Origin of the sequence: Streptomyces sp. NPDC050549 (assembly GCF_040655035.1) — a bacterium.
Lineage (GTDB): Bacteria > Actinomycetota > Actinomycetes > Streptomycetales > Streptomycetaceae > Streptomyces.
Window position 1 is genome coordinate 115,344 of sequence record NZ_JBFAJD010000020.1, and the last position, 57,368, is coordinate 172,711.

At 70.4% G+C, this 57,368-nt stretch carries 47 protein-coding genes and 2 pseudogenes (2 of these 49 cut by a window edge); 19 read left to right on the forward strand and 30 right to left on the reverse strand.

Annotated elements, in window-relative coordinates; genetic code table 11:
* Positions 1–943, reverse strand: the 5' portion of a protein-coding gene (locus AB0I51_RS27460; protein WP_362979499.1) for a S8 family serine peptidase. 350 nt of this gene lie to the left of the window's left edge; 943 of the gene's 1,293 nt are visible here — the first part of the coding sequence; the start codon lies at positions 941–943; its stop codon lies beyond the left edge, outside the window.
* Positions 940–4,281, reverse strand: a complete 3,342-nt coding sequence (locus tag AB0I51_RS27465; RefSeq protein ID WP_362979501.1) for a right-handed parallel beta-helix repeat-containing protein — start codon at positions 4,279–4,281, stop codon at positions 940–942. The genes AB0I51_RS27460 and AB0I51_RS27465 overlap by 4 nt, the downstream gene beginning before the upstream one ends.
* Before the next feature lie 229 nt (positions 4,282–4,510).
* On the opposite strand from AB0I51_RS27465, the gene AB0I51_RS27470 reads away from it, so the two are divergent.
* Positions 4,511–5,680, forward strand: a complete 1,170-nt coding sequence (locus AB0I51_RS27470) for a hypothetical protein (RefSeq protein WP_362979503.1) — start codon at positions 4,511–4,513, stop codon at positions 5,678–5,680.
* A 58-nt stretch (positions 5,681–5,738) separates the two neighbouring features.
* Here AB0I51_RS27470 and AB0I51_RS27475 read toward each other — a convergent pair whose 3' ends face one another.
* On the reverse strand, positions 5,739–6,170 hold the full coding sequence (locus AB0I51_RS27475) for a DUF6299 family protein (protein ID WP_362979505.1): 432 nt from the start codon (positions 6,168–6,170) through the stop codon (positions 5,739–5,741).
* 254 nt (positions 6,171–6,424) lie between these two features.
* Here AB0I51_RS27475 and AB0I51_RS27480 point away from each other — a divergent pair, with 254 nt between their 5' ends.
* The 6 genes from AB0I51_RS27480 to AB0I51_RS27505 all read left to right on the forward strand — a co-directional run bounded on the left by AB0I51_RS27480 (position 6,425) and on the right by AB0I51_RS27505 (position 11,079).
* The gene (locus tag AB0I51_RS27480) at positions 6,425–6,619 is read left to right on the forward strand and encodes a DUF5999 family protein (RefSeq protein ID WP_200716403.1); all 195 of its coding nucleotides are present in this window, start codon (positions 6,425–6,427) and stop codon (positions 6,617–6,619) included.
* Between the two features lie 123 nt (positions 6,620–6,742).
* Positions 6,743–7,567, forward strand: coding sequence for a PaaX family transcriptional regulator C-terminal domain-containing protein (locus tag AB0I51_RS27485; protein WP_362979508.1), 825 nt, complete (start codon positions 6,743–6,745; stop codon positions 7,565–7,567).
* 130 nt (positions 7,568–7,697) lie between these two features.
* A complete protein-coding gene (cysC, locus tag AB0I51_RS27490; RefSeq protein ID WP_362979510.1) occupies positions 7,698–8,249 on the forward strand; it encodes an adenylyl-sulfate kinase in 552 nt (183 codons plus the stop codon).
* Positions 8,246–9,145 (forward strand): sulfate adenylyltransferase subunit CysD, encoded by a 900-nt coding sequence (cysD, locus tag AB0I51_RS27495; protein ID WP_362979512.1) that lies wholly within the window; start codon positions 8,246–8,248, stop codon positions 9,143–9,145. The genes cysC and cysD overlap by 4 nt, the downstream gene beginning before the upstream one ends.
* A gap of 2 nt (positions 9,146–9,147) precedes the next feature.
* Positions 9,148–10,359, forward strand: coding sequence for a GTP-binding protein (locus AB0I51_RS27500; RefSeq protein ID WP_362979514.1), 1,212 nt, complete (start codon positions 9,148–9,150; stop codon positions 10,357–10,359).
* 264 nt (positions 10,360–10,623) lie between these two features.
* Positions 10,624–11,079: an ATP-binding protein gene (locus tag AB0I51_RS27505; protein ID WP_362979516.1), complete on the forward strand. Its 456-nt coding sequence runs from the start codon at positions 10,624–10,626 to the stop codon at positions 11,077–11,079.
* Between the two features lie 15 nt (positions 11,080–11,094).
* Here the strand turns inward: AB0I51_RS27505 and argF are convergent, their stop codons facing one another.
* Together argF and AB0I51_RS27515 are read right to left on the reverse strand one after the other, a co-directional pair.
* Complete coding sequence (argF, locus tag AB0I51_RS27510) at positions 11,095–12,102, reverse strand: ornithine carbamoyltransferase (RefSeq protein WP_362979518.1); 1,008 nt, start codon at positions 12,100–12,102, stop codon at positions 11,095–11,097.
* 77 nt (positions 12,103–12,179) lie between these two features.
* Positions 12,180–13,403 carry an arginine deiminase gene (locus AB0I51_RS27515; RefSeq protein ID WP_362979520.1) on the reverse strand — a complete coding sequence of 408 codons (1,224 nt, stop codon included), beginning with the start codon at positions 13,401–13,403 and terminating at the stop codon, positions 12,180–12,182.
* A 160-nt stretch (positions 13,404–13,563) separates the two neighbouring features.
* Between AB0I51_RS27515 and AB0I51_RS27520 the strand changes: the two genes are divergently transcribed.
* Both AB0I51_RS27520 and AB0I51_RS27525 read left to right on the forward strand, forming a co-directional pair.
* Positions 13,564–14,610, forward strand: a complete 1,047-nt coding sequence (locus AB0I51_RS27520) for an SPFH domain-containing protein (RefSeq protein ID WP_362979522.1) — start codon at positions 13,564–13,566, stop codon at positions 14,608–14,610.
* Positions 14,607–15,506 carry a hypothetical protein gene (locus AB0I51_RS27525; protein WP_362979524.1) on the forward strand — a complete coding sequence of 300 codons (900 nt, stop codon included), beginning with the start codon at positions 14,607–14,609 and terminating at the stop codon, positions 15,504–15,506. The genes AB0I51_RS27520 and AB0I51_RS27525 overlap by 4 nt, the downstream gene beginning before the upstream one ends.
* A gap of 4 nt (positions 15,507–15,510) precedes the next feature.
* Here the strand turns inward: AB0I51_RS27525 and AB0I51_RS27530 are convergent, their stop codons facing one another.
* The 9 genes from AB0I51_RS27530 to AB0I51_RS27570 all read right to left on the reverse strand — a co-directional run bounded on the left by AB0I51_RS27530 (position 15,511) and on the right by AB0I51_RS27570 (position 32,008).
* Positions 15,511–17,214 (reverse strand): HEXXH motif domain-containing protein, encoded by a 1,704-nt coding sequence (locus tag AB0I51_RS27530; protein ID WP_362979526.1) that lies wholly within the window; start codon positions 17,212–17,214, stop codon positions 15,511–15,513.
* Between the two features lie 392 nt (positions 17,215–17,606).
* The gene (locus tag AB0I51_RS27535; RefSeq protein ID WP_362979528.1) at positions 17,607–18,713 is read right to left on the reverse strand and encodes a caspase family protein; all 1,107 of its coding nucleotides are present in this window, start codon (positions 18,711–18,713) and stop codon (positions 17,607–17,609) included.
* A complete protein-coding gene (locus AB0I51_RS27540) occupies positions 18,710–19,882 on the reverse strand; it encodes a hypothetical protein (protein WP_362979530.1) in 1,173 nt (390 codons plus the stop codon). Before AB0I51_RS27540 ends, AB0I51_RS27535 begins: the two co-directional genes overlap by 4 nt.
* 107 nt (positions 19,883–19,989) lie before the next feature.
* Complete coding sequence (gene fxsT / locus AB0I51_RS27545) at positions 19,990–24,414, reverse strand: FxSxx-COOH system tetratricopeptide repeat protein (protein WP_362979532.1); 4,425 nt, start codon at positions 24,412–24,414, stop codon at positions 19,990–19,992.
* A 1-nt stretch (position 24,415) separates the two neighbouring features.
* Entirely contained in the window at positions 24,416–25,501 is a 1,086-nt protein-coding gene (locus tag AB0I51_RS27550; RefSeq protein ID WP_362979534.1) for a MoxR family ATPase, read from the reverse strand.
* Positions 25,498–27,054 carry a hypothetical protein gene (locus tag AB0I51_RS27555; RefSeq protein WP_362979536.1) on the reverse strand — a complete coding sequence of 519 codons (1,557 nt, stop codon included), beginning with the start codon at positions 27,052–27,054 and terminating at the stop codon, positions 25,498–25,500. Before AB0I51_RS27555 ends, AB0I51_RS27550 begins: the two co-directional genes overlap by 4 nt.
* Positions 27,055–27,212: 158 nt before the next feature.
* Entirely contained in the window at positions 27,213–29,759 is a 2,547-nt protein-coding gene (locus AB0I51_RS27560; RefSeq protein WP_362979538.1) for a polynucleotide kinase-phosphatase, read from the reverse strand.
* The gene (locus tag AB0I51_RS27565) at positions 29,756–31,219 is read right to left on the reverse strand and encodes a 3' terminal RNA ribose 2'-O-methyltransferase Hen1 (RefSeq protein ID WP_362979540.1); all 1,464 of its coding nucleotides are present in this window, start codon (positions 31,217–31,219) and stop codon (positions 29,756–29,758) included. The genes AB0I51_RS27560 and AB0I51_RS27565 overlap by 4 nt, the downstream gene beginning before the upstream one ends.
* A 129-nt stretch (positions 31,220–31,348) precedes the next feature.
* On the reverse strand, positions 31,349–32,008 hold the full coding sequence (locus AB0I51_RS27570) for a TetR/AcrR family transcriptional regulator (protein ID WP_362979542.1): 660 nt from the start codon (positions 32,006–32,008) through the stop codon (positions 31,349–31,351).
* A 164-nt stretch (positions 32,009–32,172) separates the two neighbouring features.
* On the opposite strand from AB0I51_RS27570, the gene AB0I51_RS27575 reads away from it, so the two are divergent.
* Positions 32,173–33,642 carry an MFS transporter gene (locus AB0I51_RS27575; RefSeq protein WP_362979544.1) on the forward strand — a complete coding sequence of 490 codons (1,470 nt, stop codon included), beginning with the start codon at positions 32,173–32,175 and terminating at the stop codon, positions 33,640–33,642.
* A 97-nt stretch (positions 33,643–33,739) separates the two neighbouring features.
* Here the strand turns inward: AB0I51_RS27575 and AB0I51_RS27580 are convergent, their stop codons facing one another.
* The gene (locus AB0I51_RS27580; protein ID WP_362979546.1) at positions 33,740–34,663 is read right to left on the reverse strand and encodes an LLM class F420-dependent oxidoreductase; all 924 of its coding nucleotides are present in this window, start codon (positions 34,661–34,663) and stop codon (positions 33,740–33,742) included.
* 244 nt (positions 34,664–34,907) lie between these two features.
* Here AB0I51_RS27580 and AB0I51_RS27585 point away from each other — a divergent pair, with 244 nt between their 5' ends.
* Positions 34,908–35,084, forward strand: a complete 177-nt coding sequence (locus AB0I51_RS27585; RefSeq protein WP_200713655.1) for a hypothetical protein — start codon at positions 34,908–34,910, stop codon at positions 35,082–35,084.
* A gap of 32 nt (positions 35,085–35,116) precedes the next feature.
* Here AB0I51_RS27585 and AB0I51_RS27590 read toward each other — a convergent pair whose 3' ends face one another.
* The 4 genes from AB0I51_RS27590 to AB0I51_RS27605 form a co-directional block, all read right to left on the reverse strand.
* The gene (locus tag AB0I51_RS27590; protein ID WP_362979549.1) at positions 35,117–35,590 is read right to left on the reverse strand and encodes a DUF6099 family protein; all 474 of its coding nucleotides are present in this window, start codon (positions 35,588–35,590) and stop codon (positions 35,117–35,119) included.
* A gap of 191 nt (positions 35,591–35,781) precedes the next feature.
* A complete protein-coding gene (locus AB0I51_RS27595) occupies positions 35,782–36,108 on the reverse strand; it encodes a nucleotide pyrophosphohydrolase (protein WP_362979551.1) in 327 nt (108 codons plus the stop codon).
* Positions 36,105–37,322, reverse strand: a complete 1,218-nt coding sequence (locus tag AB0I51_RS27600) for an ATP-binding protein (RefSeq protein ID WP_362979553.1) — start codon at positions 37,320–37,322, stop codon at positions 36,105–36,107. Before AB0I51_RS27600 ends, AB0I51_RS27595 begins: the two co-directional genes overlap by 4 nt.
* 100 nt (positions 37,323–37,422) lie before the next feature.
* Entirely contained in the window at positions 37,423–37,818 is a 396-nt protein-coding gene (locus AB0I51_RS27605) for a cell division protein SepF (protein ID WP_362979555.1), read from the reverse strand.
* Between the two features lie 198 nt (positions 37,819–38,016).
* Between AB0I51_RS27605 and AB0I51_RS27610 the strand changes: the two genes are divergently transcribed.
* Positions 38,017–42,039 (forward strand): bifunctional nitrate reductase/sulfite reductase flavoprotein subunit alpha, encoded by a 4,023-nt coding sequence (locus tag AB0I51_RS27610; protein WP_362979557.1) that lies wholly within the window; start codon positions 38,017–38,019, stop codon positions 42,037–42,039.
* Between the two features lie 199 nt (positions 42,040–42,238).
* Positions 42,239–43,912, forward strand: coding sequence for a hypothetical protein (locus AB0I51_RS27615; RefSeq protein ID WP_362979559.1), 1,674 nt, complete (start codon positions 42,239–42,241; stop codon positions 43,910–43,912).
* 7 nt (positions 43,913–43,919) lie between these two features.
* Here the strand turns inward: AB0I51_RS27615 and AB0I51_RS27620 are convergent, their stop codons facing one another.
* Complete coding sequence (locus tag AB0I51_RS27620; protein ID WP_362979561.1) at positions 43,920–44,432, reverse strand: YceI family protein; 513 nt, start codon at positions 44,430–44,432, stop codon at positions 43,920–43,922.
* Between the two features lie 113 nt (positions 44,433–44,545).
* Between AB0I51_RS27620 and AB0I51_RS27625 the strand changes: the two genes are divergently transcribed.
* Positions 44,546–45,058: a MarR family transcriptional regulator gene (locus tag AB0I51_RS27625; protein WP_362979563.1), complete on the forward strand. Its 513-nt coding sequence runs from the start codon at positions 44,546–44,548 to the stop codon at positions 45,056–45,058.
* Positions 45,059–45,460: 402 nt separating this feature from the next.
* Here AB0I51_RS27625 and AB0I51_RS27630 read toward each other — a convergent pair whose 3' ends face one another.
* The 7 genes from AB0I51_RS27630 to AB0I51_RS27660 form a co-directional block, all read right to left on the reverse strand.
* Positions 45,461–46,135 (reverse strand): 4-carboxy-4-hydroxy-2-oxoadipate aldolase/oxaloacetate decarboxylase, encoded by a 675-nt coding sequence (locus AB0I51_RS27630; protein ID WP_362979565.1) that lies wholly within the window; start codon positions 46,133–46,135, stop codon positions 45,461–45,463.
* A 9-nt stretch (positions 46,136–46,144) separates the two neighbouring features.
* The gene (locus AB0I51_RS27635) at positions 46,145–47,359 is read right to left on the reverse strand and encodes an aspartate transaminase (protein ID WP_362979567.1); all 1,215 of its coding nucleotides are present in this window, start codon (positions 47,357–47,359) and stop codon (positions 46,145–46,147) included.
* 4 nt (positions 47,360–47,363) lie between these two features.
* On the reverse strand, positions 47,364–48,107 hold the full coding sequence (locus AB0I51_RS27640; protein ID WP_359610103.1) for an SDR family oxidoreductase: 744 nt from the start codon (positions 48,105–48,107) through the stop codon (positions 47,364–47,366).
* 69 nt (positions 48,108–48,176) lie between these two features.
* Positions 48,177–49,493: an MFS transporter gene (locus tag AB0I51_RS27645; RefSeq protein WP_362979569.1), complete on the reverse strand. Its 1,317-nt coding sequence runs from the start codon at positions 49,491–49,493 to the stop codon at positions 48,177–48,179.
* 219 nt (positions 49,494–49,712) lie between these two features.
* Entirely contained in the window at positions 49,713–50,699 is a 987-nt protein-coding gene (locus AB0I51_RS27650; protein ID WP_362979571.1) for an allophanate hydrolase, read from the reverse strand.
* A complete protein-coding gene (locus tag AB0I51_RS27655; protein WP_362979572.1) occupies positions 50,692–51,429 on the reverse strand; it encodes an allophanate hydrolase subunit 1 in 738 nt (245 codons plus the stop codon). Before AB0I51_RS27655 ends, AB0I51_RS27650 begins: the two co-directional genes overlap by 8 nt.
* On the reverse strand, positions 51,429–52,211 hold the full coding sequence (locus tag AB0I51_RS27660; RefSeq protein ID WP_362979574.1) for a 5-oxoprolinase subunit PxpA: 783 nt from the start codon (positions 52,209–52,211) through the stop codon (positions 51,429–51,431). Before AB0I51_RS27660 ends, AB0I51_RS27655 begins: the two co-directional genes overlap by 1 nt.
* Positions 52,212–52,537: 326 nt before the next feature.
* Between AB0I51_RS27660 and nac the strand changes: the two genes are divergently transcribed.
* Together nac and AB0I51_RS27670 are read left to right on the forward strand one after the other, a co-directional pair.
* The gene (gene nac / locus AB0I51_RS27665; protein WP_362979576.1) at positions 52,538–53,452 is read left to right on the forward strand and encodes a nitrogen assimilation transcriptional regulator NAC; all 915 of its coding nucleotides are present in this window, start codon (positions 52,538–52,540) and stop codon (positions 53,450–53,452) included.
* 113 nt (positions 53,453–53,565) lie between these two features.
* A complete protein-coding gene (locus tag AB0I51_RS27670) occupies positions 53,566–54,558 on the forward strand; it encodes a D-glycerate dehydrogenase (RefSeq protein WP_362979578.1) in 993 nt (330 codons plus the stop codon).
* A gap of 116 nt (positions 54,559–54,674) precedes the next feature.
* Here AB0I51_RS27670 and AB0I51_RS27675 read toward each other — a convergent pair.
* Positions 54,675–54,722: pseudogene (locus tag AB0I51_RS27675) on the reverse strand (hypothetical protein); the annotation flags it as partial.
* Positions 54,703–55,074, reverse strand: a complete 372-nt coding sequence (locus AB0I51_RS27680) for a hypothetical protein (protein WP_362979580.1) — start codon at positions 55,072–55,074, stop codon at positions 54,703–54,705. The pseudogene AB0I51_RS27675 and the gene AB0I51_RS27680, both read right to left, overlap by 20 nt.
* On the opposite strand from AB0I51_RS27680, the gene AB0I51_RS27685 reads away from it, so the two are divergent.
* From AB0I51_RS27685 to AB0I51_RS27695, 3 genes and pseudogenes are all read left to right on the forward strand, one after another.
* Positions 55,025–55,624: an isochorismatase family protein gene (locus tag AB0I51_RS27685; RefSeq protein ID WP_362979582.1), complete on the forward strand. Its 600-nt coding sequence runs from the start codon at positions 55,025–55,027 to the stop codon at positions 55,622–55,624. The two genes, AB0I51_RS27680 and AB0I51_RS27685, sit on opposite strands and share 50 nt — an antisense overlap.
* Positions 55,625–56,154: 530 nt before the next feature.
* Positions 56,155–56,334, forward strand: coding sequence for a hypothetical protein (locus AB0I51_RS27690; RefSeq protein ID WP_362979584.1), 180 nt, complete (start codon positions 56,155–56,157; stop codon positions 56,332–56,334).
* A gap of 5 nt (positions 56,335–56,339) precedes the next feature.
* Positions 56,340–57,007 (forward strand): annotated as a pseudogene (locus AB0I51_RS27695) (nucleotidyl transferase AbiEii/AbiGii toxin family protein).
* 294 nt (positions 57,008–57,301) lie between these two features.
* On the opposite strand, the gene AB0I51_RS27700 reads toward AB0I51_RS27695, so the two are convergent.
* Positions 57,302–57,368, reverse strand: partial view of a TRAM domain-containing protein gene (locus AB0I51_RS27700; RefSeq protein ID WP_362979586.1) — the end only. It continues 1,262 nt past the right edge of the window; the window shows 67 of its 1,329 coding nt (coding positions 1,263–1,329); its start codon lies beyond the right edge, outside the window; its stop codon occupies positions 57,302–57,304.

The following is a 57,368-nucleotide window of genomic DNA, read 5'->3' on the forward strand; positions in this document are numbered from 1 at the left end:
CGGAGCCGCGCAGGAGGGTCGCGGTCCCGGCGGCCGTCAGGTCCGGGTGGACGGAGCGCACCAGCGCCGCCGCCCCGGCCACGAACCCGGCGGCCAGCGACGCCCCGGAGCCGATGTAATGGCCGTTCTTCGCGGGGCCGATACCGACCACTCCGTCACCGGGCGCGGCGATGGCTGCGCTGTCGGTCGTGTACGCGCCGGTCGGCCGCTTGCCGTCCACGTCGACGTCGAGGACGGAGAGCACTCCGTCGTCGGCGGCCGGGTAGTAGTCGCGGGCGGGCGGGCTGTCCGTCGCCGAGGTCGCCGTAGCCGGGGTGTCCGGTACGGCGGCGGCGATCACCAGGACGTCCTTCTTCACGGCCAGCGCGACGGCCGAGCGCAGCGTGGGGGTGTTGGCCGCGAGCGCCGCCGACACCGTCACCACTTTCGCCCCGCCGTCCACGGCGGCCCGGATACCGTCCGCGACCCGCTCGGCGGTGACCGCACCGCGCGCGTCGCTGCCACGCACCGCGAGGATGTGCGCCTGCTGGGCCACCCCCGCGAACCGCACACCGTCCTCCACGGCCGCGCCGACCAGCCCGGCCACGAAGGTGCCGTGTCCCACGCAGTCGGTCCCGGCGTCGCCGACCGCCGTGACCCGGCCCTTGAGCGCGGGCGCGGAGGCCGAGACCCCGGTGTCGACCACGCCGACGGTCACGCCGGCGCCCGAGGCGAACGGCCAGGTCCGGGTGAGCTGCAGCGAGACCTGTTCCCACGGCACATCGGTGGCGCGGACCGACGAGCCCGCCGTACAGGCCGCGTCGGCGTTCAACCGCGTGGACAGCACGGGGAGTTGGACCGTGCCCCCGGCCGCCGCGGCGGACCCGGCTCCGAGGGCGCTCGCGGCGGCCGTCAGCAGCAGGGCCAGACCGGCGGCGAGGGCCCTGCCGTGCGAGGTCGTCATGCCCGGGCCGCCCCGCTGGAGGAGGAGGCGCCCGCCGGGTCGGCGAGGTCCTCCGGGAGCAGCAGGCGCAGGTCGTCGAGACTGGGCACGGCGAGTCGGCTGAGCCGGCCCGCCTGTCGGGTCATCATCCGCTCCAGGATCTGGCGGGCGGTGCGCGCGTTGCCGAAGGACCGGTCCCGGGGCAGCGCGTCGAAGTACTGCCGCAGCACCGGACCGAGCCCGGCCGCGCACTCGTACCCGAGTTGTACGGCGTGCTCGCGGACGATGGTGACCAGCTCGTCGGAGGAGTAGTCGGCGAACTCCACCCGGCGCGAGAACCGGGAGGACAGACCCGGGTTGGAGGCGAGGAACGTCTCCATCTCCTGGGTGTAGCCCGCGACGATGACGACCACCTTGTCCCGGTGGTCCTCCATCAGCTTCAGCAGGGTGTCCACGGCCTCCCGGCCGAAGTCGGAGCCGGAGGCCTCGCGCGGGGTGAGGGTGTACGCCTCGTCGACGAACAGGACGCCGCCCAGAGCCCGTTCGAAGACCTCCCGGGTCAACTGTGCGGTGTGGCCGACGTATCGGCCGACGAGGTCGGCGCGGGACACCTCGACGAGCTGGCCGCGCGGCAACACGCCCAGGGAGGCGAGGAGTTCGCCGTAGAGGCGGGCCACGGTGGTCTTGCCGGTGCCGGGCGGGCCGGTGAAGACGAGGTGGTGGCTGAGCCGGGGCACGGGGAGTCCGGCGGCCTCCCGCTGCTTGGCGGTGGAGACCAGGTTGACGAGGTCGGTGACGTCCCGCTTCACGGCGTGGAGTCCGACCAGCGCGTCCAGCCTGCTGAGCGCGTCGTCGCCCGGGTCGACGGCGTTCGGGCCGTCGGCGGCGGTGCGGGCCGCCTCCTCGCTGATGTCCTGCGGCAGCAGCAGGGAGAGGTCCTGTTCGGTGACGTCGGTGAGCGCGGAGAGCCGCACGGCCTGGCGGTCCACCATCTCCTCGAACACCTGCCGTGCGGCACGGCCGTTGCCGAACCCGGCGTCCTTCGGTATTCGCTCGAAGTGCACCGCGAGCGCGTGGCGGGTCTCGTCGGCGAGCGCGTACTGGTGGCGTACGCACATGCTCTCCATGATCTCCACCAGCTCGGGCACCGAGTAGTTCTCGAACTCGACGGTCCGTGAGAAACGGGACGCCAGGCCGGGGTTGGAGCCGAGGAAGCTGCGCATCTCGTCGGAGTAGCCCGCCGCGACGACGACCACGTCCTCGCGGTGGTCCTCCATCAGCTTCAGCAGCGTGTCGACGGCCTCGCGCCCGAAGTCGGCCCCGGAACCACGGGAGTCGGAGGTGAGGGTGTACGCCTCGTCGACGAACAGGACGCCGCCCAGGGCCCGTTCGAAGGCCTCCGTGGTCTTGATGGCGGTACCGCCGATGACCTGGGCGACCAGGTCGGCGCGGGAGACCTCGACCAGGTGCCCGGAGCGCAGGGCGCCCAGTTCGGCAAGGATCGTGCCGTAGAGGCGGGCCACGGTGGTCTTGCCGGTGCCGGGCGGGCCCGCGAAGACCAGGTGGCGGCTCATCGGCGGTGCGGACATGCCGAGTTGGGCGCGGCGGGCGGCGAGCTGGGTGAGGTTGACGAGGGTGCGGACCTGTTCCTTGACGTTGTCGAGGCCGATCAGGCCCTCCAGCGCGGCCATCGGTCCGTCGGGGCGTCCGGGGCCCTCCGACTCCGGTACGGTGCCCGCCGGGTCGGTGCCCTCGGCCTCGCCGAAGCCCCAGGCGTCGCGGGCCTCGTTGCCGGTGCTGGTGAGGTTCTCCACGGCCAGCCGGCCGCCCGCCTTGGCCTGGACGAGGCCGCCGCCCTTGTTGTCGCGGACCGTGCAGCCCACGACCGAGACGGGTGCCTCCGACTCGACGCGGATGCCGTCGCGGTCGTTGCCGGCCGCCTCGCAGCCGTTCAGGGAGGCCCGGCCGCCGTCGCGGACCAGGAAGCCGTGTTCGGCGGACGCGGCGGTCCGCACCCGGTTCGCCGTCAACTCGCCGCCGGTGTCGACGAGTACACCGCAGCCGCCGGCCGAGACCAGCTCGCCGTCGCGGAGCGCGGCCGTGCCCTCGCCGCCGATCTCCAGACCCGCGCCGCCGGGGCTGTTGACCCGGAATCCCGCGAGATAGACGTTGCCGCCCGCCGCGACCTCCGCGCCCGCGCCGCCCGGCGCCTCCACCGTGCAGTCCTCGACCCGGCCGCGCCCGCCGTCGCGCACGCAGACGCCGGAGCCGCCCGCGCCGGTGATACGGGCGCGTCGCACCAGCGGGTTGGCGTTGCCGCGGATCACCACACCGGCGCCCTTGACGTCGATGATCTCCATGCGCTCCAGCTCGGCCGCCGCGTCCTCTTCGAGCAGGACGCCGTCCGACTCGCCGTCCCGGACGGTCAGCGAGGTCAGCGTGGGCGAGGAGGCACCGGCCACCCGCAGCGCCGCCGTCTGGGCGCCGGTCAGCCAGCAGTCCTCGTAGGTGCCGCGTGAACGGTCCGTCACCAGCAGGCCGTTGCCCGTGGTGCGGGCGGTACGGCAGCGGCGCAGCACCGGGTCGCTGCCGTGCGAGACGATGATGCCGGGGCCGCTGGAGCCGGTGACCCGCACCTCTTCCAGTTCGCAGCGGGCGGTGCTGGTCACATGCACACCGATGGAGGTGTCGCGGATCACGGTCCGCAGCACCCGGATCGCGCTGCGCTCCTCAAGTGCCAGTGACGGCTTGTCTGTCGAGGCGAGATCACAGTCTTCCACGGAGCCCTGCGCGTCGCCGTTGGCGAGCACGCCGTTGCCGCGCGCGTCCCGGATCGTGCAGCCGCGCAGGGTGGCCCGGCCGCGCTCGCCGATCACCACACCGCTGGTGCCGAGGTGTTCGAGGGTGCAGGACTCCAGCGAGCTCTCGGTCGGCGAGGTGACGACGACCCCGGCGCCGGTGCGGTTGGAGACCCGGCACTCGCGCATCGCCAACGAGCCGGAGTTGCGGGCCAGTACGGTCGTCCACGAGGCGCCGGACAGATCGCAGCCCTGCATCGCGACCTGCCCGTGCGAGGCGTCCACGGCCGGCTGTTCCCCGTCCTGGCCCTGGACCACCAGGTCGGTCAGCATCACCGCGTCCACGCGCAGCGAGATCACGATGCCCTTGCGCGGTGCCAACCGGACGGTGCCGCGCGCCTGTTCGGCGACGATGGTCACCCGGGTGGTGACGACGAGGTTCTCCTCGTACGTCCCCGGGCGCACACTCAGCACCGCACCGCCGCGCGCCCTGGCCAGGGCCTCTCCGATCGTCCGGGCGTCCCCGGTGCCCTCCGGACAGACCGTCAGTACCTGGCGCACTCAGCTGACCTCCTCGTGTCGGCACCTGTCGGTTGCGGCCAACCCCATCATGCCGTACGGCAAATTATGTGCCGTGCCGCAACAGCCGTACCAGCACCGGAGCTTGTGCGTGACGATTGTTAACTCCCGGGAAAGGAACCGCCGTTGACGGACATGCGTGTAGGCGCGTGAAAGGATTGTCCATACAGACGTACGACGAACTGCTGGGCGATTGGGGCGGACAGGGCGGATGACAGACCGAACCGGACCGACCGCGAGGAAGACAGCGGCAGAGAGCTCGGCGGCGGCCACCCCGGCCGGCGAAGCGGCGTCGGCGAACCCGGCGGCGGCGTCGGCCGGGGAGACCGCCACCGCGTCGCCCGCCGTGACGAGCACAGCGGGTGCGACACCCAAGTCCCCTTCAGGGGCCGCCGGTTCGGGCGGGACCGTCTCCGCGGAGTCCGTCGCGGCGGAGCTGAGCCGGCCCGCGACCCCGGCCGCGGAGACCGAGGCGCTCGCCGGTGTCGGCCGTAGGACCGCGGAACCCGACGGGCCGGCCGGCCCGGAGTCCGCCTCCGCCGGACCGGCGCGGCAGGAGGCCGCCGAGCCCGAGGCGCCCACCATGGCGGTGGCCGCCGGTGTCTCCGAGGGGGGCGGACCTGCCCCCGGCGACACGGCCGCCGCGTCCGTCGGCCGCCCGGGCCGCCCGCTGCTGGCCGGTGCGGCGGTGCTCGGCGCGCTGCTGATCGCCGTACCGGGGCTGCTGATGAGCCGGGACCGGACGCCGGAGAACCACGACCGGGTCGTCGCCGACCAGTCGGGCACGATCCTCGGCGACGGCGCGACACAGGGCGCCGGGGCGTACGCCTCGTCCAGCCCGTCCGCCCCCGCGCAGCACGCCACCACGAAGGCCGCCACCCCGCACAAGACCTCGCCGGGGAAGACGACCGTCGCGCAGCCGGTGAGCGAGCCGACCACGGTGAAGACGAAGAAACCGACCGCGGCTGCGAAGCCGACGAAGAAGTCCACCACGACCAAGTCCGGGACGAAGTCGGGAACTTCGGGTTCCACCACGACGTCGAGCTATCCGTCGGACGTGCTCGTCACGGCCACCCGGGTACTGGGCGCGGGCCAGTCCATCAACGCGAAGAAGGCGCGGCTGCGCATGCAGACCGACGGCAACTTCGTGCTGTACGACGAGAACAACAAGCCCCGTTGGGCCACCATGACCTTCGGTTCCAACTACCACGCGGTCTTCCAGGCGGACGGCAACCTGGTCGTCTACACCTCGGCCAACCAGCCCGTCTGGGCCAGCCAGACCAGCGGCCACGACGGCTCGATCCTGCGGCTCCAGGGCGACGGCAACATGGTGATCTACTCCGGTTCGACGCCGATCTGGGCGAGCAACACCCAGCACTGAGCGGCTGAACTCCCGTCCGGCCCGCCCCCGTTGAGGTGGCGGGCCGAAGACGTGAGGTTCAGCTCTCGGTCAGGGTGATCGCCTGCTGCTGTGCCGCGTGGAAGCGCGGCAGGGGCAGGCCGCCCTGGGGGGCCAGTTCCATCACCGTGGCCTCGACCTGGGCCGGGCCGGGGTCCAGCGGGTCGGACGAGGGCTTGCCCGAGTTCTCCCAGCCGTGCTCCATGCCGTCGCAGACCGCCCGGGTGCCGCCGATGCCGTGCCGGACCGCGGAGTCGCCCTGGGAGACGGAGGAACTGACGAAGACCGGGCCCGAGTTGCCGATACAGCGGTAGGTGCCGGAGAGGGTGACGGTGCCGTCCGGGGCGATGCTGCCCGTGGGGTCGACCGTCACCGTCTCGTAGGGGCCGGCCGACGCGGTCGCGGCGGGGGCGGCGGCGACCAGCAGCAGCGCGGCACCGGCCGCCGAACCGAGGGCGGAACGCAGGGACATGGGGATACCTCCTGAAGTATCTGAAGCAGAGGCCTCCACTGGTACCGGTCAAGCGCCCCAACTCCCGTGATCGTCACTCCTTCGGTGGCGAGTCCGCACCGAGCGTCGTGGAACCGTCCGAGTGTTGTCCGCGTGTTGTCACGCTTCACAGCAGCCTGTTCCGATGAGTTCGCGACGGGAGGATGGTCTGTATATGCGATGCGGGGCGGCGAAGGAGCCGCCGGAACGGGTCGCATCCGACGTGGAGGTACGCCATGTGTTCCCACCAGTCCTCGTGCCCCGTGACCGACACCGACACCGTGCACGTCGTCTCCGCCCACCCCGAGCAGGGCTGGACGCTGCTGTGCGACGGCGCGATCGTCTTCGACGACAGCGGCCTGCTGCTCCCCGACGGCCGGATCGTCGCCCCGCACCGGGTACCGGCCGACCAACTCGCCGTCGCCGCCTGACCCTTCCCACCTGACCGGTCCCGCGTGATCGTCTTCCCGGACGCGCTGCCCACGGTGATCTTCGAACCGTGAAGGTTCAGCTTGCGTACCCGAGGTGACCAGCAGTGATGCTGACGACCTAAGATGATCAACGTGTCCGACCAGCATGCTCCACGGTCTCTCATCGTCACGCTCTACGGCGCGTACGGCCGCTTCGTGCCGGGCCCGGTTCCGGTCGCGGAGCTGATCCGGCTCCTGGCCGCCGCCGGCGTCGACGCGCCTTCGGTGCGCTCGTCGGTGTCCCGGCTCAAACGGCGCGGGCTGCTGGTGCCCGCCCGTACCGCCCAGGGCGCCGCCGGCTACGAACTGTCGCCCGAGGCAAGGCAGTTGCTCGACGACGGCGACCGGCGCATCTACTCGGCCGATCCCTCGGACGACGAGGGCTGGGTGCTCGCGGTGTTCTCCGTCCCCGAGTCCGAACGGCAGAAGCGGCACGTCCTGCGCTCCCGGCTGTCCGGCCTCGGCTTCGGCACCGCGGCCCCGGGCGTGTGGATCGCGCCCGCCCGCCTCTACGAGGAGACCCGGCACATCCTCGGACGGCTGCGGCTCGACCCGTACGTGGACTTCTTCCGCGGTGAGCACCTCGGTTTCGCGGCGACCGCCGACGCCGTGGCCCGCTGGTGGGACCTGACCGGGATCGCGAAGGAGCACGAGGCCTTCCTCGACCGCCACGCGCCGGTGCTGGCCGGCTGGGAGCGGCGCGCGGACACCCCGCCCGAGGAGGCCTACCGCGACTATCTCCTCGCCCTGGACTCCTGGCGCCACCTCCCCTACGTCGACCCCGGCCTCCCCGCCGGTCTGCTCCCCCGGGACTGGCCCGGCACCCGCTCGGCCGAGGTGTTCCGGGCGCTGCACGCACGGCTGCGGGACGCGGGGGCGGTGTTCGCGGGCATCATGAACAGTTCATGACGAACCGCCGTGGCCTCTTGCGCACCACCGGTCACTCAGCCAAACCTCAGCTTCCTTAGCAGGTCCTCTCAGAGTTCTTACCTAGCCTTCAACGACGTCGCTCGTCGGGTAAGAAAGAGGACTGTTGCGCATGACCACCACGGCAAGGGCTCAGGGAGCCACCGTCTGGCTCACCGGACTGCCGAGTGCGGGCAAGACGACGATCGCCCAACACCTGAGCGATCGCCTGAGAGCCGAAGGGCATCGCGTGGAGGTCCTCGACGGCGACGAGGTACGCCGCTTCCTCTCGGCCGGCCTCGGCTTCAGCCGCGAGGACCGCAACACCAATGTGCAGCGCATCGGCCTCGTCTCCGAGGTGCTCGCCCGCAACGGCGTGCTCTCCGTCGTCCCGGTCATCGCCCCGTACGCCGACAGCCGCGAGGCCGTCCGCAAGCGGCACGAGGCGAGCGGGACGCCGTACATCGAGGTGCATGTCGCCACCCCCGTCGAGGTGTGCAGCGAGCGGGACGTCAAGGGCCTCTACGCCCGCCAGGCCGCAGGCGCGCTGGCCGGTCTGACCGGCGTCGACGACCCGTACGAGCCGCCCACGGACCCGGCGCTCACGCTGCCGACGCAGGGGCAGACCCCGCAGCAGTCGGCGGACGCGGTGTACGCGGTGCTGGCCGAGCGGGGGCTGCTGTGACCTTCTCGCTCTCGCACCTGGACGCCCTCGAGTCCGAGGCGGTGCACATCTTCCGTGAGGTGGCGGGTGAGTTCGAGCGGCCGGTGATCCTCTTCTCCGGCGGCAAGGACTCCATCGTCATGCTGCACCTGGCGCTGAAGGCGTTCGCGCCGGCGCCCGTTCCCTTCTCGCTGCTGCACGTGGACACCGGACACAACTTCCCCGAGGTCCTGGAGTACCGGGACCGCACGGTCGAGAAGCACGGGCTGCGCCTCCATGTGGCCTCCGTACAGGACTACATCGACCGCGGTGTGCTGCGCGAACGGCCCGACGGAACCCGCAACCCGCTCCAGACCCTGCCGCTGACGGAGAAGATCCAGAGCGAGCGCTTCGACGCGGTCTTCGGTGGCGGCCGTCGCGACGAGGAGAAGGCCCGTGCCAAGGAGCGGGTGTTCTCCCTCCGGGACGAGTTCTCGCAGTGGGATCCGCGTCGGCAGCGGCCCGAGCTGTGGAACCTCTACAACGGGCGGCACGCGCCCGGCGAGCACGTCCGCGTGTTCCCTTTGAGCAACTGGACCGAGCTGGACGTCTGGCAGTACATCGCCCGCGAGGGCATCGAGCTGCCCGACATCTACTTCGCGCACCACCGCGAGGTCTTCAACCGGGGCGGCATGTGGCTGACCGCCGGCGAGTGGGGCGGGCCCAAGGCGGACGAGACCGTCGAGAAACGCCAGGTCCGGTACCGGACCGTCGGTGACATGTCCTGCACGGGCGCCGTCGACTCCGACGCGGCCACGCTCGACGACGTGATCGCCGAGATAGCGGCCTCCCGGCTGACCGAGCGGGGCGCCACGCGTGCCGACGACAAGCTGTCCGAGGCCGCGATGGAAGACCGCAAGCGCGAGGGGTACTTCTAACCATGAGCACCATAACCATCGACACGCTGCGGTTCGCAACGGCCGGTTCGGTCGACGACGGCAAGTCCACGCTCGTAGGACGGCTGTTGCACGACTCCAAGTCGGTCCTCACCGATCAACTCGAAGCCGTACAGCGGGTGTCGGCCGACCGCGGCCAGGACGCACCCGACCTCGCGCTGCTCACCGACGGCCTGCGCGCCGAACGGGAACAGGGCATCACCATCGACGTGGCGTACCGCTACTTCGCCACGCCCAAGCGCCGGTTCATCCTCGCCGACACGCCCGGTCACGTGCAGTACACCCGCAACATGGTGACGGGTGCCTCCACCGCCGAGCTGGCGATCGTCCTGATCGACGCGCGCAACGGAGTCGTGGAACAGACGCTGCGGCACGCCGCCGTGGCCGCGCTGCTGCGGGTGCCGCACGTGGTGCTGGCGGTCAACAAGATGGACCTCGTCGAGTACGAGCAGTCGGTGTTCGAGCGGATCGTCGAGGAATTCGCGGGCCACGCGGCCGAGTTGGGGCTGCCGTCCTTCACGCCGATCCCGGTGTCGGCGCTGGTCGGCGACAACGTGGTGGACCGTTCGGCGCACCTGGACTGGTACGAGGGCCCGGCCCTGCTGGAGTTCCTGGAGAACGTCCCGGTCGGCGCCGATCCGTCCGACGCGCCGGCCCGCTTCCCCGTGCAGTACGTGATCCGTGACGGCGAAGTCCGTTGGTACGCGGGCCAGTTGGTGTCCGGTTCGCTGCGGGTCGGCGACCGGGTGACGGTGCAGCCCTCCGGTGAGAGCTCCGAGATCACCGGTATCTCCGTGCTCGGTACCGAGGCGGAGGCGGCGTACGCGCCCCAGTCGGTGAGTCTGCGTCTGGCCGACCAGCGGGACGTGTCGCGGGGCGACATGATCACCGCCGGGGCGGACGCGCCCGCACTCACCCAGGACGTCCGGGCCTCCGTGTGCCATCTGGCCGACCGGCCGCTGCGGGTCGGCGACCGGGTGCTGCTGCGGCACACGACCCGGACGGTCAAGGCGATCGTCAAGGACCTCGGCGGCGCCACCGCGCTGCTCGCGAACGACCTGGGCCGGATCACCCTGCGCACCGCCGAGCCGCTCGCCCTCGACGACTACGCGGTCTCCCGGCGCACGGGCGCGTTCCTGGTGATCGACCCGGCGGACGGCGCCACACTCACCGCGGGCATGGCCGACCTGGCCTGATCACCCGCCACGCCACACCCTCGGGCCCCCGTTCGAAACGGGGGCCCGAGGGCGTTCCTGTGCCCTGCCGAAATGACCTGTCGCCGTCGCATCCGTCACGAGATGTCAATAGCGCGGTAACAAGGGGAGCTGTCGTGCGAGTGAGGGCGTTGAACCGGGTATGCCGCTCGGTACCGGGACGAAGGTCCCGTACGGCGCCCGCCGAGAGACCCTGACAAAGGGCGCCGTACCATTCATATAGTTGAAAGCAGGACAGCCTGCTCCATGAACGGACCCGCCTTGCAAGAACACCCCTCCGCCTCCGCCTCCTGGCGCATCGCACTGCCGCACACCGCCGCGGCCGTGCCGGTGGCCCGCGCACTGGTCCGTACGGCTCTGTCCGAGGTGCGGCACGCGGCCGACAAGGACACTGCGGAGCTGCTGACGGCGGAGCTGGTCGCGAACGCGGTGGAGCACACCGCCGGTGACGCCCCCATAGAGCTCGTGGTCGAGCTGCTGCCCTCCGGCTGCCGGGTCGAGGTGCACGACGCCGACCCGGAGCCACCCGTGAGTCTGACCAAGCCCGCCGACGAGGAGCCCGACCCCTGGCAGGAGCACGGACGCGGCCTGCTGCTGATCCGCGCGCTCAGCTCCTCGTGCGGACACCGCCCCACCGAGTCGGGCAAGGCGGTGTGGTTCCGGCTGCCCGTCGTACCGGCGCAGTGGCGTCCGGCGGGATGACCACATCGGCGCCGGTCAGGCCAGGGTCGCCACCAGTACGGCCTTGATCGTGTGCAGTCGGTTCTCGGCCTGGTCGAAGACGACCGAGTGGGCCGACTCGAAGACCTCGTCGGTGACCTCCAGCGAGTCCAGGCCGTGGGTCTCGTATATCTCGCGGCCGACCTTGGTGCCGAGGTCGTGGAAGGCCGGCAGACAGTGCAGGAACTTGACGTCGGGGTTGCCGGTGGCCCGCAGGACGTCCATGGTCACGGCGTACGGCGCGAGGGCCGCGATCCGCTCGTCCCAGACCTGCTTGGGCTCGCCCATGGAGACCCACACGTCGGTGACGACGAAGTCGGCGCCCGCGACACCGTCCTCGATCCCCTCGGTGAGTGTGATGCGCGCGCCGCTCCGCTCGGCGAGCGCGCGGGCCGCGGTGACTATCTCCTCGGCGGGCCAGTAGGACTTCGGGGCGACGATCCGTACGTCCATGCCGAGCAGCGCACCGGTGACCAGGTAGGAGTTTCCCATGTTGAAGCGGGCGTCGCCGAGGTAGGCGAAGGCGATCTCCTTGAGCGGCTTGTCGCTGTGCTCGGTCATGGTGAGCACGTCGGCGAGCATCTGGGTGGGGTGCCAGTCGTCGGTGAGCCCGTTGTATACCGGCACGCCCGCGTACGCGCCCAGTTCCTCCACGGCGGCCTGGCTGTCCCCGCGGTACTCGATACCGTCGAACATACGACCGAGCACGCGCGCGGTGTCCTTCACCGACTCCTTGTGCCCGATCTGCGAGCCCGACGGGTCGAGGTAGGTCGTCGAGGCCCCCTGGTCGGCCGCGGCGACCTCGAACGCGCAGCGGGTGCGCGTCGAGGTCTTCTCGAAGATCAGCGCGATGTTCTTCCCCGACAGGTACCGCGTCTCGCCCCCGGCCTTCTTGGCGGCCTTCAGCTCGGCGGCCAGCTCGATCAGGCCGCGGAACTCCTCCTCGGAGAAGTCCAGCTCCTTGAGGAAGTGGCGGCCGGCGAGGGCGGTCGGGACTGTCGCCATGGGGGCGCTCCATCGGTACGGGTACAGGGGTACACAAGAACAGGGACGATTGGAATTCTATACGATACCTCGAATTTCTATACGGACTCACGCTCGACCGGGCAGCTCATGCAGCGCGGTCCGCCCCGGCCCCGGCCCAGTTCGCTGCCCGGGATCTCGATCACCTCGATGCCCTGCTTGCGCAGAAACGTGTTGGTGGTGGCGTTGCGCTCATAGGCGACGACGACACCCGGCTCGACGGCGAGCACGTTGCAGCCGTCGTCCCACTGCTCGCGCGCGGCGGCGTGCACGTCCTGGGTGGCGGTCAGGACCCGGATCCCGTCCAGCCCGAGGGCGGCGGCGATCGCGCGGTGCATGTGCTCCGGCGGATGGTCGGTGACCTTCAACTCCTTGTCGCCGACGCCCGGTTCGATGGTGTACGACCGCAGCATGCCGAGCCCCGCGTACTGGGTGAAGGTGTCGCCGTCGACCATCGTCATCACCGTGTCGAGGTGCATGAAGGCGCGCTGCTTGGGAATGTCGAGCGCCACGATCGTCCGCGCGGAGCCCTCGGCGAACAGCTTGTGCGCGAGCATCTCGACGGCCTGCGGGGTGGTCCGCTCGCTCATGCCGATGAGCACCGCGCCGTTGCCGATGACGAGTACGTCCCCGCCCTCGATGGTGGACGGGTAGTCGGCCTGCCCCTCGGACCAGACGTGGAACTTCTCGGCGCGGAAGAGCGGGTGGTGCCGGTAGATCGCCTCGAAGTGGACGGTCTCGCGCTGCCGGGCCGGCCAGCGCATGGCGTTGACGGAGACACCGTCGTAGATCCAGGCGGAGGTGTCGCGGGTGAAGAGGTGGTTGGGGAGGGGGGCGAGGAGGAAGTCGTCCAGGTCCATGACGTGGAAGCGGACGGAGGTCGGCTCCGCGTGGGCATCGAGGAACTCGCGCTTGGTCATGCCGCCGACCAGCGCCTCGGCCAGTTCGGACGCGGGCAGCGCCTCGAAGGCGGCGCGGAGATGGTCGGTGGCGAGGGGTCCGTACTCCTTCTCGTCGAAGACCCGGTCCAGGACCAGCGACCGGGCCGCCGGGATCACCAGGGCCTCGGCGAGCAGGTCGCCGAACAGGTGGACCGCGACGCCGCGGTCGCGCAGCACGTCCGCGAAACCGTCGTGCTCGGCGCGCGCCCGGCGCACCCAGAGCACGTCGTCGAAGAGGAGGGCGTCCTTGTTGCTGGGGGTGAGCCTTTTGAGCTCGAGATCCGGCCGGTGCAGGATGACGCGGCGCAGCCGCCCGGTCTCGGAGTCGACATGGAGTGCCATGTCTCCATCCTGACCATCTCGGACCGAGTTCACCCCCTACTTGTCATACCGCCACTTGTTCTCGTCCTCTTGACGACAAGTATGCCGGGCGATTATCGTCTTACTGACGAGATCGATGTGGGATCTCACGGGATCTTCCGACCGGATCTGAGGGACTCTGATGGCCGACATCACCCGGCGCCTGGCCTGGCGCCACCTGCGCGGGGCTCCGACGGCGCACATCCGCCACCACCGCTCGGGCAAGCTGCTGCACGACGGGCCCGGACTCAGCTTCTGGTTCCGTGCGTTGACCGCCGCACTCTCCGAAGTGCCGGTCGACGACCGGGAGTTGGCCATGACCTTCCATGCCCGTACGTCCGACTTCCAGGACGTGGCGGTCCAGGCGACCGTCACCTACCGGATCAGCGACCCGGCCCTCGCCTCCGCCCGGCTGGACTTCTCCGTGGACCCCGACACGGGCGTGTGGCGCGGCGCACCCCTTGAACAGCTGGGCACCCTGCTGACCGAGACGGCCCAGCAGCACGCGCTGGCCGTGCTGGCTCGTACGCCGTTGGCGTCCGCGCTGGTCGACGGGGTGACGGCGGTACGGGAGCGGATCGCCGCCGGCCTGGACACCGAACCTCGCCTCCCGGCCACCGGCATCGAGGTGGTCGCCGTCCGCGTGATGGCGCTGCGTCCCGAGCCCGAGGTGGAGCGGGCGCTGCGCACCCCGGCCCGCGAGCAGATCCAGCAGGAGGCGGACAAGGCGACCTACGAACGGCGTGCGGTGGCCGTCGAGCGCGAACGGGCGATCGCCGAGAACGAACTGGACAGCCAGATCGAACTCGCCCGCCGCGAGGAGCAGTTGGTCGACCAGCGCGGCACGAACGCCCGCCGCGAGGCCGAGGAGCACGCGGCGGCCGACGGGGTCCGCGCGGAGGCGGAGGCGACCCGTACGGTACGGCTCGCCGACGCCGAGGCGGCGCGTTCCGTACGGCTCGCCCGTGCCGAGGCCGAGGGCTCGCGCGAGGTGGGCGACGCGCGGGCGTATGCCCAGGCGGCCTGGCTGCGGGTGCATGCGGATGTCGACGTCGCCACCCTGAACGCGCTCACCGGGACACGGCTCGCGGAGAACCTGCCGAACATCGACAGCGTCACGATCTCGCCGGACGTGCTGACCGGGCTGCTCGCCAGGCTCGGGGCCGGTGGCGGCGAGGCCGGCGCGTGAGTCTCGCACCGCGGGTCGTCCTCGTCCACCGGACCACGGAGTACGAGGAGTTGGTGGCCCGGCACGGGACACACGGCCAGGCCTCGTACTTCCTGCGGTCGCGCGGCCGGGACATCGAGGAGGTCGCCGAACGGCACCGCCGGACCAGGCGGGCGCTGGCCGAGGTCTCCTCGGCAGTACCGCTGACATGGCGTCAGACCCAGATCGAGCGGGCCGACTTGGACCGGTTCCTGTTCGCACCGGAGGACGTGGTGGTCGTGGTCGGGCAGGACGGGCTGGTCGCCAACGTCGCCAAGTACCTCACCGGACAACCGGTGTTGGGCTTCGACACGGACCCCGGACGCAACCCGGGCGTCCTGGTGCGCCACCGGCCGTCGGACGCCGCCACCCTGCTGCCCTCCGCGTACGCGGCCGGCACCGGGGTGGACGAACTCACCATGGTCGAGGCCGTCGCCGACGACACGCAGCGGCTGGTCGCGCTCAACGAGATCTATCTGGGAGCCGTCGGTCATCAGACGGCCAGATACCGCCTGGGCCTGGAGGGCGACGGGGGTGTCGTCGAGGCCCAGGCATCCTCCGGGGTGCTCGTGGGAACGGGCACCGGGGCCACGGGGTGGCTCCGGTCGGTGTGGCAGGAACGGGGCAGCGACCTGTCCCTGCCACACCCCTCGGAGGACAGGCTGGTGTGGTTCGTACGGGAGGCGTGGCCGTCACCGGTGACGGGGACGTCGTTGGTGGCGGGTGAGCTGGAGGGTTCGGAGGTGCTTCGACTCACCGTGGAGTCCGAGCAGTTGATCGTGTTCGGGGACGGGATGGAGGGGGATGCGGTGGAGTTGACTTGGGGGCAGGAGGTTCGGGTGGGGGTTTGGGGGGAGAGGTTGCGGTTGGTGGGGTGAGATGTCACCTGCTGGGCAGAGGCTGGAGGAGTTCCGGGCGGGCCAGCATCCGGCGGGTGGTCCGCCCCGGGTCCAGGGCCGCTCTGGCGACGATCCAGCCGGCGAGGGTGTGCGGTTCGGTGGGGTCGGCAGTCAGTACGTCGGCATAGCGGGTGAGCGCGGCGGCCGGGTCACCGGCGGACAGGTATTCGTCGGCAGTGCGCGGGACGTCGGGCGGCACGGCGAAGGCGTATGTGCGAGTGTCGGGCCAGGACACCCGGTCGGTACGGAAAACAGGGGTGTCCGGCGCGGCCTGTGACACAGGGACGGGGAGCACGTTGCGCAGCCGCCACTCGGTGCGGTGCAGGGCCGCGGCCATCCGGGCCCGGGCCAGGGCGGACACCGGAACGGTCTCACGCAGCCAGCCGTCCAGCGTGCGCGCGAGCCCCGCCACGAACCCGCGCCCCTGAACGGTCAGTCGACCGCTCGCCAACAGGGTCCGCACGGCAAGACGGCTCTGCGTCCGACGCAGCGCGAAGTGATACCCGGCCACCTCCACCGTCTCGGGCCGCCGCGCCTCGGCCATCCGGTCCCGCCAGAAGCCCGCGACACCGGTGAACGCGTACGCGCCGTGCAGGAGACCGGTGAGGTGCCGGGGATCTCCGCGCCACGGGGCGTAGTACCGCTCCTCGCGATCGTCGTCCAGCAGCCGGAACAGGTGGAGCAGGGCGCCCAGTTTGCTGTGCTGGAACTCGTGGACAAAGGTTTCCGCAAGAGCGATGGGGTCGGCGGGGCGGGCGATGACCATGCCGCCGTAGGAATCGCCGCTGGAGGCGGAGAGCCGCACGGTGGGCGGGGCGGCGGGCAGGACACTTGTGCGGCCCCACGGCACGACAGCCCGGATCTCGGCGGGATCGAGCCGACCGGGGCCGCAGGTGCTCCGAGCGGTGACGATTCCCAGCGCCTCGTCGAACAGTCGCTGCCATTCCGACGCCTCCTCGGCGTCGAGCCTGGCAGGAGCGATGGGGTCGTCGAGGTCGCGGTACGGATCGAGATCGTCCAGTGGGACGGCTACTGTTCCCGACGGTCCGGCAAGGGTGAGGGTGCGCAGGGGCAACCAGTGTGGAGCGGGGTCCGGCACGTACTCGGCAGCGGGGACGGGGGCGGGGTCACGGAGGACGAGAGCAGGTACCTCGGTCACCTCGGACACGAGGGTCAGTTCGCCGCCCGTCACCCTCGCCCGGCCGACCGACAGACCTGGCGGCGCGCCCGGCAGCCGCGCCATTCCCAGTCCGGGCAGGTTCAGTGCACCGTCGGCGAGCGGAACCGTGAGGTCGGCCTCCGTGCCGGCGCGTAGCGCCGCAGAGACAGCAAGGGCGTTCAGGTGACCCGTCTCCGCCCAGAGTTTCGGTCCCGGAGCGGTGCCGTGCAACCGGCGCAGCACATGTGCGAGCCAGCCGCCGGTCTGCGGTGCGAGGAGTAATCGCTCGACCGGCCCGGGATCCCTTGCAGCCGCGCTCTTGAGGGTGCGCCATGCCTCAACTGGTGGATCCAGCGGTGTGGGCACTGCGTCGAGACGAGCGAGCAAGGTACGCAGGAGCAGCAGCCTGCGGACGCGTTCACCGCGCGCGAGAAAGGCGAGAGCCTCGGACGAGCCCCCGCCGACGGCGAGTTCCTCGAAGAGGTGCCTCGGCATGCGGAGCGGGGGCATGGGCTGCTCGCTGGTCATTCCGGGAACCTCCGGTGAGGCGTACGGGCGCACGGGGGGAGACTGATGCCCGCCGACGGCTCATCACTCCGCCCTGCCTGGCTCGGATCCCCCTTTCGTGCCGCGACGGGCACGCAGAATCTCGATGAGGATGGGGGAATCGGAAAGGAGCGGACTAAGACTGTCCAACGCGGCCAACGATACCTCCGTGAGGTCCGCCAGATCCGACTCCCAGTCGAGAGCATCACCTGCCGCGAATGCCGGCTCGCGGGCGGCGGCTTGGGCGTCGTGCAGAGCAGGCGGCTGGTCCAAGGTGCATCCCCTTTTCACACAGTGGCACTCGATGCCCCGCATTACTGTCCATCATGACGAACACAGCCCCAGTCGGAAACCCGTACCATCACGCCACCTGATCAGCCCAGACGAAGCCGTCGGGTGCGAAATACCGCGAATTCCCGCAGAGCGTCCGCGAGTTCGGACCTCCTCTCGGGATCGTCGTCGAGCGACACCACGACGTCGAACAGCTCCCACAGGTCCTCGGGACGGCGGCGGCCGAGCGTGGTGAGGATGCCTGTGATGTCGGTGCGGGCCTTGTGGTGGCGGGGCAGAGTCGCGTAGACGCGTGAGCCCAAGGCGGCGACGACGGCCTGCCGCTCGACGGGGTCGGCAGTCCATGGGTAGGCCATGACAGCCTCCACCACACGGCCGAGCGGAGAGAGCGCACGCTCCTTCGCCGAGGGCAGCGTCTCGGTCCGCCGCGGACTCTGCAGTCGGATCTCCGGATGCTGCAATGTCCGACCCTCCTCACGCAGGGCATCCACCCGAACCCGTACGGCGGAAAAGAGTTCCTCCGCATCGGGCAGTCCGGGCAGCACATCGGCGCGGGCCGCGAGCAGGTCCAGCAGGACCTCCGAAAAGAGGCCGGTGGCCCGCACGGGATCGTTGGCTGCGACTCGGCCGCGCCCCGCGGCACGCAGCAGCGACTGCCGGTGCGCGAGGTTGCGATGCCCCACAGGCAGGGCGTCGGCGGGGAGCGGAACGCGGAAGGCCAGCGCCTCCTCGAACGTCTCGCAGGCGTCCACCAGCCACAGTTGCTCGGCGAGTCCGGGTACGGCGTCACCGGCGTAGCGGGCCAGGGCGGAGTCGAGGTCGAGTGCCACCTTGTCGCCGGTGGTGGCGTCGGAGCACAGCAGCCGCAGGTGTTCGGCACGGTCGAGGACACCGTGACCGCCCCACCACACCCACAGGACGTCCCCCTGGGCGGACGAGAGTTCCCGTACGAGCACGCGGCGCAAGGTTGCGTGGTCGGCGGGCCGGTAAGGAGTATCGGGAGCGAACGGAGGCAACGGCGCGAGGTGCAGCCGCAGTTGGGACTCCGGAACCCCGGCGGTTCGCAGCAGGCGATGGAAAGCCAGCGCATCTCTGGCGGGTCCAGGCAGATCCCAGGCACTGCCCGCGTCGTACTTCTCAATGCCGACGATCAAGGCGTGGACTCGGCTCGCCACCCCGGCGCCGCTCATGGCAACCGGTCCACGATGTGCCGGTACACGGCGGGGTTGGTCCAGTAGGCGCTGTGCGCGGCGGGGAACGGCTGACGGCTGTCGACCGCGATGTCCGTGACGCGCTCGGCGAAGAGACCGGCGCCGAGGTAGCTGAGCAGGTCCCGATGGTCGTACAGATTCAGCCAGTGCGGGACGTGGCGCGGCAGTGGGTCAGGATGCACGAGGGAGGGCAGGGCGCCCAATTCGTAGAGGAAGGGTCCTTGGGAGCCTGCGGTGACCAGCAGGCGGACCTGCGGGAGTGGGGTGGTGATCAGTGTGTCCAGGGCGATGATTCCGCCGAGGCTGTGGCCGACGAGCGTGACGGGTGGTTCGAGTCCTTCGATCAGCTCGCGCAGGTCTGCACGGACTGGCTCGCCGCGGCTGAGGTAGCGCAGGATGTCCCCGGCGGCGGGGTGAGCGGCCTCGGTCAAGGCCCGGCGGCGGCGCACGACGGCGCGGGAGGCGCCACGGCCCGCCATCCGCAGCAGCCGTGTCCTCAGACCGCGTTCCGCGCCCCGGGCTGGTGCGCCAAGTGCCTGGGCAACCCTGTCGACCACGGTGTCCCGGACGTCACCGATCGGAATGAGCGGAGAGTCGGCGTCCAGCGTGTCGGCCATGAGACGTGCGACCAGAGCGCGGGCGGCGACGATCGCGAGTTCGTCGGTGCTCAGGGCGACTGCTGCCGGGCCCAGCAGCGAGTGGGAGGCCAGGTCCGACGCGGCGCGCGCCAGGCCGGGGCCGAGTTCGGCTGCGGGTTCGTCACCCTGGGCGGCCAGGTCGACCAGCAGCGCCTGTAGCTTCTGCTCGGCCGGCACGGTCCCGGGCGGGCGTTCCACGTCTGACGCGGCTTCCGCTGCCGCCAGGGCGAGTTCGGCGTCGGGGTCCGCGTACAGCACGGCCCAGGCGGCTGTGTCGTCGTCCGCGTCCGATCCGGCGGGGCCGTCACCGAGGCCACGGCTCGCACCCGTCTCCGGCGGCAGGCTCACCCCGCCGGCGGCCAGCGTGGCCCCGTGCGGGCCTCCCCAGTAGTACGGCACGACCCGTAGTCCGTCACGCAGGGCGCCGAGCCCGCCAGCGACCCGCCCGGCCAAGGCCGAGAAGCCGGGTTCGCGCACCCCTGTCCCGTGGATGAAGACAACTGTCGGCATGTGACCCCCGTGACACGGCTCCGGATTCCCGTACTTCTTCCTGAGGTGACCGGCACGGCGTCCCGGCTGGGGCGGCATCACGTGCCGCACGCAGCCGGAACGTCATGTCACAACGGCATCGGCGCGATGTCGCACTCGATCCGCCGGCGCTGACGGGTCGCCAGGAGCCAGGGGTGGTCTTCCCGGACGACTCGCTTGAAACCTTCCACGGCGCGTCGCTCCATCTCGTCCGCCTCTGCCCCGCGGCCCAACCCCCGCAGATCGAGTGCCAGGTTCGAGGCACAGGACAGGGTCAGCGGGTGATCCACTCCGGCCACCTCTGCCAGCAGCGGGAGGTTGGCCTCGTCGATCTGACAGGCCCGCTCGAAGTCCAGCCACTGGTAAGCCGTGTTCGCCTGGCCGATCGCGGCGGTCAGCGTCATGACGTGCTGAGGTCCGACCGTCTCCGCCATTCGGGTGGCCGCGGCGTCCTCGTGTTCCTGCGCTGCGGACAGTTCCCCGAGGGCGCGCAGAGTCGCCGCCAGATTCGCCTTCATAAGGAGAGTGTGGCCATGGTTCTCACCGTAGCGATCCGCACAGCGCACCCTCGTCTCCTCACCGAGCCGGCGTGAGCCCTCGAGGTCACCGGTGAGTCGCCGGTCAACGCTGACATTGATCGCCAGCGCCAAAGAGTCGGGGTAATTGGGGCCGTAGCCTGCCACAAAGCCGTTGAATGTCTCGTCCGAGAGCTTGGCGGCGTCGGTGATCGCGCCGTCGCGGCGACGGCAGACCGCCAGATTGCCAGCGATGCGCAGGGTGAGGGGGTTGTCGTCGCCGAGCGCGGCGCGCGCCCGGCGGTGTACGTCCTCCTGAAGGAGACGAGCGGCGGGGTAGTCACCGCTCTCGCGGATGTCAATCGCCAGTCCGTTGAGACTGTTGAGCGTCAGGGAACTGGCGGGGCCGAACACTTCCTCACGCCGTCGTGCTGTCTCCTGGTCCATGGGCAGCGCCTCACGGACCTGACCGCACAGTCGCAAGTCGACACCCCAACTGTGGGCGGCCCGCAACGTGATCTCGTCATCGGGACCCAACTGTGTGCGAGCCTGCTCCGTGGCTTCCTGACTCAGGTCACGGGCCTCCGCGAACCTGCCTTGAAAACGCCGCGCGTCAGCCAACTCGATCATGGAGTCGACTAGGTCCTCCTCCGCGACCTCCACTCGCCGTGACACCTCCAGCGCTTGCTCGCTGAGCCGGATGGACTCGCTGCTCTCGCCGACCACACGCAGCACGAACGCCAGGATCTTCGAGATGCGGATGACGCGAATGTCTTCCTCGCCGGACGCCTCGGACCACGCCTTGTACGCCTGTCGAGCGAGGTCGGCGGCGCCTTCGACGTCACCCCAGTAATAGAGGAACAGCGCTGTGTCATAGACCAGTTCACGAACATACGTGTCCGTACTCGTCACGGCCTCGGAACTGAGTACGTGTGGCAACAGAGCCTGGTAGGCGGGCCACTCCTGGGACGAGGCAAAGTGGCCGGGTTTGGCCGCCGACAGCAGTTGATGGGCGGCGTTGCGCATGCGCTCACGTTCCTCGGGTCCCTGCTTGGCAAGCAGTACGTTCTGCAACAGACGGTGCATCTGTAACGTATCGGACCGAAGGTCCAGTTTCACCAAAGAGAACTGGGTCAGGTCACGAATGGCTCGACCGAGCTTGATCGACTCACGCAGAATGGGGTCGACGTCGGGCGTGATGTCGATACCACGACTCTTGCGGAGCATGGAGAGCGGAACCGGTTCCGGAGCCATCCAGGCGCAGATGTCCAGGAGCTCGCGCGAGCCCGGGCTGTTCTCTCTGATCCGCTCCAGCGAGATGTCCCACGCCGCCGCGACGGTGAGGGGGTAGTCAGGGGCCGGGTCGAGGTCGAGGATTTCCGGACTGCGTTGGTTCAGCAGATCGAGGTATTCCTCAACGAGCATCCCTGTGACAGCACGCCAGGCCCCAGCTTGTTCCACGGCGAGCGGCAGATCCCCCAGTGCTGCCGCGAGCCGACCCGCATCGGCCTGGGACAAGTCAGGGGACCGCTTCTGGAGCAGCTCGATCGATTCCTCCCGCTCGAACACGTTGACCGGAAGCGGTGTCGCCACGCGTTCCCATTCGCGGTTCCGGGAGGTGACGATGATCTTCCCTGGGCCATTGGTGGGAAAGTAGCCGCGCACCACGTCGACGTTCTCGGCGTTGTCGAAGATCAGCAGCCAGTTGTCATACACACCCGAACGTAGCGCCTCCAGGACGGCGGGTACGGCCGTGTTGGCGGCGAGCGCGCTGCCGCCGTCCTGTACCGCGGGAACCAGCCGCAGCCGCGCGGCCAGGTTGGCGAGCGCGGTGAGAATCAGGCTTTCCCGCTCGGCGGGGATCCAGCAGACCACCTTGTAGTCCTGTTGATGGCGGTAGATGTATTCAAGCGCGAGCTGGGACTTGCCCACGCCTCCCATCCCGTGCAGCGCGTGCGGCAGTACGGCTGCTGTGTCCTGGGCGCTCAGCTGCTCCTCCACCGCTTGGAGGAGCCCCATCCGGCCCACGAACGAGGTGTTCCGCAAAGGGACGTTCACCAGGAGGGCCGGTGCTCCGGTCGTCGACGTTCCGGTCGCGGTGCTCGGCATGTGAGTTTCATCCTCCGGTGTTTCGGGGTGGGATGCATCGGTAACCGGACTCGCCACATGCTCTCCAGGTGGTGGATCTGGGACTCTGGACACGGGGTGATCAATGCCCGCTCCTGCGCCGGTTCCACCTGTCGCGGCTGGTTTCGCTGTACCGGATGCAACTAAACGCGCTTCGACGCGTTTCACACGTTCGGAGTAACGCTTACTCGACAAAGCCCGCATTACTGCCAACTCCGCGAGTAACGAGCTGTGCTCCGCAGGATCGGGCAGCGCGGTGCCCTCCGGATCAAGCAGAGCGGCACGCAGCGCCACACCTCGCCAACCGGCTGCCGGAAGGCCGGCCAGGGCGTTGACCGTGATCCAGAGCTCGACTCGGGTCGTGGTCGCCAGGAGCGCCTCCCTCACGCCCTCGGCGAACTCCGGCTGCCCCTCACCATCTCCGTTCCAGTCGATCAGGCCGCCCATCAGGATCTCGGCGAGGTGTTCGGGATGGGTCTCCGACTTGATCCGGCTGCGGATCTGGCTGATCAGTTCCCGCTCGAAGGGAGCCGCAGCCAACTGGCAGGCGAACTTGCGTGCCGCCGGAGTGGCGACTTGGAGAAAACGGCGCACGGTGGCCGTCGCCGCGCGGGGAAACCGTGGCGCGTTCAGGCCCAGTGCGGGCGCGCCCTTCGTGAGGGTTCCGGCCAGCACGACCTGGAGTCCACGCCGTACCCCTTGCTTCCCCGTGACGAGTTCGGCCCAGGCGGCGATCGATCCGGGGTTGAGCGACAGGACGGGCACAGGCACGGACCCGTCGCTGCCCTCCGGCAGGGGGCGCATCGGATCGGGGCCGCCGGGCGGCGGCCAGTGTTCGAGGTTCTCGTTGGTCGCGCCGAAGCCACCGGCCCCGAGTTCTGCCTCGTACGGGTACAGCGAGGAGCGGCGTCGAAGGTGACTGGGGAGCAGATGGACAACAGCCGTGGGGCCTGCCCGCCCCAGACGGCCCAGCAGGGCGTCGGCGGCGGGTGCCGCCCAGCCGTGGGCCAGACCGTCGGTGACGACCACGAAGACGCGACCGCCGCTTCCGTCGAGGAGTTCGGCAGGATCGGTGGCGACCTGTTCGGTGCCGCGCCGCACGGTGGGTAATCCGTCGCGCGGCACCGTGACCGTGGCGACGCGCACGGAACGAAACGCGCCACTCTGCTCGGCCGCCTCGACCACCTGGGCGGCGGTGTCCTGCCAAACCCACATGGTGGGCGCGTCGTCGATCAGGAGAACCAGATCGAAGGCCGAGGTGAGAGCCGGCCGCAGGAACGGCATCCACAGGCCGTCGACGATGCCCCGCTCCGCGGTGGTCTCCTCGTCCAGTTCTCTGGTCACCCGGGACGGAACGCGGCGGGCGAGCCGATGCAGGGCGCGGGCAAGTCGGGCTGTCTCCCTGCCGGGACCCGGTGTTCCCCGCGCCGACTCCGTGTCCGGCAGCAGAGGCCGGTCGAGGTGCAATACCTCGGCGCCTTCGGGATCGGGTAACAGCCGGGGGCTCGGCGCCGGACCGTCGACGCCCGGAGCTCCGACCGACGCCGCAACCGGCCGGCGAGCGTGCGGGGCACCGAAACGGCTCTCATCGGCGGAAGGCGCAGCAGGAGGCTGCTCCGCGGCGGTGGAGACCGGGGGGTCAATGGGCGGGCGGATCAGTGCCCCGTCGCCGGCCGGATCCGGTACCGTGCTGCCGTCGGCATGGTGACCGCAGCGATCCCAGTAGTCCGCCAGCCATACGACGTCGGCCAGTTCCTTCCAATGCGGTATCGCGTCCGCGTCGACTTCAGGGAATGACGAGAAGGACGACGTCCCAGCAGTAGGGTCCTCGTCGCCTTGCTCGGATGAGCGCTCCCTGTCAACGCCGGTCAATTCAGCGGCCCTTCGCGAGATCGCGGAGCAGCAATTCAATGAGCTTACTGCCGTGAGCGTCGGCCTGGAAACCACTGAGAGTAGTCAGCTGTACTGCGTTCAGCAACTGATCGAGGGAATGGACACCTCCGCTCCCTACCCGGCGTAGATAGCCGTCCACCAGGTTCTCCGTGCCCTCCGGTCGTGCCCTCAAATGGCTCTCCACCATGGCCAGAAGTTGCTCCCGGGTGGGCGGCCGCATCTCCAGCGGCAGGCAGCGCCTGCGGAACGCGGCCGGGAACTCCCGTTCCCCGTTGCTGGTGATCACCACGACCGGGAACTCCCGGCACTCGACCCGTCCGTCACGCACCACCGCGTGGCCGCCGGGGTCGCTGGTGTGCACACGGGCCGACTCTGCGGCGTCGCGCACCAGTTCGGGGATCTCATAGCTGCCGTCCTCCAGGGCGTGCAGCAGGTCGTTGGGGAGATCGATATCGCTCTTGTCCAGCTCGTCGACGAGCAGGACGCGGGGACGGGCGTAGGGCAGCAAGGCTGTGCCCAGCGGGCCGAGGGTGACGAACTCCCCCAGCGTGGGGCTCTGTTGAGGGTCGAACGGGGAAACAGGTGCGGTGCCGTCGGCGCCGTCGTCGAGCCCGGCCGCAGCCGCCCCCCGCAGTCCGGCCCGCCAGGCGGCGATCGCCTGTGCCCGCCCCAGTGCGTCATAGGTGTGGAGCCCGTCGCGCAGTGTGGTGCGACTGACGATGTTCCATTCCAGGACGCGTCCCAGACCGAGTTCGCGTCCGATGAGGAAGGCGAGGGTGGACTTCCCTATGCCGGGTGGCCCGGTTATCAACAGCGGCCGACGCAGCAGTAATGCCGCGTTGACGATGTCGGTCTCCCCCGCGCCGAGTTGCTTGGTCACATCGCCGGGTCCGAGGCGCCGCGTCGCGGCCTCTTCGTCGTCCGGCGGCGGAGGCTGGAGCGGGGCGCCGCGGAACTGTCGCCACGCAGGGGCCATGGGTAGTTCGGGCAGCAGACCGTCCGGGGCGTGTCCGGTGGCGTGGAAGACGTGCCAGTCACTGGGAACCGTCTGCTCCTGCGTGGTCATGCCGGTGCCTCCTCGCTGGCGAGATCGTCTTGATCGAAGTCGTGGAAGTCGACGAGTCGATTCGGGTCGTCCCAGAAGAAAGCGATGTGACGCCCGAGCAGATGGGGGCCGTCGGTGTTGTTGAGTTCGGCCCTGAGGCGAAGACGATGGATGGCCAAGGGGATCTGTGTCGGCGTCGGCACTGACGCGAACACAGCAGTCACCACTTCCCGCCGCTCTTCGACGAAAACACCCCGACGGTCCCAAAGAGCCAGCCCGATACCCTCGGCGATGGCCGCTTTGAGCGCCGCCAGCGGTGAGGCGGATCCAGGAGCGTCCATGACGACTGCCGTGTGTCTGCTTTCCCCGGCCAGCACGGTTTCCCACTCGTCCAGCCGGTCGGCGTCGGGCTCCCGCCAACCGTGCACCACGACCCCCTGCTCGCTGAGAGCACGCCAACGTGCCAGCCATTGCTGCCGAATCCGTACGTCGGTGGTACGCATCCGTTCCAGACTGCGTAGGTGCACTGCGTATTTCAGCGCGAGCGGTAACGGTCTCCCGTCGCCCGTCTGGAACTTCAATCCGGACACATCGTGGTTGAGGAGGTCGTACGGAAGGACGAACTCCACGTACGGCGGCGCCTGTTCCCGTCCATCGGGAGGTGACTCCTGCTCGGCCGTCCACAGCCAGGCGCCCTGGCGCAGCGTTCGTTCGACGGCCGGGCCAAGGCCGTCGATCGTGGTCGTCTCGGGTTCTCCGGGCTGCGGGTTCCAGTGGCCGGGCGCGGTGTTGAGCCAGGGACGGACCACGATCTCGTCCGAACCGTCCCTGGCGGGCTCCACAGCCACGACGAGGCAGCGGGGAATCCCGGGGTTGTACGCTGCGGCGGCGCGCCGGACCCGGCGGCGCTCCAAGGCGTCCGACAGGCCCGCCCGCCGTGCCCATTCTCCGGCCCAGCCGGCCAGATCCGTCCGGCGATCGGGGGTCTCGGCAAGCAGGGCCGCGTGTTCCACAAGCAGCACCGCGGGAGGAAGGCCGTCGGACTGGGCGTTCAACTCGACGACATAGGTGAAGAGCTGTTCGGGCGAGAGTCCCATGGGGAGGTCGACACCATTCAGTTCCCCGACGAGTTCGTCCCGCAGGCGAAGTGCGGGAACTTCGCCCTTGGCGGAGTCCAGGAGGGTGCGGGCGTCGCGCTCGTCCTCGCTGGTCAGCGGACCGGATGGCACCTCGCTCGCGGACGTCCCGACGGCCGGGGCGAAGAGTCGCTCCAACTCACCTGCCGCCGTGGGTCCTTCATAGACTCGTACCACCAACAGAAGTACGCGTTCGCCGCCCGCCACGCTCAAGGAGGCGCGTGCGAGAAGGACGGCGTCGTCGCGCAGTTTGACGCCTCGTAAGTCGACCGGCCGGTTCAAATGCTCCCCGAGCACGACGCCGAACTGCACTCGCTGCTGTGGATCGTCCAGACAACTGAGTTCGCACAACGCGTCGGTCAATTTGGCGAGCAGCTGAAGTCCGTGTACACGTTCGAGATCGCTCCCGGGTTCACCGAACCCCGCGCCTGTCTCCACCGACTGTCCCCCATGAGTCGGTATGCCTGCTGGACCGACCTGCGAAGATAGCACGGCAACTCACGGTTAACCAGGGGCCTTTGAGGTTCAGGACCACTGGGTCCGGTGGGATTCCCGGTGGGGAGGCGCGATCGTGCCTCCCCACCGGGAATGGACGCCTACAGCCGAGGATCCACCGGCTCCGACTCCAGTGCCAGCACCCCGAACACCGCCTCATGCACACGCCACAGCGGCTCCCCCTCCGCCAGCCGGTCAAGCGCCTCAAGACCGAGCGCGTACTCCCGGATCGCGAGCGACCGCTTGTGGTTGAGGAAGCGGCCGCGCAGCCGGGCGAGGTTGTCCGGCCGCGTGTACTCCGGGCCGTAGATGATCCGCAGGTACTCACGGCCACGGCACTTGATGCCCGGCTGGACCAGGCGGCCCGACTCTCCGCGTACCACCGCGCCCACCGGCTTGACGACCATGCCCTCGCCGCCCCGGCCGGTCATCTCCAGCCACCAGTCGACGCCCGCCTGGATCGACTCGGGGTCGCCGGTGTCGACGTACAGGCGGCGGGTGGTCTGCAGGAGACCCGTGCTGTCGTGCTCCACCAAGCGGTCCAGCAGGGCGAGTTGCTCGTCGTGCGGGAGTGCGGCGAGGCTGCGGCCCTGGACCGCGAGGATCTGGAACGGGGCCAGGCGGACACCGTCGAGGCCGTCGGTCGGCCAGCAGTAGCGGCGGTACGCGTCCGTGAACGCCGAGGCGTCGACGGCGCGTTCGCGCTGCCGGGACAACAGGTCGGCCACATCGACGCCGCGGTCCGCGGCGCCCTCCAGCGCGGCCACCACACCCGGGAACACCGCCCCGGCCGCCGCGCCGACCGCCGCGTACTGACCGCGCAGCAGCCCGGACGCCTTCAGCGACCACGGCATCAACTCCGCGTCCAGCAGCACCCAGTCGGTGTCGAGAGCCACCCAAAGGTCTGCCGCGTCCAGCGCCGCCCGCAGTCGGCCGAGGATCTCCTCCGTGACCTTACCGTCGTCGAAGAACGGGCGGCCGGTACGTGTGTACAGGGAGCCCGTCGGGCCGCCCTCCACGCCGAAGCGCTTGGCGGCCGTCTCCGCGTCCCGGCACACCAGTGCCACCGCCCGCGAACCCATGTGCTTCTCCTCGCACACGACCCGCGCGACCCCGTCCTCGGCGTACTGCGCGAACGCCTCCGCCGGGTGCTCCAGGTAGCCGTCGACACGCGAGGTCGCCGTCGGGGCCATCGTCGGCGGCAGGTACGGCAGCAGGCGCGGGTCGACCGCGAAGCGGCTCATGACCTCCAGGGCCGCCGCCGCGTTCTCCTCCCGGACCGACACCCGGCCGGCGTGCCTGGTCTCCACCACCCGTCGGCCGTGCACGTCCGCCAGGTCGAGCGGGCGGCCGTCGTGGCCGCCGGGTGCCTCCGAGCGCAGCGGGCGGGTCGGCTCGTACCAGACCTGCTCGGCCGGTACGTCGACCAGCTCCCGCTCCGGCCAGCGCAGCGCGGTGAGTTTGCCGCCGAAGACCGCGCCCGTGTCGAGGCAGATGGTGTTGTTGAGCCAGGTGGCCTCCGGGACCGGGGTGTGACCGTAGACAACCGCCGCGCGGCCCCGGTAGTCCTCCGCCCACGGGTAGCGCACCGGCAGGCCGAACTCGTCGGTCTCGCCGGTCGTGTCGCCGTAGAGCGCGTGCGAGCGGACCCGGCCGGAGGTGCGGCCGTGGTACTTCTCGGGCAGACCGGCGTGGCAGACGACCAGTCGGCCGCCGTCGAGGACGTAATGGCTGACGAGTCCGTCGATGAACTCCCTTACCTGGGAACGGAATTCATCGGTCTCCTCCGCCATCTGCTCGATCGTCTCGGCCAGGCCGTGGGTGTGCTGGACCTTGCGGCCCTTGAGGTGACGGCCGTACTTGTTCTCGTGGTTGCCCGGTACGCACAGCGCGTTGCCCGAGCCGACCATGGACATCACGCGGCGCAGCACGCCGGGCGAGTCGGGGCCGCGGTCGACGAGGTCGCCGACGAAGACAGCCGTGCGGCCCGCCGGGTGGACGCCGTCGTCGTAGCCCAACTTGCCGAGCAGGGTCTCCAGTTCGGCGGCGCAGCCGTGGATGTCGCCGATGATGTCGAAGGGGCCGGTGAGGTGGGTCAGGTCGTTGAAGCGTTTCTCGGTGACGACGGACGCGCTCTCGACGTCCTCCACTCCGCGCAGGATGTGCACCTTGCGGAAGCCCTCGCGCTCCAAACCCCTGAGGGAGCGCCGGAGTTCGCGGGTGTGGCGGGTGATGACGCGGCGCGGCATGTCGGCGCGGTCGGAGCGCGTGGCGTTGCGCTCGGCGCACACCTCTTCCGGTACGTCGAGCACGATGGCGATGGGCAGGACGTCGTACTGCCGTGCCAGGTCGATGAGTTGGCGTCGGCTGTCCTGCTGCACGCTGGTCGCGTCGACGACCGTGCGGCGGCCGGCCGCGAGGCGCTTGCCTGCGATGTAGTGCAGGACGTCGAAGGCGTCCCGGGTGGCGCTCTGGTCGTTCTCGTCGTCGGAGACCAGGCCCCGGCAGAAGTCCGAGGAGATGATCTCCGTCGGCTTGAAGTGGCGGTGCGCGAACGTGGACTTGCCGGAGCCCGAGGCGCCGATGAGCACCACGAGGGAGAGGTCGGTGACGGGCAGGACCCGTCCCTTGTGCTGTGTCTCGGTCATGCCGCCTTCGCCTCCTTCGTGGTCGTCTGCCGGAACACTGCCATCTGCGTGGGTGGACCCACTTCGGGGTCGTCGGGGCCGACCGGTACGAACTCCACCTCGTAGCCGTGCCGCCCGGACACCTTCGCCGCCCACTCCCCGAACTCCGCGCGCGTCCACTCGAAGCGGTGGTCGCCGTGCCGGACGTGTCCGGCCGGGAGGGTCTCCCAGCGGACGTTGTACTCGACGTTCGGGGTGGTGACGACGACCGTCCTGGGGCGGGCGGCGCCGAACACCGCGTACTCCAGCGCCGGCAGCCGGGGCAGGTCGAGGTGCTCGATGACCTCGCTGAGCACGGCGGCGTCGTACCCCTTGAGGCGGTTGTCGGTGTAGGCGAGCGAGCTCTGGAAGAGCTGGACGCGCGAGGACTGGCGCTCCCCCATGCGGTCGAGCTTGAGGCGGCGGCCCGCGATGGTGAGCGCGCGCATCGACACGTCGACGCCGACGATCTCCGTGAACCGGGTGTCCTTGAGCAGCGCCTGCACCAACTGGCCCTGCCCGCAGCCGAGATCGAGCACGCGGCCGGCGCCGGACGCCTTGAGCGCCTCGACGATCGCGTCCCGGCGCTGCACGGCGAGGGGCGTCGGTTTCTCCTCGGTCTCCGTCTCCGGCTCGACGGCGTTGTCGATCTCCTCGACCTCGCTGTCGTCGGCCTCGGCGAGCCGTACCAGTTCCAGTCGCTCCATGGCCTCCCGGGTGAGGGACCAACGGCGGGACAGATAGCGGCTGGTGATCAGCTTCTGCTCCGGGTGCGCGGGCAGCCAGCCCTCACCGGCGCGCAGCAGCTTGTCGACCTCGTCGGGGGCCACCCAGTAGTGCTTGGCGTCGTCGAGGACCGGGAGCAGGACGTACAGGTGACGCAGCGCCTCGGCGAGCGTCAGCGTCTCCGATTCCAGTACGAGGCTCACGTACCGCGAGTCGCCCCACTCGGGGAACTCGGCGTCCAGCGCGACCGGTTGGGCCGTGACCGTCCAGCCGAGGGGAGAGAAGAGCTTCCGTACAAGGTCGGTGCCGCCCCTGGCGGGCAGCGCGGGTACCTCGATGCGCAGCGGCAGCGGCCGGGCGGCGCGCTCGGGGCGGGCGTTGCACACGCCTCGCATGGCGCTGGAGAAGACCGCGCTGAGGGCGACGGCGAGGAGTGAAGAGGCCGCGTACGGACGGTCGTTGACGTACTGCGCGAGCGCCGCGTCGGGCGCGCCGCCGCGTCCCTTGCCCTTGCCGCGCCGGACCAGTGCCACCGCGTCGACCTCCAGCAACAGCGCCGCCGTGCAGCGCCCGGCATCCGCCTCGGGGTAGAGGACGTACGCCTGGCCGTAGGACGTGGAGAACGCCTGCGCCTTCTCGGGATGCTTGTGCAGCAGGAAACCGAGGTCGGTGGCGGGGAGTTCGGGGGTACCGGTGGTACTGATCGTCAGGAACATGCGGAGGACCTCTCCGACGGTGGACGAGTGCGGTGCCGTGCGTGCGAGAGCCCCCGGGGTCGGTGACACCGGGGGCTCGGCAGGACGACCGTTCCACCTTCGCACAGGGCGGGCGAGCTGCGCCTTCGGTTATTGCGCGGGGTTCCCGGCCAGCCGTTCCACCGTCGTGACCGTCTGGTCGAGGATCGTGTCGAAGAGGCGGGCGTGGGCGGCGGGGAGGTCGGCGAGGAGGGGGCGGAGGGGGTCCGTGGTGGGGTCGGGGGCGTCGTCGAGGAGGGCCGTCATCTCCTCGTCGGGTCTGCGGTAGCCCTCGTAGACGGCGTTGCCGAGCAGCGTCGAGGAGATGAGGGTCACGGCGAGGGCCAGGTCCTCGGCGGAGAGGCCGGCCGGGAGGAGGATCTCGCGCAGCCGGGTCAGGCCGGGGGTCCAGGCGGGGTGCCGGGTCGTCGTCATGTACGGCATGAGCTGGGGGTAGGGGCGGAGGTTGGCCTGTCCGGCGCGCATCCAGGCGCGGAGCCGGTCGGGCCAGGGGCCCTCGGGGATGGGGTCACGCCGCATGGCCTCCAGGACGTGGTCGGCGGCAGCCTGGAGGAGGGCGTCGCGGTCCGGGAAGTAGCGGTAGAGGGCCATGGGGGCGGCGCCGACGACGTCGGCGACCCGCTTGATGGTGAGGGAGACGGCCGGTTCGGCGAGCAGTACCTCGACCGCGCCCTCGACGATCCGCTCCCGTGACAGCCGGGGCGGGCGCCCCCTGCCCCGGCGGCCGGAACCCGTCGCCACCTGCGTCATCCGCCGCACCTCTCCGTCCGCGACAGCCGTGCCCGGACAGGGGAAGGCTACCGCTCCGGCACTTTCCGAGTCCGGCTCCAATTATTTTGCGTATGGCGTACGAAAAACATGCCAGACTCGTTTTGGTCGGCTCGCTGTCGTACGTATCAGCCGGAGGCTTCGCCATGTCCGCGTCCGCTGTCCCCACCCCGTCCGTCGAGGGGTCCGGATCCTCGCGCTCCGGCGCCGTCGTCTGGGTCCTGGCCCTCGGTGGGATCACCGTCTCGCTGATGCAGACGCTGATCATCCCGATCGTGCCCGAGCTGCCGAAGCTGCTGAACTCCTCACCGTCCGACGCCACTTGGGCGATCACCGCGACCCTGCTGGCCGGCGCCGTCGCCAACCCGGTCGTGGGGCGGCTCGGGGACATGTACGGCAAGCGGCGGATGCTGCTGCTCAACCTCGTTCTGCTGATAGCCGGTTCGGTGATCGGCGCGCTCAGCGACTCGCTCGCGCCGATGATCGTCGGACGGGCGCTCCAGGGCTTCTCGATGGCGGTGATCCCGCTCGGCATCAGCATCATGCGCGACGAACTCCCGCCCGAGCGGCTGGGATCGGCGACCGCGCTGATGAGCGCGTCGCTCGGGGTGGGCGGTGCGCTGGGGCTGCCGACGGCCGCGTTCATCGCCGAGAAGGCGGACTGGCATGTGCTGTTCTGGACGGCGGCTGCGCTGGGGGCCGTAGTGACCGCACTCGTCGTGGCGCTCGTACCGGAGTCGGCGGTGCGCAGCGGAGGCCGGTTCGACGTCGTGGGCGGCATCGGGATGTCGATCGGTCTGGTGTGTCTGCTGCTCGCCGTCTCCAAGGGGGCGGACTGGGGTTGGGGCAGCGGGACGACGACCGGACTGTTCGTCGTGGCCGTCGGCGTACTGCTGGTGTGGGGCTGGTGGGAGTTGCGCACCGACCGGGCCCTGGTCGATCTGCGCACCAGCGCGCGGCGCCAGGTGCTGCTGACCAACCTCGCGTCCGTGGTGTTCGGCTTCGCCATGTTCGCCATGTCGCTGGCCGTGCCGCAGCTGCTCCAACTGCCCACGCTCACCGGCTACGGCCTCGGCCAGAGCGTGCTCGCAGCGGGTCTCACGCTCGGCCCCTCCGGCCTGGTGATGATGGCCACGGCGCCGCTCTCCGCCCGGATCTCGGCGGCGGCCGGGCCCAGGGTCACCCTCATGCTGGGCGCGCTCGTCGTGGCCGCCGGTTACGGCCTCGGCGTCGTCATGCTGTCCGCGGTCTGGCAGGTCGTCGTGGTGTGCTGCGTCATCTCCGCCGGGATCGGTTTCGCCTACGGCGCGATGCCCGCGCTCATCATGGGGGCCGTGCCGTTGTCCGAGACGGCCGCCGCCAACAGCCTCAACAGCCTGATGCGCTCCATCGGTACGTCCGCCTCCAGCGCCGTCGCCGGAGTCGTACTGGCGCACATGACGACGACGTTCGGCTCACTGGCGGTCCCCTCCCACAGCGGTTTCCGCGTGATCATGGCCATCGGTTCGGCGGCGGCCCTGACGGCCCTGGCACTGGCCGCGTTCCTCCCGGGCCGGCGGCCGGCCGTCGGCGCGGGGGTACCGGCGGCGGCCGCCGCCGAGGCGGGGGCGAGGTAGGGGCGGGGCGAGGTAGGGGTTCCGAAAAAGTGTGTCACTTTGCCCTGAAACTGACACACTTTTTCGGAGGGGGTCCGGCTCCCCCACCCTCGCGGTGCTACGACAGCTGCGACTTCACCTGGGACGAGATCAGCTCCAGGTGGTCCAGGTCGTCGAGGTCGAGGACCTGGAGGTAGATGCGCCGGGAGCCGGTCGCGCCGTAGCGGCCGATCTTGTCGACGACCTCGGACGGGGAGCCCGCCAGGCCGTTGGCCTTGAGGTCGTCGACCTCGCGGCCGATCGCGGCGGCGCGGCGGGCGACCTCCTGGTCGTCCTTGCCGACGCAGACGACCAGGGCGTTGGAGTAGACGAGGTCGTCGGCCTTGCGGCCGGCCGCCTCGGCGGCGGCGCGGACCCGGCCGAACTGCCGCTCGCTGTCCTCGATCGAGGCGAACGGGATGTTGAACTCGTCGGCGTACCGGGCGGCCAGCTTCGGGGTACGGCTCGCGCCGTGGCCGCCGATCAGCACAGGGATCCTGGACTGCGCGGGCTTGGGCAGCGCGGGCGAGTCGGTCAGGTCGTAGTAACTGCCGTGGAAGTCGAAGGTGTCGCCGGGCCTGGTCTCCCAGAGGCCGGTGACGATCGCGAGCTGCTCCTCCAGGCGGGCGAACTTCTCTTTGGGGAACGGGATGCCGTACGCCTTGTGCTCCTGCTCGAACCAGCCCGCGCCCAGGCCGAGTTCGACCCGGCCGCCCGACATCTGGTCGACCTGCGCGACCTGGATGGCGAGGACGCCGGGGAGGCGGAAGGTGCCGGCCGTCATCAGGGTGCCGAGGCGTATGCGCTTCGTCTCACGGGCGAGTCCGGCCAGGGTGAGCCAGGCGTCGGTGGGGCCGGGGAGGCCGTCGCCCGAGCCCATGCTCAGGAAGTGGTCGGAGCGGAAAAAGGCGTCGAAGCCGAGGTCCTCGGTGGCCTTGGCCACGGCGAGCAAGGTGTCGTAGGTGGCCCCCTGCTGGGGCTCGGTGAAGATGCGAAGATCCATGCCTCCATCCTGCACGCCGGGGTGCCGGTCAACCCCACCGGTCCCTCCGGCCCCACTCCTGCCCGGTCGGGTGAAATTGCGTCAACCGCGCGCACGGGGACTGCCCGTGCCAGTGACCCGCCCCGGTGATGATCGTTGGCTCGGGCGGAACCGGACCGCCCGGATTCCCGCACCGGCAAGGCGACGTCGGGGCGTCACCCGCATCGGCCTCCGCTCTCGGAGGCCACGGGCCGAGGAGGCCGTCATGTCCGAAGAAGCCGTGCCGCAGCAGGGCGGGCCTGCGCAACCGAAGGGGTTGTTGCAGCAGATGGAGGAGCTGATGGCGTCACTGAACGCGGACCTGTCCGCCCTCGACGCGGATCTGCAGTCGGCCGGAAGCACGGGGTCGGTGTCCGCCGAGGAGGGCGGCGCGACCGCCTGACGCTTCTGCGGCGCCGGAGGCGGACGTCTTGGTCACCCCGCCTCCCGCTCCGGTATCTCCGCCCGCTCCCGGTCCGCCAGTCTTCGCAGCATCTCCAGGACCCGGTCCCGCGACTCGTCGGCCGCGTCGATCGCCTCCATGCACTGCCAGTACGTGCCCTCGTCGTCCGCCGCGCAGGCGATACCGACCAGGGCGATGCCGACCTCGCCGAGCAGTCCGCCGAGACAGAGAAGAGCGAGGCGGGCATCGCCCAGCTCGGTGAGCTGCGCCGCCCGTAAGTCCTCTACGGCCAGCACCGGAGTGTCGAGAACGCCGCAGCCCCGGCCCGCCAGCTCGGTCAACCCCAGTGCCTCGCCGCGCAGTTCGGGCGGCCCGAAGACCGCGAGGCGGCTGCCGATCGCCTGCGCGAGGGCCTGCGCCTGCCACACCTCCGTCATGGTCTGCGGCACGTCCCCGCTTCCGGCCAGGGCACGCCTGCTCGTCACGATGAGCCGCATCGCGTCCATGCACTGCCCCCGTCATATCCCGACATGCTGTTCGCACGTCCGCCCGAACTCCCTAGTCCACTACCCAGAGTGAGAGTCCCTGAGACGAAAAGCCAGAGGAAGGCGGAAATCTGTGGACAACAAATCGGTTGCGGACAGATGAATGACTCCGGAGAGTGAAAATGGACGCGCTCGCTCCTCCAACTTGTCCGTTACGGCCGGGGGAACCTGTCCTCGTTCCGGTCGATCTTCGACTCCAGCGCGGCGAGCGGGTCGATGCCGAGCACCTCGCACAGCTGCAGCAAGTAGGCGAGCACATCGGCGACTTCGTCCCGCACCCGGTGTGCGCTGTCCGGGTCGTCCATGACCCGCGCGGACTCCTCGGGGGTCAACCACTGGAAGATCTCGACCAGTTCGGAGGCCTCCACGCTGAGCGCGGCGACGAGGTTCTTGGGGGTGTGGTAGGGCTGCCAGTTCCGTGCGGCGGCGAACTCGGCCAGTCTGCGCTGCAGTTTCGCCACGTCGAGATGTTCTGTCACGGCTCCAGGTGTACCACCGTGACTCCCTCGGCCCGGTCGGCCCAGGACGCGTCGCTCACCGCGCCGACCAGCCGGATGTGCCCGCGCTCGCACATCCGGGCGGCGAGCCGCAGCAGTTCGGCCCGTTGCCGTACGTCCAGGCCTCGGTCGAGTCCGTCGGCGAGGACGGTGAGGGTCTGCATCGCGGCCGGGACCTCGCCGGGCGGGTCCACCTCCAGGACGCCGGGGCCGGTGAGGAGCACCAACGCGAGTGCGGCGTAACGGAGTTCACCGTCACCGAGCCGTCCGAAGCCGGTGCGCCCGCGGTCGCCCCGGTCGAGTACGGCCGTGACCAGGCCGTCGCGCAGCGGTTCCGCGAGCACGTCCGCGACGGTTCCGGCGCATCCGGTGCGCAGCGCCGCGACGAGTTGCCCGTGCCGTCGCCCGCACTCGCTCCGGGTGCGCCACAGCACGTCTGCGAGGTTGGCGCAGTCCCGCAGCAGCCGTCCGTCGCCGATCGGCACGGGTGCGCGCATCCGGTCGGGCACCGGGTCGCAGGCGAAGACGGAGCGCAGGGCGACCACCATCTGTTCGGCGGCGGCGAGGACCTGTCGCTGTCCGTCCGTCTTGCCGGCGACCCGCAACGGCAGCAGGGCGGTGCCGAGCCGGTCGTCGGGCAGCGGGGCGCGGGTGACCGGTGACGAACCCGCCGTGTGCCAGGCGGCCTGTACCGAGCGGCGGGCGGGGTCGCGCAGGGCGGTCTCCAGGAGGACCAGGCCGCCGGACGTCAACCGCTCGCCCACGATGCGCAGTTCGGGCTCGGCCTGGACGGCGACGTCGAGCCGTACCGGGCCCTCGGGTCCGTCCGCCGTACAGCCGATGCGGAAGCCGCGCCGGCGCTGGGCGTCGGGGCGGGCCCGGTCCGGGACGCAGGCGACCGGGTCCGGGAAGACCTCCCCCACCTCGCCTCCGCCGCCGAGCCGCGCGAGTGCCTCGTAGGCCCGCAGCGCGCTCGTCTTGCCGCAGCCGCTGGGCCCGGCGAAGAGGGTGAGCGGCCCGAGCGGGAACCCGGCGCCTCGATGCGTGGCGAACGCCGACAGCCTCAGCTCGGTGAGGTGTGGCCGGTCGGGGTGGGACTCAGGGCCCTCCGACGACGGCCGGGGTGCGGCGGCCTGCGGCGGCACGCGGGGCTCGCACGGCGGAGCGGACTGCGGGGACTGCGGGGACACGGCCATATCCGGACCGTAGGCCTCCGCCGTCTGGCGAACCGTTCCGTCCCGGCGACCTTCCTACGATCGGGGGACCGGCCCACGCCGCTCCCGTCACCGGGCGGACTCACACGCCCGGAACTCCCGCCCCCTCCATCAGCCCCCGCACTTCCGTTCCCGGCGGTGTGAGCAGGAACACGTTCCGGTCGACGCGGGTCATTCCGCTCGACAGGCCGAAGACGACGCCCGTGCTGAAGTCCAGGACCCGCTTGGCGACGTCGCTCTCCGCGCCGGTCAGGTCGAGGAGCACCGGTATGCCCGCCATCAGGGTCTCCGCGACCTCGCGGGCGTCCCCGAACACATTCACACGGAGGACGACGAAGCGGCGGCGCGGCTCGGTCTCGGCCTCGGGTACGGCCCGGTGGCTCACGGCGGACGGCCAGGCGTCCCGGCCTCGCAGCGGCACTACCTGCGCGAGCCCCTCCCACTGTTCGTCGGTGACATCGTGGCTGTTCACCGGCATGCTCCGTCCTGGGTCGCGCTGGCAGTCTGCATCCGGCAATTGTTGCGCACTGTCACCCGTTCGGCCCAACAGCGACACACTCCGCGACAAGATCGGGCACATCTCACAGTGGCCTCCGGCCGGTTGTGCAGCGGGCGTAACCCCTCATGATCGAGCCGTGTGACATCGGCGTAACGGGCAATTCGTAGCGTCTACGGCATGACGACGAGCCTCCGGACACAGCAGGTACGAACGGTCTGCTCGTACTGCGGTGTGGGCTGCGGCATGCTGCTCGACGTCGGGGCGGGTCCCGACGGCAGGCGTACGGTCCTCAGGGCGTCCGGCGACAAGGCGCACCCGGCGAACGCGGGGCGGCTGTGCACCAAGGGCACGACCACGGCCGAGATGCTCGCCGCGCCGGGCCGGCTGACCAGCGCGCTGGTCCGGGACGACCGGGGCGCGGAGCCGTTGCCGGCGCCCGTCGCGGACGCCGTCGCCGAGACCGCGCGCCGGCTGCGGAGGATCGTCGACGAGCACGGGCCGGACGCGGTCGCCTTCTATGTCTCCGGGCAAATGAGCCTGGAGGCGCAGTACTTGGCGAACAAGCTGGCCAAGGGGTTCGTGCGGACGAACCAGATCGAGTCCAATTCCCGGCTGTGCATGGCGAGTGCGGGTGCCGGCTACAAGTCGTCGCTGGGCGCGGACGGGCCGCCGGGTTCGTACGAGGACTTCGAGCGGGCGGACGTGTTCCTGGTCATCGGCTCGAACATGGCCGACTGCCATCCGATCCTCTTCCTGCGGATGATGGAACGGGTCAAGGCGGGCGCCAAGTTGATCGTCGTCGACCCGCGCCGCAGCGCCACGGCGGCGAAGGCGGACCTCTTCCTGCAGATCGCGCCGGGCACCGATCTCGCCCTGCTCAACTGCCTGTTGCGCCTGCTGCACGAGAACGGGCACACCGACCAGGAGTTCATCGCCGCGCACACCGAGGGCTGGGAGTCGCTGCCCGAGTTCCTCGCGGACTACGCGCCTGACGCCGTCGCCGCCCTCACCGGCCTCGCCGAGGACGACATCCGTACGGCGGCCCGGCTGATCGGCGAGGCGGGCGAGTGGATGAGCTGCTGGACGATGGGGCTCAACCAGTCCACGCACGGCACCTGGAACACCAACGCCCTGGTCAACCTGCATCTCGCGACGGGCGCCATCTGCCGCCCCGGCAGCGGGCCGTTCTCCCTCACCGGCCAGCCGAACGCGATGGGCGGCCGTGAAATGGGCTACATGGGACCGGGGTTGCCGGGCCAGCGGTCCGTACTGGTCGACGCGGAACGGGAGTTCACCGAGGAGGTGTGGGGTCTGCCCCCCGACACCATCCGCGCGGACGGCGTCGGCCGCGGCACCGTCGAGATGTTCCAGAAGATGGCCGACGGCGACATCAAGGCCTGCTGGATCATCTGCACCAACCCGGTGGCCTCCGTCGCCAACCGACGCACCGTCATCGAGGGCCTGGAAGCAGCCGAGTTCGTCGTCACCCAGGACGTCTTCACCGACACCGAGACCAACGCCTACGCCGACGTCGTCCTCCCCGGCGCACTGTGGACCGAGTCCGAGGGCGTCCTCGTCAACAGCGAGCGGACCCTCACCCTCGCCCGCCCCGTCGTCGACCCGCCCGGCGAGGCGACGTCCGACTGGCGGCTCATCGCGGCCGTGGCGTGCGCGATGGGGTACGAGAAGGGCTTCTCCTACGACAGCGCCGAGCAGATCTTCGAGGAGATACGGCGGTTCTGGAACCCGGTGACGGGGTGGGACCTGCGCGGGGTGACCTACGAGCGGCTGCGGTCCGCGCCGGTGCAGTGGCCGGCGGCCGAGGAGGACGGACCGGACCGCAATCCCATCCGGTACGTGGGAGGCGGCGAGCTGCGGTTCCCGACTGCCAGTGGGCGGGCCGTCTTTCACGCCCGGCCGCACATGCCGGCCGCCGAACTGCCCGACGACGACTACCCGTTCGTGCTCAATACCGGGCGCCTGCAGCACCAGTGGCACACGCTGACGAAGACGGGGAAGGTCGCCAAGCTCAACAAGCTGAACCCCGGGCCCTTCGTCGAGCTGCATCCGCAGGACGCGCGGGAGTTGGGGATCGCGGAGGGCGACTCGGTGGAGGTCGCGTCGCGGCGGGGGCGGGCGGTGCTGCCGGCCGTGGTGACCGACCGGGTGCGGTCCGGGGGCTGTTTCGCGCCGTTCCACTGGAACGACCTCTTCGGCGAGTACCTGAGCGTCAACGCGGTGACGAGCGACGCGGTCGATCCGGTGTCGTTCCAGCCGGAGTTCAAGGCGTGCGCGGTGTCGCTGGCGAAGGTGGCCAGCGCGCCACCGGCACAGCCGGAGGTGATCCTGCCGACCTCCGTGACCCCTTCCGCTGTCACGACGGGCGCGAATCCCTTCGGGCTCGACCCCGCCCCGCCGCCCGTCCTCACCGCGCAGGAACGCGTCTATCTGACCGGTTTCCTCGCGGGCATCGAGTCCGGCGCCCCGGGTGTGCCGACGCTGCCGCCGGATGCGCCCTTCAGCGCCGAACACGCCTTGTGGGTCAACGGTGTTCTCGCCGGGATGTATTCGCGGTCGACGGCCGCTCCCGTACAACAGCCGCAAGCAGGGCGGCAGATCGTCGTGCTGTGGGCCTCGCAGACCGGCAACGCCGAGGAGTTGGCGGCGGCCACCGCCGAGCGTCTTGGCTCGGCCGGGCACCGGGCGAGTCTGCTCGGCATGGACCAGGCCGACGTCGGCACACTTCCGGCCGACGCCGATCTCCTCTTCATCACCAGCACGTTCGGCGACGGAGACGCCCCCGACAACGGCTCCGGCTTCTGGGACGCGCTCGCCGGCGAGCAGGCGCCCCGGCTGGACGGAGTGCGGTTCGCGGTACTGGCCCTGGGCGACTCGTCGTACGACGACTTCTGCGGGCACGGGCGCCGACTGGACGCGCGGCTCGACGAGTTGGGCGGGGTGCGGCTGGCCCCGCGCACGGACTGCGAGCCGGACTTCGAGCCGTCGGCGGACGCGTGGCTGGGCCAGGTGCTCAATGCGCTGGGCACCGATACCGACACCCCGGAATCGCGGCCCCGTACCCCGAAACACACCCTCACCGCCGCCCGTCTCGTGGGCAACCGGATGCTCAGCCGCGCCGGCGCGGGCAAGGAGGTCCGCCGGTTCACCTTCGACACCAGCGGCACCGATCTGACGTACGAGACCGGTGACGCCCTCGGCGTGCGGCCGGTCAACTCCCCCTCCCTGGTGGACGAATGGCTCGCCGCCACCGGCACCGATGCCGAGGCGGTCGTAGAACTGGAAGGCATCGGAGAGCTCCCTTTCGCCGAAGCGCTCCACCGTCAGCTGGACATCACCCGCATCACCCCCGACCTGCTCCGCTTCGTGGCCGAACGGGCCCGGGACGACCGGGAGTTGCGCAGGCTGCTGCGGCCCGACAACAAGGACCGGCTCGCGCAGTGGAGTTGGGGGCGGCAGGCGGTGGACGTGCTCGCCGAGTACCCGGTGAAGGCGGGTGCGGAGGACTGGGCCGGGGTGCTCAAGAAGCTGCAGCCGCGCCTGTACTCGATCAGCTCCAGCCCGCTCGTCGACCCGCACAGCGTCTCGCTGACGGTGTCGGTGGTGCGCTACGAGAATCTCGACGGCCGCCCGCGCGGCGGGGTCTGCTCGCCGTTCCTGGCCGATGCCGAGGCAGGCACGGAGGTGCCGGTGTTCGTGCAGCGGTCACCGCACTTCAGGCCGCCCACCGACGCGGGGACGCCGATGGTGATGGTGGGGCCGGGCACGGGTGTCGCGCCGTTCGTCGGGTTCCTCCAGGAGCGGCGCGCGCTCGGGCACGCGGCGCCGAACTGGCTGTTCTTCGGCGAGCAGCACCGCGCGACGGACTTCTACTACGAGGAGGAACTCACGGAGTTGCTCGGCGAGGGCACGCTCGCCCGGCTCGACACGGCCTTCTCCCGGGACCAGCGGGCGAAGGTGTACGTGCAGGACCGGATGCGCGAGCACGGGCCGGAGTTGTGGCACTGGCTGCAGGAGGGCGCCCACTTCTATGTGTGCGGCGACGCCTCTCGGATGGCGAAGGACGTGGACCGGGCGCTGCGTGACATCGCGGTCGCGCACGGCGGTCTCGACGAGGCCGAGGCGGCCTCGTACGTGAAGCAACTGGCGGCGGCGAAACGGTATGTGCGCGATGTTTACTGAATGAACCGATGGCTTCGGTCAGTTGAACAATGACGTTCGCTTTTGCGGCTTTCCCGCCACAAAAGCGGACTTCTTACCGCCCTCACACCCGACTCTTCACGATGCGCGACACCTCGCTCACCAGGGCCGAATAGCCTCCTATGTCGTGCACTTGGCAGAAACACCTCAGGTGACACCCGGTCGGCGGACACAGTCGGCGGTGTCCGCCCCGGAACCTCCCGCGCAGTGGCATCGCATCCTCACCCTGCTCGCCGACATCAGTCTGTTCATCGGTGTCCGGCCGGTGTGGACGCAGGCCGCCAGCCACCGGCTCGTCGTGGCGGCGGCCGTGTCCCTCTGCTACGTCTCGATCCTGGTGTGCGGCGTACTGGCCCTGGTGGTGCGCAGGGCACGGTCGTTGGCCCGGATCGACCTCGTCGTCCTGGTGACGGCGGTCCTGCTGACGCTGTCGGCGTGGTCCGTGTTCCACAACGGCGGCGACGAGGCGGTCCTCACCACCCAGGCCGCCAAGGAACTGGTCGCCGGGCACCCGGTCTACGGACAGCCCTGGCCGTGGCTCTTCCACTCCGGTGGCGTCGCGCTGACCCCGACCGTGACCGGCGGCTACGACTACACCTACGGATATCCGCCGCTGGAAGCGCTGTTGACGGCGCCCCTGCTGTGGATCGGGCACGGCGGCGCCCCCGCGACGGCCGTCGCCACCGGTGCGCTCATCGCGGGCGCGGTCCTCATGTGGCGGCTGCTGCCCACCCAGTGGCGCTCGGCGGCCACCATCGCATGCCTGGGCCTCGGTCTGCTGCCGACCTACGGCCGGCAGGGCTATCCCGCCGTCCTGGCCATGGCGTTGCTGGTGCCGGTGGTGATCCGCTGGCCCCGGATCGGCAGGGGCGGCCGGCTCGGGCGCGCCGGGGTCGCCCAGGCCGCGTGTCTGGGGGCGGCCTGCGCGGCGCAGCAACTCCCCTGGTTCCTCACGCCGTTCCTGCTCGCCGGGATCTACGCCGTGCGACGCGGTGAACTCGGTGCCAGGCAGGCGGCGTTGGTGCTGCTGCGGATCCTCGGGATCGCGCTCACCACATGGCTGCTGATCAACACGTACTTCATCGTGCACGAGCCGGGCACCTGGATCGCGGGCATCGCGCTGCCGCTGACCCAGGGCGCGGTGGTGCACGGCCAGGGCCTGGTGGACATCTCGCTGTACTTCACGGACGGCAGCGACCGGCTCGACTGGTACTCCCACGCGAGCATGCTGCTGGCGGGGGGGCTGCTCGCCGTGTTCATGATGTTCGTACGGCGGCTCGGCCCGGCGGCGACCGTCCTGCCCTGGTGCGCCTTCTATCTGGCGACGCGCTCGCAGGACGGCTACTACCTGATGATGACCCCGCTGTGGCTGGCGGCGGCGGTCACCACACCGCTCTCGGAGTTCCGTGAGGCGTGGCAGCCGCGCCCCCGGGCGCTGTCCGGCCCGCACCGCCGCCGGGCCAGGGTCGCGGCGGCCGTCCTGCTGCTCACGCCCGCACTGGCGAGCGCCGCCGTGGCGGCGACGGGCGCGCCGCCGATGACCATGAAGCTCGCCGGAGTGCGGCGCGCGGCGCCCACAGTCGTGACCCGGCTGACCGTCCAGGTCACCAACTCGTCCGGCAGCGCCCTCTCGCCCCACTACATGCTCACCACCGGTCAGGGCATGAGCAGGTTCTGGTCCCAGGTGGGCGGTCCGACGACGCTGCCCGCGCACAGCACCGAGCTCATCGAACTCCAGCCGACCGGGGGGAAGTTCACCCTCCCCCACAAGAAGGTCCGGATCCGGGTGCGCGCGTTCACCGCGACCCCGCAGACGCTGTCCAGCTCGGACGTCCGGCTGCAGCCCGCGGATTGACGATCCGTCAGGCAGCGGTACGCAGGAAACGCAGCGTGGTGGTGACCGTGGTCAGGCCGCGCAGCATGCCCAGCTGGTTCCAGCCCAGGCCGAACTGGTCGCGGTCCACGGTGAATTCGGCGTCCAGGGTGAGTGCCTCGGCGCTCGCGTCCTTGAGCCGGGCGGTGAAGGTCTGTGGGCGGCTGATGCCGTGGACGGTCAGCTGACCGACGACGTGCACGGTGTCTCCGGTCAGCTCCGCGCTGCGCACCGCGAAGGTGATCTCCGGGAACTTCTCGACGTCGAACAGGTCGGCGGAGCGCAGATGCTTGTCGCGCTTGGCGTTCTTGGTGTCCAGGGAGGCGGCGGCCAGGGTCAGCGTGCCGATCGCGGACCCGTCGGGCCGGACCTCACCCTGCCCGGTGACAGTGCCGAAGGTGCCCTTCACATTGACCAGGCCCCACATCGTCCTGTGGCTGATGCCCACGGTGGAGGCGGCCTGGTCGAGCTGCCACACCCCGGTTTCGACGGCGACGGTCATGATCTCTCCCACTGGTTCCAGTAGTCCAAATTTGAATGAGCCTCACGCTAGCCCATTATCCAAATCTGGACAACCATCTCCTCCAAAATTGGACAACAGGTAGACTCGGAACCATGGCCGACCCTGTTGAGCACCCTGCCGACCAGCCCGGATGTCCCTCCTCGCAGGGCGGCGGACTGCTTCCGCCCGAGCTGCGGGCCTGGATGCTGCTGCTGGCTGCGACCGGCGCGGTCGAGCAGGAGCTGCGCTCGGTCGTGAAGGGGAACCTCGACGTCTCGCACGACGAGTTCCTTGTGATGTGCCTGCTGGCCGAACAGCCCGAGGGGCTGCGCATGACCCGGATCGCCGAGCTGCTCGGCCGCCCGAAGACCCGGCTGACGTATCAGATCGCCTGTCTCCAGCATGCGGGCCTGGTCACCCGCAAGTCGGTCTGCGGGGACAAGCGCGGGGTCGAGGTCGCCCTCACGGAGAAGGCCCGACGGCTACTGACGGAGGCGTCGGAGACCCTCTCCGAAACGGTCAAGCAGGCACTCACCCAGTTCGTCGGCCCGGCCCAACGCGAGGCGATGTGCGCCCTGTTGCCGGACCTGGCCGCCGACCCGCAGCGCTCGTCGGCGACGGCCTGAGACGCCCTCGTCGGCCGGCTCAGGGAATCGGGCGGCGCGGGCGGGGCAGGAGTGATCACCTGGAGTCGTTCTCAGTCGTCCGTAAAAGGAGAGCGGCCGCCCTGCGGCGCCGGGAGCTGCACGAAGGAACGGCCGGGGCCCGAGGCGGGCGGGAGCGCGAGCAGCAGCCGTAGCCGTAGCGGAGCCGTCCCGCGTCCGGCTAGGGCGTGTTGCCGGCGCCGGGGGGCCACCGACCGTGCCGTCGCGGGCTGTGCCGGGGAGAACGCCGAACGCAGGGCGGCGAGCACAGCGCAGGCGGGGCCGTGGACACCACGGCGGCCCGTACCCGTGCGCGCACACCACCCTGCCGTCATGGCGCCGCATCCCGGCATCCGAACCCGGGGCCCAGCGGCAGGGCCCGTCCTACTCCTCGATCACTAGGCCCTTCGCCGCGAGGACCGGCGCGAGGCCGCACATCTCGACGACCGTCCTGCCGGCCCGGTACGCGGCGATGAATCCCGCCTCGGCGTCGACGCGTTCCTGTGAGGCGGCGGCGGCCTCGGCCGCGTCCTCGCGCCGGACGACGACCACGCCGTCCGCGTCGGCGCGCATGATGTCGCCGGGGCGGACGAGTACGCCGCCGACGGTGACCGGCTCGCACATGGGGCCGACGGTCTCCTTGACCGTGCCCTTGATGGAGACGCTGCGGGAGAAGACCGGGAAGCCCAGGGCGCGCAGGTCCTCGGTGTCGCGGACGCCGGTGTCGGTGATCAGGCCGGCGAGGCCCTTGGACTGGCAGGCGTTGGCGAGGACGTCGCCGAAGGAGCCCGCCTCCTCGTAGTTGCCGGCGGACACGACCACGACGTCGCCGGGGCGGGCGTAGGCGATGGCGGTCTGGAGCATGAGGTTGTCGCGCGGGGCGCACTGGACGGTGAAGGCGGGACCGCACAGGGACATCGTGCGGTCGACCGGCTTGATGGCCGAGTCCAGTGCCCCGAGACGGCCCTGTGCCTCGTGGATGGTGGCCGAGGAGAAGGCGCTCAGCTGCTTGACCAGGGCGTCGTCCGGCCGGTCGAACTTCGTACTGACGCGGATCATGATGGCCTTTCAGGCGGAGGGGGCGTCGGTCAGTGCGGCGCAGGCCGCCGCGATGCGTTCGCAGGCCTCGGTGAGGACGTCCGTCGAGGTGGCGAAGGAGATACGGAAGTAGCCGGGGGCGCCGTACGCAGCTCCGTGGATCACCGCCACCTGTTGGCTGTCGAGGAGGTGCAGGGCGAAGTCCTCGTCGTTCTCGATCCGGGTGCCCGCGGGCGTGAACTGCCCTATGGCGGCACGGCAGTTGACCAGGAGGTAGAAGCCGCCGTCCGGGACGGTGCAGCTGAGCCGGGGCACGTCGTTGACGAGCTTCACGGTCTCGTCGCGGCGGGCGCGGTAGACGCGCACGGTGTCCTGGACGAAGTCCTGCGGTCCGGCGAGCGCGGCGGCAGCGGCGGCCTGGCTCACCGAGGACGGGCACGAAGAGGTCTGCGACTGAAGGGTGTTGATCGCGGTCACCAGGTCCGCCGGGCCGACGCCGTAGCCGATGCGCCACCCCGTCATCGCGTACGTCTTTGAGACACCGTTGGTGAGGAACACCCGGTCGGCCAGGCCCGGTTCGACGGCCGCGAGGGACGGGGCGTCCTGGTCGCCGTACCAGATCTCGTCGTAGATCTCGTCGGTGAGGACGCCGACGTGCGGGTGGGCCAGCAACACCTGGGCGAGGGCGCGGAGTTCGCCGGTGGTGTAGGCGGATCCGGTGGGGTTTCCCGGGGTGTTGAGGACGACCCAGCGGGTGCGTTCGGTGATCGCCGCCGTGAGGCGCTCCGGGGTCAGCTTGAAGCCGTCCGCCTCGGGGCAGTCCACGATGACCGGGGTGCCGTCGTTGGCGCGGACCATGTCGGGGTACGACACCCAGTACGGGGCGGGGACGACGACCTCGTCCCCCTCGTCCAAAGTGGCCATCAGGGCGAGGAAGATGACCTGTTTGGCGCCGCCGCCGACGGTGATCCGGGAGTCGGTGACGTCGAGTCCGTGGCGTTCGCGGAGTTTGCCGGAGATCGCCGCGCGCAGGGCCGAAGTGCCGTTCACCGGGGTGTACTTGGTCTCGCCCGCCTCGATGGCCTTGATCGCGGCGGCCTTGACGTGGTCGGGGGTGTCGAAGTCGGGCTCACCCACGGTGAGGTCGAGGACGGTGAGCCCCTGGCTCTTCAGCTCGCGCACGCGCTGGGCCGCCGCCGTGCTCGGGGAGGGCTTGATGCGCCGTAGCCGCTCTGCCGTCTTCATGCGATCAGCCCTCCCTGCGCTCGAAGTTGAGGCCACCAGGCACCTGGAAGGTGGGCAGGATCTCGATGTGGCCGATGTTGACGTGCCGGGGCGCGTCGACGGCGAACTCGATGGCGTCGGCGATGTCCTCGGGCTTCAGGGACTCGTAGCCGTCGTAGTACTCGCGCTGGGCGGCCTCCATGTCGCCGAGGAGGCGGCCGAAGATCTCCGTCTCGACGCGGCCGGGGCAGATCTCGCTGACGCGCACGCGGCGGCCGTAGCCGTCGACTCGGAGCTGGCGGGAGAGGGTGTGCACGGCGGCCTTGGTGGCGTGGTAGATCGTGTTGCCGCCGAAGTTGTAGACACCGGCGATGGAGCTGATGTTGACGATGTGGCCGAGGTCGCGCTCGACCATGCCGGGCATGAGCAGGCGGACCAGGTGGAGGACGGCCTGGATGTTGACGGCGATCTGCTCGTCGACGGCGAACTCGTCGGCGGTGAGGATGTTGCCGGTGCGGGAGACTCCCGCGTTGTTGACGAGGACGTCGATCTCCAGGCCGTCGAGGACGGCGGTGAGCGCCTCGGTGTCGGTGATGTCGACGGCGTGGGGGATGCAACCGGTCTCGTCGGCAAGGGTGTTGAGCCGGTCGGCGTTGCGGGCCACGGCGTGGACCTCCAGGCCGCGCTTGGCGAGCCGTTCGACGACCACGGCTCCGATGCCGGTCGACGCTCCGGTGACGAGGGCCGTCCTGTAGTCGGAGATGGGCATGCTGAGGTGCTCCTTGTTGTGCGGGGTGGGGGGTGCGCGGGCGTGCGGGTGCCTGGATGCGCAGGACGGTCAGGCGTCGCGCAGGGGCAGGTGGGCGCGGTCCTTCACCTTGGACACGGCGAAGAGTGTGCCCAGCGCGGTGATGACGGCGTAGAAGGCCGGCATGTTGACGTTGCCCGTCTGCGCGATGAGGTAGGTCATCAGCAGGGGGGCCGTGCCGCCGAAGAGGGCGGAGGAGACGTTGTAGCCGAGGCCGTAGGCGGAGTAGCGCACCCGGGTCGGGAAGAGTTCGACGAGCAGGATGTGGATGACGCCTGTGTGGCCGGCGAACACCACCGCCATGATGCAGGCGCCGATCACGGCGAGCGCCACGTTGCCGGTGCCGATCAGCAGGTAGCAGGGAATGCCGACGATCGCCATCGCGATGGCGGCTCCGGCGAGGACCTTCTTGCGGCCGACGCGGTCGGAGAGGCGGCCCATGTAGGGGATGGCGATACAGATCGCGACCAGGCTGGAGGCGGTGACGAGGAGGCCCTGCACCTTGCTGAAGTTCAGCTCGCTGCTCATGAAGGTGGGCATGTAGCTGAACAGGACGTAGTAGCCGGAGCCGTTCATCAGGGGGATGAACAGGGCCAGCAGCATGGCGCGGCGGTGCTCGGCGGAGGCGAAGGCCTCCTTGAGCGGGTTCTTGGAGAGGCCGTCCTCTTCCTTCAGGCGCGTGAAGTTGGGCGTGTCGCTGATGCGCTTGCGGATGTAGATACCGGCGACGCCGAGCGGCACGGCGAGCAGGAACGGGATGCGCCAGCCCCAGGACTCCATGCGCGCGGAGCCGAGTCCGCTGGTCATGGCGGCGGCGACCAGGGTGCCGGTGAGCAGGGCGAGGAACGAGGCGATCTGCGCGTAGCTGGTGTAGAGCCCGCGCTTGCCCTCGGGAGCGTGCTCGGCGAGGAAGCTCATCGCGCCGGAGGCCTCGCCGCCGACGGAGAAGCCCTGCGCGACGCGGAGCAGGATCAGCAGGGCGGGCGCGGCGACGCCGATGCTGGCGTAGGTCGGCAGCACGCCGATGGCCGCGGTGGCGGCGCTGATGAGGAGGATGACGAAGACCAGCATGCGCTGGCGTCCGATGCGGTCGCCGAGGTGGCCGCAGATGACGGCGCCGAGGGGGCGGAAGAAGAAGGAGACCGCGTAGCCGAGGAAGACGAACTGGACGGCGGTCGCGTTGTCCGTGTTGGGGAAGAAGACGGCGGCGAGCGATCCGGCCATGAAGCCGAAGATGCCGTTGTCGTAGAGCTCGGCGAAGATGCCGACGCAGCCGGCGAGGGTGACCTTGCGGGCGGTTCTGGGATCGACCGTGTTGGGGACTGGCTGAGCGGCCACGGTACTCATGGCGTCTCCTGTCTGGGCAGCAGGCGTGGGATGAGGGGCGTTACGGCTCCGTGCGGGTGCTTCCAGCGGGTGAGCGGGAGCTGTTGAGCGGGGTGAGTGTGGTGCGGGTGGGGTTTGTGGGCATTGGTGGTGGTTTGGTGGTTCGTGCGGGTCGGTGCGGGCTGGGCGCGGCGGAGCCGCATATGTCACAGCCCCCCGCCTCTTTGATGCGGGCCTGTGTCAGGACGGTGCGGGCGCCCGGATGCGCAGTGCCTCGAAGGCCGTGCGGACCCTGGTTCTCAGGGCGTCGATCGCGTGGCGTTGTGCGCGGTGGGCGGTGACCGCCTGGTCGAGGGTGCGGTGGCGGAAGCGGATGGTCTGGCCGGGGCGCACCTGCCCCAGGGCGGACAGACCTGTGGCGGTGACGACGGCGAGGACGGGGTAGCCGGCCGTGACACCGCGACCGCGGTGGAGTACGAGGAGTTCGTCACCGGCGGGTACCTCCACGGCCCCGATGGGGACGCCTCGGGAGAGCACCTCGCCCTTGGTGACGCGGCGGGGTACTGCGCCCTGGAGGCGCAGGCCGATGTGGTTGCTTCGCGGGGTGACCATGAAGGGGGCGTCGAACAGGCGCCGGCCAGTGTCGCCGAACTCGGCCCGGTCGGGGCCGTCGGTGACGTCGATGGTCCAGTTGGCGGGGAACGGGGGGACGGGTGCGTTCAGGCGGAACAGCGGGATGCGGGAGAACGGATGGTCGATGGGCGGGCAGGCCGTCCGCAGGGCGAGTTCGTCGCCTGCGCGGAGGGGCGGGCCGAAGCCCAGGATCGTGTCGGGGGCGCAACTGCCCTGGAGGTGGTCGGCCTCGAACGAGCCGAGTACGGCGAGGTAGACGCGGAGCCCGCGGCGGATGCCGGTGACGCGGATGGTTTCGCCGGCCCGGACCGGGAGCGGTTCCCACTGGGGGCGTACGACTCCTGCGACGCTCACCTCGGCGGGGGCGCCCGTCACGGCAATGAGGATGTCGCCGGAGGTGACGCACGCGAAGTCGAGGGCGGTGATCTCCAGCAGCGGGGCGCGGTCGTCGTTGCCGCACAGGACGTTGGCGACGCGCGCCGAGTGCTGGTCGGCTGCACCGTTGGCGGGCAGGCCGTAGCGGGAGCGGCCGACGCGGCCGAGGTCCTGCACGGTGACGATGCCGGCGGTGCGGACGGTGAGGGTGTCAGCCATGGCAGTCCCCCAAGCTCAACTCGGCGTATTCGTCCCACCGTTGGGGCTCGATCGGCACGAACCGGAACGTGTCGCCGGGGCGGTACGCCGTGATCGGGTCGCTGTGCAGGTCGAGGACGCGCACCGGGGTGCGGCCCAGGAGCGGCCAGCCGCCGGGCGAGGGCATCGGGCAGATGACCGCCTGTCGTCCGGCGACGGCGACCGAACCGGCGTCGACGCGGGTGCGGGGCGAGGCGAGGCGAGGCACCGGCTTCGGGAAGGGCGGGCCGTCCGTCATCGGAGCGCCGGCGGGTGCGCCGAGGCAGCGGACGGTGAGGTCGGTTCCGGCGTGCAGGGCGACGACCTCACCCTCGGACAGGCCGAGTTGGGCGGCCACCTCCGGCAGGTCCGGTCCGTACTCGCCGCCGTAGACGACGGGGACGACGAAGCGGCGCGGAGGTGTGGTGGGAGCGGGGTGCGGGCCGAGGCGGGCCGCCTCGTGGGCCAGGACACGGCGGACGGTGGTGTGGTCGGTGGCGGCGCAGTCGAACTCGACGAGCAGGGCGTCGTAGGTTGGCACCACGTCGTGGACGCCGGTGAGCTGTACGGCGTTCAGGGCGTCGGCGAGGGCGTGGACGAGCCGCCAGGCGGGTTCGGCGTCCAGGCCTACGGCCTTGACGACGAGGGCGGAGTCGCCGCAGTCGGCGATGGTGACGTTGGCGCACTCGGCGATGGTCAGGTTGCCGCTCATCAGGCCTCCCTGCCGCTGAGGACCTTGTCGAGCGAGGTGATCTCGACGCCTGCGGTGAGGAGTTGCTGACGGATGCGTCCGGCCAGGGCGATCGCGCCGGGGCTGTCGCCGTGCAACAGGACGGTGTCGCAGGCGACTTGGACGTCCGTGCCGTCGACACTGCGGATGACGCCCTCCGTGACCATGCGCAGGGTGCGGCGGGCGACCTCGTCCGGGTCGTGGATCACCGCGCCGGGCTCAGAGCGGGGCACGAGCGTCCCGTCGGCGCGGTAGGCGCGGTCGGCGATGCCCACGATGCCGACCCGCAGGCCGCGGGTGCGGGCCGCGTCGGCCAGCTCGCCGTCCTGCGCGAGGACGATCAGCGACTCGTCCAGGGCCGCCACGGCGTCCACGACGGCGCGGGCGTAGTCGGCGCGTACGGCGACCAGGTTGCCTAGGCGGCCGTGCGGGGCGACGTGGTGCACCCGGGTGCCGTGGGCGACGGCGAAGGCCTGGAGGGCGCCGATCTGGTAGAGCACGTCGGTGCGGACCTCCTCCGGGGTGAGGTCCATCGCGCGGCGGCCGAAGCCGACCAGGTCGGGGAAGCTTGGGTGGGCGCCCACGGCGACCTGCATCTCCACGCAGGTCCGCACGGTCGCGTCCATGATCCGGGGATCGCCGGCATGGAATCCGCAGGCCACGTTGGCGGAGGTGAGCATCTCCAGAAGGGCCGCGTCGTCGCCCATTGTGTAGGCGCCGAATCCCTCGCCGAGATCGGCGACGAGATCAACCATGGGGGTCATGACGTCCTCCGGAGGGGAATGCCGGGAAGGGGAATTCCGGGAAGGGAATTCCGGGAAGCGGATGCTGTCACGTCTTCGTGAGACCGGAAACCGTGGACAGAGAACCGTAGACGGGGAACCGTAGACGGGGAATGGTCCGGTGCGGATGCCCCGCTCGACTTGTTCCGCACAACTTATTCCGCCCGTCGCGTGATCGCCAATATCCGTTCGGTCTGGCGTTATCGCGAACGGCTATGACTCCCCCCACACCCTCCACTCACCGGGGCTGTGCTTCGGGGTGATCCCTCCCTACGATGAGGCTTCGCTCCACCTGGAAGGCCCCGCGCATGGACACCAGACGTCTCTACTCGTTCATCAAGATCATCGACGCGGGGAGCATCACGCGCGCGGCCGACATCCTGCACATCGCCCAGCCGGCGCTGAGCCAGCAACTGTCCGCCCTGGAGGCGCAGTTCGGGCAGCAGTTGCTGATCCGCAGCAAGCGCGGGGTCGCCCCGACCGAGGCGGGCCGCGCCCTGTACCGGCACGCCCAGCTCATCCTGCGGCAGGTGGACCTCGCGCAGGCCGCCGTCGACGTCTCCGGCCGGGCCCCCGCCGGCAGTGTGTCGGTGGGCCTCGCACCGTACAGCCTGGGCGCGGCCCTCGCGCTGCCGCTGCTCAAGAGCGTGCGCGAACGCTACCCGGACATCCTGCTGCACATCAACGAGAACTTCGGCGGGGTGATCAGCGAGGCGATCATGACGGGCCGGATGGACATGGCGTTCATCTACGGCGCCGGGCCGCTGCGGGGTGTGCAGTTCGAGCCGGTCCGCACCGAGGACCTCTTCCTGATCGAGGCGCCCGGTGACGCGGTACCGCAGGGGAAGGGCGAGGTGCGTCTGGAGGAGCTGGCGAGTCTGCCGCTGCTGCTGCCCAGCCGGATCCACACGATCCGGCAGGTGGTGGACGCGGCCTTCCAGCAGGCGTCGCTGCGGCTGAACGTGGTGGGCGAGGTGGAGTCGGCGCTGACCCTCGTCAACGCGGTCGACGCGGGCCTCGGCGCGACGGTCCTGCCGTGGTCGGCCGCGCGCGCCATTCTCGATGTCCGGGCCCTGTCCGTACGGCGGATCGTGGAACCGGTCATCCAGGTCAAACTGTCCGTGGTCACGTCGGACAATCAGCCGCTCTCGGAGCCGGCCCTGGCGGTGCACGATCTCTTCCTGGAACTGATCGCCGGCGACAGGAATAAGGACGACGAATAGCGTCACACAAATCCGTTATTTGTTTCCGGTGACCCCCGCGGCTAGTTTTCTTCGAAACCTCTTCGAAATTATTCGCCCCGTCGGCAATACGCGGCTCGTCACTGGAGAAGCACATGAAGAAGCGTGTCCTCGCCACCCGTGAAAACCTGCCCGGCCAAGGTCTGGACCGCCTCTCCGAGAGCGTGGAACTGGTGGCCTGGCCCGGTGCCGGCAAGCCCGGACCCGCCGACCTCGCCGCACTCGCCCCGGGCGTCAGCGGTGTGCTGGCCCTCGGCAACGACCCGGTGGACGCCGCCCTGATGGACGCGGCGGGCCCCTCGCTGCGCGTGATCGCGCTGGCCAGCATGGGCTTCGACAACGTCGACCGGGCCGCCGCCGCCGAACGCGGCATCGTCGTCACGCACACGCCCCGCGTGCTCGCGGAGACCACCGCCGACCTCACCTTCGCGCTGATCCTCGCCGCCCGCCGCAGGCTCGGCGCGGCCGGGGCGAGCCTCGCGGAGGGCTCCTGGGGACTGTTCCGGATGCACGACTACCTCGGCCTCGACGTCCACGGCGCCACACTCGGTCTGATCGGCTACGGCCAGATCGGCCGCGCGGTGGCCCGCCGGGCGCACGGTTTCGGCATGCGGGTGATCCACCACGACCCGTACGCCCCCGACGACGACCTGTCGACCTCGGTCGGCCTGGCCGCGCTGCTGGCCGACGCCGACGTCGTGTCGCTGCATGTGCCGCTCACCGAGGAGACCCGCCATCTGATCTCGGCCCGCGAGCTGGCCGCGATGAAGCCCACGGCCACACTGGTCAGCACCTCTCGCGGCGGGGTCGTCGACGAGGACGCCCTGCTCGACGCGGTCCGCGAGGGCCGGCTGCACTCCGCCGGGCTCGACGTCTTCGAACGCGAGCCGATGGGACGGGAGTTGTCCCCGCTGGTCGCCGAGCCGAACGTGATCACGCTCCCCCACATCGGGTCGGCCACCGAGGCGACCCGGGCCGCGATGGTCGGCCTGGCGGTCGACAACATCCTCGACGTCCTGTCCGGACGGCCCGCCCGTACACCCCTTCCGGGCAGTACGGTGGTGGCGGGCACGCCGGTCGGCGGCTGAACCCCGCCGCTCACCCCGCCTGCGTGCTGGTGAGGCCCGCCCACTGCAGCAGGAACCGCAGCGCCTCCTGCGAGGGCGGTGTAGGCGACGAGCAGCTGCTCGGGGTGGGTGTCGACGGTGAACTGCTGGACGTCGAGGGTGAGTTCACCGGCGACCGGATGGATGTACGTCTTGGTGAGCTGCCGTGGTCCGCGCACCTGGTGGCGGGCCCATCAGGTGCGGAAGTCCGGGTCGCGGGCGCCGAGTTCGGCGACCAGCGCGGTCAGCACGGGGCCGTGCGGGGTGCGGGCCCGCCTCCATGCGCGGGACGGCGACGCACTCGCGGGCGGCTCGGGGCCAGTCGGCGTACAGGGCGCGGAAGGGGGCGTCGAGGAAGGCGAGCCGGATCAGGTTGCGCTCGGCCGGGGGCAGCGCGCCGAAGTCGGTGAGGAGTGCCGAGGCCGCGCGGTTCCAGGCGAGTACATCCATGGCCCGGTGCAGCACCATCGCCGGGACGTCGTGCATCGTGTCCAGCAACTGCCGACGCCCTGGTCCAGCGGGTCAGGGGCTCCGTCGCCCACGTCCGCGCGGCCGGCGGCACCATCGGCTACGTCCGCGTCGCCTTCACCGAGGACGACTGGGCGGCCGTCCCCGAGCACAACCCGGCCTTCAGCGGGGTCGCCGGGGCGAAGATGCTGCACCACGAGGACGCCTCGACCCGGATCGACAAGCGGCTCACCCCGAGGACGGCGACGTCGTCGTCCGCAAGATCCGCCACGGCTCGGGCTCCACCACCGATCTCCACCAGCAGTTGAGCGACCGGGGCATCGACACCCTGGTGCTCGCCGGGATCAGCACCAGCGGTGTCGTCCTGTCCACCGTCATGGACGCCACCGACCGCGACTACCGCGTCCTGGTCCTGTCCGACGGCGTCGCCGACCCCGGTATCCCCCAGCCAGACCGCACACCACCTCGCCCGACCGGAGACGCCACGCGACTGATACTCCATCAGGACGAGTGTCGAACGACCGTCACCAGCGTCATTTCAGCATCAGGATATCGCCCGCAACGCCCACACCACACATAACGCGCACGCACAAAACCGCAGGTCAGGACACCTTGGCCACCGGATCGAGGATCGTGACACGCTCCACATGGTGGGTCATCGGAAGGATGGCGGCCTGAGCGGATCCCAGAAAAGGACCAGTCAGAGCCATTTTGTCGACTCATCGCCCTCCATGCAGACACCCGAAGCGTCAAACGAGCGTCAAGGCCGAGAGCCCGTCCTGCCCAGCACTGAGCAGACTGCAGCAACCAGTCCACCGGGATCCGCCACCGCTCCGGACGCCAGCTCGCACATCATGCCCCTCGCAACGTCTCCGGCCGCCATAATGCAGTCATGCCCTCCAGCACCCCGCCCCGGCCCCGGCCCCGGCCCCGAGGGACATCTCGGGCGCGGACGCCGAGGACCTCGCGCTGTACCGCGAGAAGTTCCGCGGCCGTCTGCCGGAGTCGCTGGACCAGCTGCACGGACCGATCCACGGCGTCGTGGATCTGCCGCTGCACATGGCATGGTCCGGGATGACCTCATATGACCTGGGTAAGCCGCGCCAGCGTATGGCTTGTACCGCACCGTCCTGCACGAGGGGCCTGCACGACGACCTGCCCCGCTATCTCAACCAGGACCTGCTCCTCGAGCTGTGGCCGGTGCTGCGCACGCTCGTCGGCCGCACCGTACGCGCCGTATGGGAAGACGCTTTCCCCCAGCTCGCCTCCCGTACCCGGGCAGCCGCGTGACGGACATGCCGGAGCTGCACACACGGCTCTTGGCGGATGTGATCGCGCTCGGTTCCCCGTACCCCCTGGTCCTCACCGGCGGGTACGCCGTACGGGCGCACCACCTCGTCAACCGCCCAAGCCAGGACCTCGATGTCACCACCGAGAACCCGGCGCCCATGGCAGACATCGCGGCTGCGCTCCGCGTCGGCCTGGAAGCCCACGGCTGGAAGGTGCACGCGCTGGAGACCGCCCCGCTGTCCGCCCGCTTCACCGTGACCGACCCGGCCACCGGGCAGGAATGCGAAGTCGACATCCTCAAGGAGATCTTCTGGCGGCCGGTCGCCCAGAGCCCGTACGGCCCCGTCCTCGCGGAGGAAGACGTGATCGGGACCAAGGTCCGCGCCCTCGCCGACCGCGGAGCGCCCCGCGACCTGATCGACGTGTTCGCAGCTCCCGCCGCTGGACCAATGCCGAGCTCGAAGAATTCGGCCGCCGCCACGCCCGCGGCCGCTTCGAGCGCGGGGATCTGCAGGCGAACCTCACGGGCGCCGAGTGGACCGACGACGAAGCCTTCGCCGCCTACGGGATCGATGACGCCACCATCACCGCTCTCCGCGCCTGGGCTGTGGAGTGGGCCTACAACCTCGCGACCCGCCTCCTCGAAGAGTCCGATGATCCGCGCATCGACTGATCGCATCCGGACCGGATCACAGACTCAGACGATTCGAGCAAAGCCGAGAATGAGCAGGTGGGAAGCAATCAGTCGCGAGCTGGTCGCATCATTTACACCCGGCAAACCGCCGCCCCCCTCGGTACGGGTGATGAACTGAGCTCATTCCTCGCGCGTCCCTATGGATCCAGCCTCCAGGGCCTCGGCCGTAGGAAAGTCGGCGTGAACAGGGCAGCGCGCGCCGATACGTATCGCCCGGACGACGGTCAGCCGGACGGGCCCGCCGCACATAATGCGCACACACAAAACCGCAGGTCAGGCGCTCTTCGCGACCGGCTCAAGGATGGCAACGCACTCCACATGGTGCGTCATCGGAAACAGA

Coding starts and splice junctions, on each gene's coding strand:
- AB0I51_RS27470 (WP_362979503.1), top strand. CDS start 4,511: ATGACAGACCGAACCGGACCGACCGCGAGGAAGACAGCGGCAGAGAGC.
- AB0I51_RS27475 (WP_362979505.1), bottom strand. CDS start 6,170: ATGTCCCTGCGTTCCGCCCTCGGTTCGGCGGCCGGTGCCGCGCTGCTG.
- AB0I51_RS27480 (WP_200716403.1), top strand. CDS start 6,425: ATGTGTTCCCACCAGTCCTCGTGCCCCGTGACCGACACCGACACCGTG.
- AB0I51_RS27485 (WP_362979508.1), top strand. CDS start 6,743: ATGATCAACGTGTCCGACCAGCATGCTCCACGGTCTCTCATCGTCACG.
- cysC (WP_362979510.1), top strand. CDS start 7,698: ATGACCACCACGGCAAGGGCTCAGGGAGCCACCGTCTGGCTCACCGGA.
- AB0I51_RS27500 (WP_362979514.1), top strand. CDS start 9,148: ATGAGCACCATAACCATCGACACGCTGCGGTTCGCAACGGCCGGTTCG.
- AB0I51_RS27505 (WP_362979516.1), top strand. CDS start 10,624: ATGAACGGACCCGCCTTGCAAGAACACCCCTCCGCCTCCGCCTCCTGG.
- argF (WP_362979518.1), bottom strand. CDS start 12,102: ATGGCGACAGTCCCGACCGCCCTCGCCGGCCGCCACTTCCTCAAGGAG.
- AB0I51_RS27515 (WP_362979520.1), bottom strand. CDS start 13,403: ATGGCACTCCATGTCGACTCCGAGACCGGGCGGCTGCGCCGCGTCATC.
- AB0I51_RS27520 (WP_362979522.1), top strand. CDS start 13,564: ATGGCCGACATCACCCGGCGCCTGGCCTGGCGCCACCTGCGCGGGGCT.
- AB0I51_RS27530 (WP_362979526.1), bottom strand. CDS start 17,214: ATGACCAGCGAGCAGCCCATGCCCCCGCTCCGCATGCCGAGGCACCTC.
- AB0I51_RS27535 (WP_362979528.1), bottom strand. CDS start 18,713: ATGAGCGGCGCCGGGGTGGCGAGCCGAGTCCACGCCTTGATCGTCGGC.
- AB0I51_RS27540 (WP_362979530.1), bottom strand. CDS start 19,882: ATGCCGACAGTTGTCTTCATCCACGGGACAGGGGTGCGCGAACCCGGC.
- AB0I51_RS27550 (WP_362979534.1), bottom strand. CDS start 25,501: ATGACCACGCAGGAGCAGACGGTTCCCAGTGACTGGCACGTCTTCCAC.
- AB0I51_RS27560 (WP_362979538.1), bottom strand. CDS start 29,759: ATGACCGAGACACAGCACAAGGGACGGGTCCTGCCCGTCACCGACCTC.
- AB0I51_RS27565 (WP_362979540.1), bottom strand. CDS start 31,219: ATGTTCCTGACGATCAGTACCACCGGTACCCCCGAACTCCCCGCCACC.
- AB0I51_RS27570 (WP_362979542.1), bottom strand. CDS start 32,008: ATGACGCAGGTGGCGACGGGTTCCGGCCGCCGGGGCAGGGGGCGCCCG.
- AB0I51_RS27575 (WP_362979544.1), top strand. CDS start 32,173: ATGTCCGCGTCCGCTGTCCCCACCCCGTCCGTCGAGGGGTCCGGATCC.
- AB0I51_RS27580 (WP_362979546.1), bottom strand. CDS start 34,663: ATGGATCTTCGCATCTTCACCGAGCCCCAGCAGGGGGCCACCTACGAC.
- AB0I51_RS27585 (WP_200713655.1), top strand. CDS start 34,908: ATGTCCGAAGAAGCCGTGCCGCAGCAGGGCGGGCCTGCGCAACCGAAG.
- AB0I51_RS27590 (WP_362979549.1), bottom strand. CDS start 35,590: ATGGACGCGATGCGGCTCATCGTGACGAGCAGGCGTGCCCTGGCCGGA.
- AB0I51_RS27600 (WP_362979553.1), bottom strand. CDS start 37,322: ATGGCCGTGTCCCCGCAGTCCCCGCAGTCCGCTCCGCCGTGCGAGCCC.
- AB0I51_RS27605 (WP_362979555.1), bottom strand. CDS start 37,818: ATGCCGGTGAACAGCCACGATGTCACCGACGAACAGTGGGAGGGGCTC.
- AB0I51_RS27610 (WP_362979557.1), top strand. CDS start 38,017: ATGACGACGAGCCTCCGGACACAGCAGGTACGAACGGTCTGCTCGTAC.
- AB0I51_RS27620 (WP_362979561.1), bottom strand. CDS start 44,432: ATGACCGTCGCCGTCGAAACCGGGGTGTGGCAGCTCGACCAGGCCGCC.
- AB0I51_RS27625 (WP_362979563.1), top strand. CDS start 44,546: ATGGCCGACCCTGTTGAGCACCCTGCCGACCAGCCCGGATGTCCCTCC.
- AB0I51_RS27630 (WP_362979565.1), bottom strand. CDS start 46,135: ATGATCCGCGTCAGTACGAAGTTCGACCGGCCGGACGACGCCCTGGTC.
- AB0I51_RS27635 (WP_362979567.1), bottom strand. CDS start 47,359: ATGAAGACGGCAGAGCGGCTACGGCGCATCAAGCCCTCCCCGAGCACG.
- AB0I51_RS27640 (WP_359610103.1), bottom strand. CDS start 48,107: ATGCCCATCTCCGACTACAGGACGGCCCTCGTCACCGGAGCGTCGACC.
- AB0I51_RS27645 (WP_362979569.1), bottom strand. CDS start 49,493: ATGAGTACCGTGGCCGCTCAGCCAGTCCCCAACACGGTCGATCCCAGA.
- AB0I51_RS27650 (WP_362979571.1), bottom strand. CDS start 50,699: ATGGCTGACACCCTCACCGTCCGCACCGCCGGCATCGTCACCGTGCAG.
- AB0I51_RS27655 (WP_362979572.1), bottom strand. CDS start 51,429: ATGAGCGGCAACCTGACCATCGCCGAGTGCGCCAACGTCACCATCGCC.
- AB0I51_RS27660 (WP_362979574.1), bottom strand. CDS start 52,211: ATGACCCCCATGGTTGATCTCGTCGCCGATCTCGGCGAGGGATTCGGC.
- nac (WP_362979576.1), top strand. CDS start 52,538: ATGGACACCAGACGTCTCTACTCGTTCATCAAGATCATCGACGCGGGG.
- AB0I51_RS27670 (WP_362979578.1), top strand. CDS start 53,566: ATGAAGAAGCGTGTCCTCGCCACCCGTGAAAACCTGCCCGGCCAAGGT.
- AB0I51_RS27685 (WP_362979582.1), top strand. CDS start 55,025: ATGGCCCGGTGCAGCACCATCGCCGGGACGTCGTGCATCGTGTCCAGC.
- AB0I51_RS27690 (WP_362979584.1), top strand. CDS start 56,155: ATGGCTTGTACCGCACCGTCCTGCACGAGGGGCCTGCACGACGACCTG.